47 protein-coding genes (1 of these 47 only partly in view) are annotated in these 57671 nt (G+C 46.9%); 27 read left to right on the top strand and 20 right to left on the bottom strand.

What is annotated here, in order from left to right:
* Positions 1–45 precede the first annotated feature (45 nt).
* Both ACR1R9_RS21640 and ACR1R9_RS21635 read left to right on the top strand, forming a co-directional pair.
* Positions 46–237, top strand: a complete 192-nt coding sequence (locus tag ACR1R9_RS21640; RefSeq protein WP_433956392.1) for a hypothetical protein — start codon at positions 46–48, stop codon at positions 235–237.
* Positions 238–622: 385 nt separating this feature from the next.
* A complete protein-coding gene (locus tag ACR1R9_RS21635; RefSeq protein ID WP_433922756.1) occupies positions 623–2692 on the top strand; it encodes a hypothetical protein in 2070 nt (689 codons plus the stop codon).
* 196 nt (positions 2693–2888) lie between these two features.
* Here the strand turns inward: ACR1R9_RS21635 and ACR1R9_RS21630 are convergent, their stop codons facing one another.
* Both ACR1R9_RS21630 and ACR1R9_RS21625 read right to left on the bottom strand, forming a co-directional pair.
* Positions 2889–4802: an AraC family transcriptional regulator gene (locus ACR1R9_RS21630; RefSeq protein WP_433922757.1), complete on the bottom strand. Its 1914-nt coding sequence runs from the start codon at positions 4800–4802 to the stop codon at positions 2889–2891.
* 93 nt (positions 4803–4895) lie between these two features.
* Positions 4896–6590, bottom strand: a complete 1695-nt coding sequence (locus tag ACR1R9_RS21625) for a sigma-54 interaction domain-containing protein (RefSeq protein WP_076290218.1) — start codon at positions 6588–6590, stop codon at positions 4896–4898.
* A 454-nt stretch (positions 6591–7044) separates the two neighbouring features.
* Between ACR1R9_RS21625 and ACR1R9_RS21620 the strand changes: the two genes are divergently transcribed.
* Entirely contained in the window at positions 7045–8151 is a 1107-nt protein-coding gene (locus ACR1R9_RS21620) for a BclA C-terminal domain-containing protein (protein ID WP_433922758.1), read from the top strand.
* Between the two features lie 166 nt (positions 8152–8317).
* On the opposite strand, the gene ACR1R9_RS21615 is transcribed toward ACR1R9_RS21620, so the two are convergent.
* A complete protein-coding gene (locus ACR1R9_RS21615) occupies positions 8318–9241 on the bottom strand; it encodes a proline dehydrogenase family protein (protein ID WP_076290216.1) in 924 nt (307 codons plus the stop codon).
* 244 nt (positions 9242–9485) lie between these two features.
* Between ACR1R9_RS21615 and pruA the strand changes: the two genes are divergently transcribed.
* Both pruA and rpoN read left to right on the top strand, forming a co-directional pair.
* The gene (gene pruA, locus ACR1R9_RS21610) at positions 9486–11033 is read left to right on the top strand and encodes an L-glutamate gamma-semialdehyde dehydrogenase (RefSeq protein ID WP_076290215.1); all 1548 of its coding nucleotides are present in this window, start codon (positions 9486–9488) and stop codon (positions 11031–11033) included.
* A 122-nt stretch (positions 11034–11155) separates the two neighbouring features.
* A complete protein-coding gene (gene rpoN, locus ACR1R9_RS21605) occupies positions 11156–12460 on the top strand; it encodes an RNA polymerase factor sigma-54 (RefSeq protein ID WP_433922759.1) in 1305 nt (434 codons plus the stop codon).
* Positions 12461–12618: 158 nt separating this feature from the next.
* On the opposite strand, the gene ACR1R9_RS21600 is transcribed toward rpoN, so the two are convergent.
* Entirely contained in the window at positions 12619–14049 is a 1431-nt protein-coding gene (locus ACR1R9_RS21600; RefSeq protein ID WP_099855685.1) for an aspartate ammonia-lyase, read from the bottom strand.
* A gap of 324 nt (positions 14050–14373) precedes the next feature.
* Here ACR1R9_RS21600 and ACR1R9_RS21595 point away from each other — a divergent pair, with 324 nt between their 5' ends.
* From ACR1R9_RS21595 to ACR1R9_RS21585, 3 genes are all read left to right on the top strand, one after another.
* On the top strand, positions 14374–15651 hold the full coding sequence (locus ACR1R9_RS21595) for a methyl-accepting chemotaxis protein (RefSeq protein WP_099855687.1): 1278 nt from the start codon (positions 14374–14376) through the stop codon (positions 15649–15651).
* 169 nt (positions 15652–15820) lie between these two features.
* Complete coding sequence (locus ACR1R9_RS21590) at positions 15821–16666, top strand: hypothetical protein (RefSeq protein WP_310852124.1); 846 nt, start codon at positions 15821–15823, stop codon at positions 16664–16666.
* 249 nt (positions 16667–16915) lie between these two features.
* A complete protein-coding gene (locus ACR1R9_RS21585; protein WP_433922760.1) occupies positions 16916–17629 on the top strand; it encodes a stalk domain-containing protein in 714 nt (237 codons plus the stop codon).
* Between the two features lie 104 nt (positions 17630–17733).
* Here ACR1R9_RS21585 and ACR1R9_RS21580 read toward each other — a convergent pair whose 3' ends face one another.
* Entirely contained in the window at positions 17734–18708 is a 975-nt protein-coding gene (locus ACR1R9_RS21580) for a ring-cleaving dioxygenase (RefSeq protein ID WP_433922761.1), read from the bottom strand.
* Positions 18709–18933: 225 nt separating this feature from the next.
* On the opposite strand from ACR1R9_RS21580, the gene ACR1R9_RS21575 reads away from it, so the two are divergent.
* Positions 18934–19695 (top strand): YwaF family protein, encoded by a 762-nt coding sequence (locus tag ACR1R9_RS21575; RefSeq protein ID WP_076290208.1) that lies wholly within the window; start codon positions 18934–18936, stop codon positions 19693–19695.
* A gap of 156 nt (positions 19696–19851) precedes the next feature.
* Here the strand turns inward: ACR1R9_RS21575 and ACR1R9_RS21570 are convergent, their stop codons facing one another.
* The gene (locus tag ACR1R9_RS21570; protein ID WP_433922762.1) at positions 19852–20646 is read right to left on the bottom strand and encodes an SDR family oxidoreductase; all 795 of its coding nucleotides are present in this window, start codon (positions 20644–20646) and stop codon (positions 19852–19854) included.
* Between the two features lie 158 nt (positions 20647–20804).
* Positions 20805–21062 (bottom strand): YqkE family protein, encoded by a 258-nt coding sequence (locus tag ACR1R9_RS21565; protein WP_024632484.1) that lies wholly within the window; start codon positions 21060–21062, stop codon positions 20805–20807.
* A 128-nt stretch (positions 21063–21190) separates the two neighbouring features.
* Between ACR1R9_RS21565 and ACR1R9_RS21560 the strand changes: the two genes are divergently transcribed.
* Positions 21191–21373: a hypothetical protein gene (locus ACR1R9_RS21560; protein ID WP_433922763.1), complete on the top strand. Its 183-nt coding sequence runs from the start codon at positions 21191–21193 to the stop codon at positions 21371–21373.
* A gap of 182 nt (positions 21374–21555) precedes the next feature.
* Here ACR1R9_RS21560 and ACR1R9_RS21555 read toward each other — a convergent pair whose 3' ends face one another.
* Positions 21556–22203 carry a peptidylprolyl isomerase gene (locus ACR1R9_RS21555; RefSeq protein WP_433922764.1) on the bottom strand — a complete coding sequence of 216 codons (648 nt, stop codon included), beginning with the start codon at positions 22201–22203 and terminating at the stop codon, positions 21556–21558.
* A gap of 257 nt (positions 22204–22460) precedes the next feature.
* On the opposite strand from ACR1R9_RS21555, the gene ACR1R9_RS21550 reads away from it, so the two are divergent.
* On the top strand, positions 22461–23672 hold the full coding sequence (locus ACR1R9_RS21550) for an MFS transporter (RefSeq protein WP_076290204.1): 1212 nt from the start codon (positions 22461–22463) through the stop codon (positions 23670–23672).
* Positions 23673–23847: 175 nt separating this feature from the next.
* Here the strand turns inward: ACR1R9_RS21550 and ACR1R9_RS21545 are convergent, their stop codons facing one another.
* The 3 genes from ACR1R9_RS21545 to ACR1R9_RS21535 all read right to left on the bottom strand — a co-directional run bounded on the left by ACR1R9_RS21545 (position 23848) and on the right by ACR1R9_RS21535 (position 24824).
* Positions 23848–24057 carry a hypothetical protein gene (locus ACR1R9_RS21545; RefSeq protein ID WP_326064937.1) on the bottom strand — a complete coding sequence of 70 codons (210 nt, stop codon included), beginning with the start codon at positions 24055–24057 and terminating at the stop codon, positions 23848–23850.
* A 38-nt stretch (positions 24058–24095) separates the two neighbouring features.
* Positions 24096–24464 carry a hypothetical protein gene (locus ACR1R9_RS21540; RefSeq protein WP_326064938.1) on the bottom strand — a complete coding sequence of 123 codons (369 nt, stop codon included), beginning with the start codon at positions 24462–24464 and terminating at the stop codon, positions 24096–24098.
* Positions 24465–24662: 198 nt separating this feature from the next.
* The gene (locus ACR1R9_RS21535; protein ID WP_017690239.1) at positions 24663–24824 is read right to left on the bottom strand and encodes a hypothetical protein; all 162 of its coding nucleotides are present in this window, start codon (positions 24822–24824) and stop codon (positions 24663–24665) included.
* A gap of 144 nt (positions 24825–24968) precedes the next feature.
* Here ACR1R9_RS21535 and ACR1R9_RS21530 point away from each other — a divergent pair, with 144 nt between their 5' ends.
* From ACR1R9_RS21530 to ACR1R9_RS21520, 3 genes are all read left to right on the top strand, one after another.
* Positions 24969–25250, top strand: coding sequence for a hypothetical protein (locus tag ACR1R9_RS21530; RefSeq protein ID WP_076290201.1), 282 nt, complete (start codon positions 24969–24971; stop codon positions 25248–25250).
* A gap of 206 nt (positions 25251–25456) precedes the next feature.
* On the top strand, positions 25457–25963 hold the full coding sequence (locus ACR1R9_RS21525) for a hypothetical protein (protein ID WP_433956391.1): 507 nt from the start codon (positions 25457–25459) through the stop codon (positions 25961–25963).
* A gap of 101 nt (positions 25964–26064) precedes the next feature.
* Positions 26065–27315 carry an ATP-binding protein gene (locus tag ACR1R9_RS21520; RefSeq protein WP_433956461.1) on the top strand — a complete coding sequence of 417 codons (1251 nt, stop codon included), beginning with the start codon at positions 26065–26067 and terminating at the stop codon, positions 27313–27315.
* A gap of 77 nt (positions 27316–27392) precedes the next feature.
* Here the strand turns inward: ACR1R9_RS21520 and ACR1R9_RS21515 are convergent, their stop codons facing one another.
* Positions 27393–27653 (bottom strand): NHLP leader peptide family RiPP precursor, encoded by a 261-nt coding sequence (locus ACR1R9_RS21515; RefSeq protein WP_240343015.1) that lies wholly within the window; start codon positions 27651–27653, stop codon positions 27393–27395.
* Between the two features lie 36 nt (positions 27654–27689).
* On the bottom strand, positions 27690–28637 hold the full coding sequence (locus ACR1R9_RS21510; protein ID WP_433922765.1) for a hypothetical protein: 948 nt from the start codon (positions 28635–28637) through the stop codon (positions 27690–27692).
* A 220-nt stretch (positions 28638–28857) separates the two neighbouring features.
* Here ACR1R9_RS21510 and ACR1R9_RS21505 point away from each other — a divergent pair, with 220 nt between their 5' ends.
* The gene (locus ACR1R9_RS21505) at positions 28858–29589 is read left to right on the top strand and encodes a hypothetical protein (RefSeq protein ID WP_310852129.1); all 732 of its coding nucleotides are present in this window, start codon (positions 28858–28860) and stop codon (positions 29587–29589) included.
* Positions 29590–29640: 51 nt separating this feature from the next.
* Here the strand turns inward: ACR1R9_RS21505 and ACR1R9_RS21500 are convergent, their stop codons facing one another.
* Entirely contained in the window at positions 29641–30891 is a 1251-nt protein-coding gene (locus tag ACR1R9_RS21500) for an acyltransferase (RefSeq protein ID WP_310852130.1), read from the bottom strand.
* Between the two features lie 161 nt (positions 30892–31052).
* Positions 31053–32042 (bottom strand): LCP family protein, encoded by a 990-nt coding sequence (locus tag ACR1R9_RS21495; RefSeq protein WP_175383619.1) that lies wholly within the window; start codon positions 32040–32042, stop codon positions 31053–31055.
* A gap of 184 nt (positions 32043–32226) precedes the next feature.
* On the opposite strand from ACR1R9_RS21495, the gene ACR1R9_RS21490 reads away from it, so the two are divergent.
* The 5 genes from ACR1R9_RS21490 to ACR1R9_RS21470 all read left to right on the top strand — a co-directional run bounded on the left by ACR1R9_RS21490 (position 32227) and on the right by ACR1R9_RS21470 (position 42597).
* Entirely contained in the window at positions 32227–32778 is a 552-nt protein-coding gene (locus tag ACR1R9_RS21490) for an undecaprenyl-diphosphatase (protein WP_076290195.1), read from the top strand.
* A 202-nt stretch (positions 32779–32980) separates the two neighbouring features.
* Positions 32981–34717 (top strand): methyl-accepting chemotaxis protein, encoded by a 1737-nt coding sequence (locus ACR1R9_RS21485; protein ID WP_231952684.1) that lies wholly within the window; start codon positions 32981–32983, stop codon positions 34715–34717.
* Between the two features lie 329 nt (positions 34718–35046).
* Positions 35047–38040 (top strand): glycoside hydrolase family 9 protein, encoded by a 2994-nt coding sequence (locus tag ACR1R9_RS21480; RefSeq protein WP_433923669.1) that lies wholly within the window; start codon positions 35047–35049, stop codon positions 38038–38040.
* A gap of 76 nt (positions 38041–38116) precedes the next feature.
* Positions 38117–41392: a glycoside hydrolase family 48 protein gene (locus tag ACR1R9_RS21475; RefSeq protein ID WP_433922766.1), complete on the top strand. Its 3276-nt coding sequence runs from the start codon at positions 38117–38119 to the stop codon at positions 41390–41392.
* Positions 41393–41817: 425 nt separating this feature from the next.
* A complete protein-coding gene (locus ACR1R9_RS21470; RefSeq protein WP_076290193.1) occupies positions 41818–42597 on the top strand; it encodes a C40 family peptidase in 780 nt (259 codons plus the stop codon).
* 87 nt (positions 42598–42684) lie between these two features.
* Here the strand turns inward: ACR1R9_RS21470 and ACR1R9_RS21465 are convergent, their stop codons facing one another.
* Entirely contained in the window at positions 42685–43593 is a 909-nt protein-coding gene (locus ACR1R9_RS21465) for an ArsR/SmtB family transcription factor (protein ID WP_433922767.1), read from the bottom strand.
* A gap of 179 nt (positions 43594–43772) precedes the next feature.
* On the opposite strand from ACR1R9_RS21465, the gene ACR1R9_RS21460 reads away from it, so the two are divergent.
* On the top strand, positions 43773–45278 hold the full coding sequence (locus ACR1R9_RS21460) for an alpha-N-arabinofuranosidase (RefSeq protein WP_433922768.1): 1506 nt from the start codon (positions 43773–43775) through the stop codon (positions 45276–45278).
* Between the two features lie 203 nt (positions 45279–45481).
* Here the strand turns inward: ACR1R9_RS21460 and ACR1R9_RS21455 are convergent, their stop codons facing one another.
* Positions 45482–46255 (bottom strand): MBL fold metallo-hydrolase, encoded by a 774-nt coding sequence (locus ACR1R9_RS21455; RefSeq protein ID WP_326064944.1) that lies wholly within the window; start codon positions 46253–46255, stop codon positions 45482–45484.
* 127 nt (positions 46256–46382) lie between these two features.
* On the opposite strand from ACR1R9_RS21455, the gene ACR1R9_RS21450 reads away from it, so the two are divergent.
* Complete coding sequence (locus ACR1R9_RS21450) at positions 46383–46814, top strand: Lrp/AsnC family transcriptional regulator (protein ID WP_175383622.1); 432 nt, start codon at positions 46383–46385, stop codon at positions 46812–46814.
* A 13-nt stretch (positions 46815–46827) separates the two neighbouring features.
* Here the strand turns inward: ACR1R9_RS21450 and ACR1R9_RS21445 are convergent, their stop codons facing one another.
* The 3 genes from ACR1R9_RS21445 to ACR1R9_RS21435 form a co-directional block, all read right to left on the bottom strand.
* Positions 46828–47343 carry a hypothetical protein gene (locus ACR1R9_RS21445; RefSeq protein WP_433922769.1) on the bottom strand — a complete coding sequence of 172 codons (516 nt, stop codon included), beginning with the start codon at positions 47341–47343 and terminating at the stop codon, positions 46828–46830.
* A gap of 103 nt (positions 47344–47446) precedes the next feature.
* Complete coding sequence (locus ACR1R9_RS21440; protein ID WP_433923670.1) at positions 47447–49192, bottom strand: ABC transporter ATP-binding protein; 1746 nt, start codon at positions 49190–49192, stop codon at positions 47447–47449.
* Between the two features lie 106 nt (positions 49193–49298).
* Positions 49299–51041 (bottom strand): ABC transporter ATP-binding protein, encoded by a 1743-nt coding sequence (locus ACR1R9_RS21435; protein ID WP_433922770.1) that lies wholly within the window; start codon positions 51039–51041, stop codon positions 49299–49301.
* Positions 51042–51400: 359 nt separating this feature from the next.
* Between ACR1R9_RS21435 and ACR1R9_RS21430 the strand changes: the two genes are divergently transcribed.
* From ACR1R9_RS21430 to ACR1R9_RS21410, 5 genes are all read left to right on the top strand, one after another.
* Positions 51401–52324, top strand: a complete 924-nt coding sequence (locus ACR1R9_RS21430; protein ID WP_090997860.1) for an S-layer homology domain-containing protein — start codon at positions 51401–51403, stop codon at positions 52322–52324.
* Positions 52325–53481: 1157 nt separating this feature from the next.
* A complete protein-coding gene (locus tag ACR1R9_RS21425) occupies positions 53482–54453 on the top strand; it encodes an ABC transporter permease (RefSeq protein ID WP_076290185.1) in 972 nt (323 codons plus the stop codon).
* A gap of 16 nt (positions 54454–54469) precedes the next feature.
* The gene (locus tag ACR1R9_RS21420) at positions 54470–55378 is read left to right on the top strand and encodes a carbohydrate ABC transporter permease (RefSeq protein WP_076290184.1); all 909 of its coding nucleotides are present in this window, start codon (positions 54470–54472) and stop codon (positions 55376–55378) included.
* A 41-nt stretch (positions 55379–55419) separates the two neighbouring features.
* The gene (locus tag ACR1R9_RS21415) at positions 55420–57015 is read left to right on the top strand and encodes an extracellular solute-binding protein (RefSeq protein ID WP_064640230.1); all 1596 of its coding nucleotides are present in this window, start codon (positions 55420–55422) and stop codon (positions 57013–57015) included.
* A gap of 33 nt (positions 57016–57048) precedes the next feature.
* Positions 57049–57671, top strand: the beginning of a protein-coding gene (locus ACR1R9_RS21410; protein ID WP_433922771.1) for an alpha-L-fucosidase. 664 nt of this gene lie beyond the right edge of the window; only the first 623 of its 1287 coding nucleotides appear in the window; the start codon lies at positions 57049–57051; its stop codon lies off the right edge, out of view.

Raw genomic sequence — 57671 nt, 5'->3', positions numbered from 1 at the left:
ACTGTGCATTATTGAAAAGCATGCACAGTCTAGCAATTTTTACTGATGCCCCGAGCGTGTCGTAATGCTCTTGGTAATACAGAGTTTTCAGAAGCTGGACGGCGGCCACGGAACAGTTTGGGTTGGCCGGAGGAAGGTGCAAGGGATAACGAGGTGGGAGCGGCCAAGCGATATGGCGAAGAACTGCGCTCCGGAAAAGTCTCCGTCTCCATTTTTTGGGATGAAACACCGGTTTGACGCAACCATTCATCAAGTCGCTCACGGTTGATTCCTAGTTGTCCGCTCAGATTACAGATATCGAGGTTTTTTCTCACACAAATCCGCCTTTCCTGGAATATCGGGCTGTATAGGTTCTGAAAGGGAAGCATGAAGTTCGAAATGGGTGGATGCCCACTTGATTGGTGTGCTCGATTAGCGGAATGGCGAATTATGTTGAACATCCTCATGAAAGATGTATGTACCCTGTGTTAAACGTTTGCAAACAGCTGTTTTTTATATTTACTATAATTTGGCTTTTATCTAGATTTTATCACTTCATATGTAACTGTGCGTCTCAATGTAGTCTCAATTTGTGAGAAAATACGGTTAAGGAAAGTACCAGTATCTAGTACGGAGGACACAGATGGAAAACAGTAGTGAGATTCAATACGATAGCCATTATGGTCATGGAAAACGTTTTGTGGGTCGAGCCAAGGAACTGATGGTGTTGGACCGATGGCTCAACAATCCGGAAGCACCTTTAACCATTTTTTCGGTTACGGGTATGGGAGGAATCGGTAAATCATCCTTGCTGTCTGAGATGTTGTCCGTTGCTCGGAACCATGGAGCAACCGCCATATGGATGGATGGCAGATCCTGCGGCTCTACACCGTCGGTCTTTTTGGAGTATCTCTCCTCTACATTGGGACTAGAGACAATGGGGAGTGATGGTAACACGCGGCCATTGAGCCTGCTGAGTGAGACTTCAGTAAAGAGGCGGCTGGTCCTTGCTGTGGATAACTATGAAGAACTGGCTCTTCTGGAGAGTTGGTTTATGGAAGTCTTTGTATCCAAGCTTCCGTTATATGGAGTACTTATTATTCTGGCCTCACGACCGGAGCCTGCTTCAGCGTGGCGGACACATCCAAGGTTGCGGCAGCGCCTCGTACAGATGCCTCTTCAACATTTTACGGGTGAAGAAGTGTCCGAATATATTGCAGTGGCAGGATCGTTGAACAGGAGCATAGCGGGGACGATTGCGCGTATGACGGATGGACATCCGCTCGGGTTAGCGCTTGCTGTGGAGGCTGCGGATCAGCGCAGGAATATTCCCATCTCCGATTGGACCGAATTATCACAAATGATTAGTGCCAGGCTGCTGCTTGAATTGACGCTTCCCCGTCTGCACCCAATGGTAGAGGTATTAACGCTGCTGGAAACGGCGAATCAGGAATTGTTGGCATCTGTACTGCAAACAGAGGTGACGCTTGAGGAATATAACGTCTTGAGACGTATGTCGTTCATCCGTTCCGGTCCTAATGGTCTGGCGCTGCATGATATGGCCAGATTACATCTGCTTCGGGATTTTCGCCAACGTGAACCACAGCGTCTGCAAGCTATGCGGGTGCGAATAGCGGGGCTGCTAAAGCCGCTCCATGAACAAGCGGGTCCACATGAGAGACGCCAGATTACGAGGAAAATGCTCCTTTTGTGTCAGGAATCCATGCTCCAGCATCGGAAGTACGCTGATGTGTCGGCGGATTCACTGTTTTCTCCGATGGAGGTGATGCGATCGGAGGACTTGCCAGCGTTGCACAAATTACTCCAACAGTGGTGTGAGTATAGTGTGGAGCCTTGGCAGGCGCCGTCTTATCCTGCTTTTTTAGACGAACTTGCACAGCGTTATCCTGAGGGGATTGTACTGATGCGAGACAAGGAGGGCGATCCGATCGCGATGTTCATTACGGTGCTCGTGCACCGGGAGAGCAGCGGGATGTTGTCCAAGTATTTTCCAGCCGAGATGCAGGAATGTTTCACACCGGAAGAGCTGGATTGTGATCCAGACCAGACGGATACTCACTTTGCGGTACTCGCTGCAGCAAGGGATGATGTACCAGGCTACAAACGTGAAGAACTTGTGGGTTATATGTCACTGGATCGGTTGTCCCTACTGGGAGAAGGGGCCAGGGTCATACTGGTCGCAACCAATCCGTACCTGAAGCTGTTTTTGCAGAGTATTGGTTTTCGGAGTAAGAGAGCACGTACTCGTTTATGTGACCTGTATGCAGATCAGGCAGATGTGCTAGATCTGGATTTGCGCAGTGGACAATTCGGTGATTGGGTGATGTCTCTTTTGATTCCTGATGCAAAGAACGGCGGGTTACAGCAGGGGACATCTGGCGTGAGTCAGGTACCCTGGTCCGAACAGGATTTACGCAAAATGCTGACTCATCTGCATTCTCCCGGAGAATTGCATGAGTCCGCAGGGCGAGTGAATGGCATGACGGATGGCATTCATCTACAGTCGCATATCCTGGATTTGCTGGAGGGCCGGGTTCATGGTATCTCGCAGCAGGATCAGAAGCTGTTATACGCGGCCTATTGGACATATGCTGGCAATCCAACTGCCGCAGCACAGGCATGCTCAATGAGCCGGGCGACATTCTATCGGCATCTACGAGCGGCTTTGATCCGGCTGGCAAGAGTACTGTAGCGTGATTGAAAGAATAATATGGATTCATGGGAAATTAACATCAATCATAAATTAATATCATTGGAATAAACCAAAAAACACACAGTAACCGGCTTATCGAGCCAGTCCTGCGTGTTTTTTTGATTGAAATAAATCTCAAGCAGATGACCATGAAATCCAGAGGCCATGATGCTGATTGGTTAGTGAAATTGAAGTCTTAATTCTTTGTTTCCACTAACCAATCGGCCAGTTCTTCCGTTTGGGTGAGAATGGCAATGGGGTCCCAATACCAGGAGCGATCAGCACCCCAGATATATACATGATCATTTTTGACGGCGTCCAATCCTCCCCAGATGGGGTCAGCCTTTAAATCCTCCATCGTCTGGTTATCTGTTGTTAGAACGATATAATCCCCAGCATATTTAGGCAAAACTTCCGTGGAGAGGCTCGCCCAGCCTGGATCGGTTAACTCAGCGATTACCTCAGCTGGAGGTTTGAAGCCAAGCACATTGTATATTACGGGTCCGCCCTTGCCATAGTTGGCGCCAACGGTTGAAATATCTTTACCCATATATTCCAGAATGGAGAATGTGCTATCGGCAGGAATAACCTGGAGCACTCGTTCTTTCGCTGCGGCTGTACGGCGGTCATAATCAGCAAGCCAGGCATTTGCTTCCTCTTGCTTACCTAGTAGCTCACCGAAATAGCTAACTTCTTCATGCACGGTTTTGAATGAGGCATAGGGTATGATTACAGTCGGGGCAATTTTAGTTAGCTGCTCATTCATTTCAGCGTACATATCATCCATAATAATCAGATCCGGCTCCATGGCAGCAATCTTCTCCAAGTTGCCGTTGCCATCTCCCAGATCCTCCACGTCTTTCAGCGCATCATGCAGGTAGGGGTTCGCAATGTGGTGACTTGATGTTCCGACAGGAGTTACACCCAGAGCGATCAGACTGCCCAGATATTCACCCGCTACAATTCGTTTGGGTTGCAATGGGACTTCGATATCTCCTGTAACCGTGGATACGGTTTTGGTCTGTGGTTGCTCGGCAGTCGTAGTTTTCGCATTCTCAGCTGCTCCCGAGGAACTATTACCTGTAGCCTCCGTCCCGCAAGCACTGATCAACAACATAAAGCTAAGCAATAATACCGCCGTAATAGGTGGTCTTGATCCTCTGTACATGTACAATTCGTCCTCTCCATCCCCAACTCGTTGATAATCATTATCATCTACAACAGTATAGCTGAGGGGGTTTGGAGGGCCAATGGATAATCTCATGGTTGTAGAAGGACTATCTTCTCGTTGGGTGGCTCTATGCTCCGCTCTGAAATGTGAGGGAGAGACGCCTTTATACTTTTTGAACAGCCTGCCCAGATAGTAGGGGTCCTGATAACCAACGTTGGATGCAATCTCTTTTAAGGTGGCATCCGTCTCCAGCAGCAATGCTGCCGTCTTTTCGATTCGTACTTTAATGAGATAATCAATCGGGCTGAGTCCGGTCCGGCTTTTAAAATAGGAGGAGAGATGTGGAACGCTATAATTCAGGTTCTCTGATAGTAATTCCAGCGTAATGGCTTCGGCGAATCGAGACTGAATAATCGTGATGATTTGCGCAGCCAGATCGCGTTTCTGAGAACGTACACCTTGAGTCTGCATCTGATTCATCACTTCAGTGATGAATTGAAAAAGTAGGCTCTTGGCACGCAAATGTCCAAGCGCTTCGGCTTTGCTCCATTCCTTATGCATGTCCGTCAAACAGCGATAGAGTATAACGGGTTCCGCAGGGATTAGGCTGTAGGTAACGTGGAAAGGACGAAGACGTTCAGCTAGTGCTGCAAGTTCGCTATGGGCTGGCAGTGAAAGTTTTGCTTTATAATATACGCAATAATATTCGAACTCTTCTTGTCCGGCTTCTACGTTCAGAATGCTTCCTTTACCCGCATGGAATATCTGAAAACGTCGTGTATTGTGTGATGTCTCATCGAGTATAATCTGAGCACTTCCGCGGACAGACATGATAAAGACACTGGCTGGCAAGACATAGGGACGCAAAGTCTGACCTGCTTGGACTACCACGCGGCGGATATCAAATATGTTGAAGGAAGCGTGATTCCACAACATCATGTGATTCTGTATCTCCATGTGCTACAACCAACCTTCTTCATCGAGGCTTAACAATTCTATGTATCATTCATTATAACGACATGAAGAGGCTGGTCATAGACCGAGCCTCTTCATGCGGTTATAGAGCGTTGCTCTGGAGATGCCGAGCTGCCGGGCGAGCGTTCTTTTGTTGCCTCCAGCGGCTTTCAGATATTGCAGCAGGAGATCCGACTCGTAGGTGTCCAACTTCTCCTGATAGGATAGGGTCGAAGTATCCAGCGGCTCCTCTTTTTTTTCTTCATGTATCGGAACAGATGGGTCCGAGCTTTCAGGTGAACTAGAAGAGACTGATTCCAGACCAGGTTGTGGATGAAGCTGTACCGCCTCGTGCAAAATGGATTGTTCCTGATCCATGGATGCAATGAAGGTGTCAGGGAGATATTCGGGCTTGACCTCGCCATCCGTGGTGAGAATGGTGATCCGCTCAATCACATTTCTTAATTCCCGTACATTACCCGGCCAGTCATACTGGAATAACAGCTTGAACACCTCAGGAGGAACCAGTTCAATATGACGATTATAGAGCAAGGAAAACTCTTGCAGGAAAGTCTGTGTCAACTCGTAAATATCTTCCTTGCGCTTACGCAGGGGAGGGATGACGAGGTTAATGACATTCAGTCGATAGTAGAGATCCTCCCGGAACTGATTGCGGGCGATCATGCCCAGCAGATTCTGATTGGTTGCGGCGATAATCCGGCAGCTGGCCTGTTTCATGCGTGTTCCACCGACAGGGAAGTAACTTTTCTCCTGCAATACACGCAATAGCTTCACCTGAAGCTCCAGTGGCATCTCACCTATCTCATCCAAAAAGAGCGTGCCGCCTTCGGCCAGTTCAATCTTTCCTTTTTTTCCTTTGGGATCAGCCCCTGAAAATGCACCCTTCTCGTACCCGAATAACTCACTCTCAAATAATGAACCAGGAATAGCTCCGCAGTTAATGGCGATAAACGGCGCTGTCTGCGGTTCACGCAGGTCATGAATGGCTTTGGCGAATAACTCTTTTCCCGTTCCGCTTTCTCCAAGAATAAGCACGGTAGCTGAGGTGGTGCTGATCTTGCGAATAGTCTCCAGACACTGGTTGATTACCGGGCTGCTGCCCTTGATTCTGGAAAATGGATCGGAATCCGGGCGCAGACGGGCAACGGCTTTCTCCAGATGTTGGACTTTGGATGTCATATGTAATAACTCTTGGTGCAGACGGATTTCGGTTGTTATATCCACTTCCGCAGCAACCGCGCCTACAATACGTCCATCGAGTTGCACTGGACGTGCATTAATCAGGGCGAATAGATCGGGCCTTGGCTGGTGCTGCTTTCGATACACGGTTTCCCCTGTGTATAACGTTTTGAGCGATTGAAGGCGATCAGGCGGAAAGAAATCCGCTGCCGGTTTCCCAATGATATCTTTTTTGTTGATGGAAAAAACATGCTCCGCACCCGATGTCCAGTAGGTCACCTTTGCTTCTTCATTAATCAATGTCAGAGCTGAGCCTGCCGTTTCCAGAGTAGTCTCGAAATAAGCTTCCATAAGCCGATGGGCATGCATCATTTCTTGTAAAACATCAGATACAGCGATATAGCCCAATAGAGGTCCATCATCCTGAACTAACAGATAAGGACTGGTATTAAATAGGGGGATGGCTTCGGCCAGTCCAGTGGTTGAAGGGATAACGGGCATGGAAAGGCCCGAATCCAGGATACTCATATTTGTACGTAATAAGGTCATTAATTCTGGAAGTAAATGTTTCATCAATATCACCTCAGTTAGGGCATAACTTTCGGAAACTATACCTGTTGCACGAGCTGCTTACAAGCGGCCCCCAGATGAAATGATTGTGGGGATGATAGTTACCCATATTATAGCTTTCCAAATGAAGTGTGTATATATTTTTTGACATGAAGCGTACATGGTATCGGCGCAGAAGAGAGGGGTATCGATTTATTATTTTTGTTATGCGCTTACAATTTTACGGTTTAGGAATAATTGTTAATTACAATGGACGAGTTAAAATTTTAGGTGAGATGTGAGTTATTAAAACTAACATAAGAAACAGTGAACTACACTGTTATCTCTCACCCAGTACCGGGCTGTTAAAGTGATTATTCATATAGAACATAAATTGTCCACACCATTAAGAAACTTCTGAATAATGCTATACGAAGGCTCAGTGCGCATGAAGAAAAATAAAAAGGAGGCTGATGAAATGGCCATTCTATCAACCGGCCCCATTGAAAATAATATTTCAGGTGTAACTGGTACCCGTCCCACTCAATTCGTCACCGTCAAAATCGATAATCGGGATTCAATAGATGTATATAGCGTTCTTCTTTTGGGTTACTATCTCGATGGAGTCAGAATGTTATATGTGGAAGAAATGTTTAATGTGCTTCCCAATCAGGTCATAACCAAAGACTATAATGCAAATTTTGATGCGTTCGAGTTTATATTTTCCACAGCAGACCTCGCTGCCCCGGAAGCGCAAATTTCCGTATGGGGCAAAGACGCTGAAGGCGAGTTAGTCACGGCTCACCGATTGGTATCCCAGGAATTGCTGGGTGAGGCTCTGAGCACAACAGGTGTAACCGGAGCCACAGGAGTAACAGGTGCGACAGGTGCCACAGGTGTAGGGGCAGGCTCAGCCGGTGCAACAGGCAGCACTGGAGTGACGGGAGCAACAGGCAGCACTGGAGTTACGGGAGGAACAGGAGCCACTGGAGTGACGGGAGGAACAGGCAACACCGGAGTTACGGGAGCGACAGGCGGCACTGGAGTGACGGGAGGAACAGGCAGCACTGGAGTTACGGGAGCGACAGGCGCTACTGGAGATACAGGAGTTACAGGCGACACTGGGGTTACGGGATCAACGGGAGTTACTGGGGCAACCGGTACAACAGGCCAAGGTTTGGCATCGTATGGCTATATTTTTAACACCTCAGCTCAGTCTGTAGCTACCGAGACGGATATAACCTTCGATAGCAACGAAAACCTTACCAACATTACTCATACACCTGGCACGGCTGAAATTAATATTGGTAATGCTGGGGACTATGCGGTGTTCTTTATCATTACAGGTGTTCAGGCAAACCAATTTACCCTTTATCAAAACGGAGCCCCTGTCGGTGGCAGTGTCTATGGTTCAGGAGCTGGTACTCAACCGAATCCAGGAATGATTATTATTACCGCTGCTCCCGGCGATGTGATAACTTTACGAAATCATTCCAGTGCCTCGGCTGTTGATCTGCAAACACTAGCAGGCGGATCACAGATCAATGCAAATGCTTCTATTCTCATTCAACAATTGAGCAGGTAATCAGTTGGTGTCCAGAAAATTAGACATTTTAAATTGGGGATGTTCATTTTTTAGACATTGTCTGGAATGCTGTGTTGTACAGAAAAAACCATGTGCCCTGAAGAAAGTGGCAGCATGGTTTTTGTTTTTCTCGTTGTATTTTATATAACTGAATCCAGCCGGGAAATTATCTAAACATGTTTTTGACCACCATCCAGAGATTTGCGGGTTTCTCAGCCAGACGGCGGGTGTAGTACGGGTACCACATGGTTCCATAGGGCACGTAACAACGAATGCGGTATCCTTCTCTAGCCAGGCGTTCCTGTTCGCCCATACGCAAGCCGTACAACATTTGAAATTCAAATGCCTCCGGGGAAATTCCCCGATCCTTCGCATATTGCTTGGTCCAGGAAATAATGTGGTCATCATGTGAAGCAACCGCAGTGTATACGCCTTGATCGAGATGGTTGCGAATCATCGTTTTGAATTGATCAATCACTTCTGAAGTGTTCTGATATGCTACGGATGCAGGTTCCTTGTAAGCACCTTTGACCAGACGCAGCCGGATGCCTTCCCGAATCATATCACGTGTATCTTCCACGGTACGATGCAAGTAGGCTTGTAGTACCGTACCTGTATTATCCAGTCCTTCCGAGTGCAAACGGCGCACAATATCCAAAGTCGCTTGGGTAAACGGGCTGTCCTCCATATCGATCCGCACAAACAGATTATGCAGCTTCGCTTGGGTGGCAACCGCACGTATATTTCGATAACCTTCCTCAGGGTCCAGCGCGAGTCCCATTTGGGTTGGTTTTAGCGAGACATTGGAGTCCGCACCCTGACGGGCAATGCCCTCCACCAGACGTATATACTCATCCCGATACAGCGCAGCTTCTCTTAAATGGGTAATGCCCTCGCCCAGATGATCCAGTGTAGCCATAATGCCTTTGTTGTTGAGTACCCGAATCTCTTCGAGAGCTTCTTCCAGTGTGTTGCCTGCAATAAATTTGCCAGCCAGCTTTTTGCCGTATTTGATGGAGAGATTCTCCACAGCTTTATTACCTGCGACGGTCAGCAGCGTTTTACGGTACATTTCGGTTCCGATACTCATCGGGGTTCCTCCTTATGGATCATGTTTCTTTATAACAAAGTTATCAAGCAATAATCATGCCAAGGTTATTCTGCATAGAAGAAAACGGGCGGTAATTTTGAAGAAAAACATTTATTTATAAAAATATTCCTTCTTCAACCGGAGTTGGCACGGATCTTGCTACATATATTGGGTGATGAGTAAAATGCATGGCAACTCAGGCAAACAGCCAGCGAACCCCCACATCTGAAGGAGGAAATCATTCATGAATATCCCTTTTGTTAACGAACCATTCACATCCTTTGCAGTCCCGGCCAACCGGGAAGCTTTTGAGAACGCACTTCGTAAGGTGGAGGCTGAACTTGGCCAGGAATACTCCATTATTATTGGTGGACAAAAAATAACAAGCGCCCGCACGTTATCCTCCGTGAATCCTGCGTACAAAAATCAGATCGTCGGAAAGATCTATCAGGCCGATCAAGAGCTTGCCGAGCAGGCCATCCAAACAGCTGCGGAAACATTTCGCACCTGGAAACATACGGACCCTAATGAACGTGCCCGCTATTTGTACAAAGCGGCAGCGCTCATGCGGCGTCGTAAGCATGAATTCTCCGCTTGGATGGTGTACGAAGCAGGCAAAACATGGCCAGAAGCGGATGCGGACACAGCCGAAGCTATTGATTTTATGGAGTTTTATGCCCGTGAGATGCAGCGTCTGAGTGAACCACAGCCGCTCACACGAATTGCAGGCGAAGATAATGAATTGAGTTATATTCCGCTTGGTGTGGGGATTGTCATTCCACCATGGAACTTCCCACTCGCGATTATGGCAGGCATGACTTCTGCTGCATTGGTATCGGGCAACACGGTTGTATTGAAGCCAGCCAGTACAACCCCGGTTATTGCAGCTAAATTCATGGAGCTGCTTGCAGAAGTGGGTGTGCCGGATGGCGTAGTGAACTATTTGCCAGGACCGGGCAGTGAAGTTGGCGATTATCTGGTGGACCATGCGCTCACCCGCTTTATCAGCTTCACAGGCTCCAGAGATGTCGGTCTGCGGATCAATGAACGTGCAGCACGCACCGCGCCAGGGCAGAAATGGATTAAACGGGTGATTGCTGAGATGGGCGGCAAGGATTCCATTGTCGTAGATAGCGACAGTGATCTGGAATTGGCTGCGGAATCCATCACGGCTTCCGCGTTTGGTTTCTCGGGACAGAAGTGCTCCGCGTGTTCCCGCGCCATTATTCATAAAGATGTATATGACGAGGTATTGCAAAAAGTGATTGAACGAACCAAGCTGCTGAGCATGGGCAGTCCACTTGAAGTCGGAAATCAGGTAGGTCCGGTTATCGATGATAAGGCGTACGCCAAGATCACAGAATATATTGAAATAGGCAGGGGTGAAGGTCGCCTTGTGCTCGGGGGTAGTACAGGGAACGAGGCAGGTTATTTCATTGAACCGACCATTATTGCCGATGTGGACCCGCAAGCACGGATTTCACAGGAAGAGATTTTTGGACCGGTGTTGGCCTTTATCAAGGCAGAATCCTTCGGGGATGCACTGGATATTGCCAATAATACCGATTATGGACTGACAGGTGCGGTGATCTCTCGCAATCGCGAACATCTGGAACAAGCCAGACGGGAATTTTTTGCGGGTAATCTATACTTTAACCGCAAATGTACAGGTGCACTGGTGGGTACACATCCATTTGGCGGATTTAACATGTCAGGAACGGATTCCAAGGCAGGGGGAAGGGATTACTTGCTGCTGTTCACCCAAGCGAAGTTGGTATCGGAGAAATATTAAGTTGAGAAATTGGGTTTGGGCCCGCTGACAATCGTTTGGTTTGTATGCTATCATTTCCTGAAAATAGTCTTTGTTCGTCAGTATACTGTAGTAGCTTGAGCAGCGCTTAAGGGGGGAGACGGATGTTAGGATTTCAGTTGGTGCAGGAGGGGCGTATTCGATTATCTATTACGCCAGGGATGAAGCAATCCATTCATCTGCTGACCTTATCGAGTCAGGAATTGGCTCGTTATTTGCAGGAAGCCGCGGATGAAAATCCGGTGCTTGAGCTAGAAGAGCCCTTTACCCTGCGCCCCCGTCTTCCCCGACGATTGAATCAGGAGAGGTTCTCCTCTTATGATCCGCTGTTGCAGATGAAAGGGGCCGAACCTACACTTGAACAACTGTTGATATCTCAGCTTCGGTTGCAGAATCTTCCGCCTGCAATGGAGAAAACAGCTGTATATTTGGCTGGTTGTGTCAATGAAGATGGCTATCTGACGATGGAAATGACTGAGGTTGTATCAGCAAGGGGAATATCGATGCCTGAGGCTGAAGCAGCCATGGACATACTCCAGTCGCTGGACCCGGCAGGTGTAGGAGCGCGTAACTTGCGTGAATGCTTGTTGCTTCAGATTAGGCGTGATCCATTCGCTAACCATCATGCGGAGCACATGGTGGAGGAAGGTCTGGAAGAGTTGGTTCGTTTCCATCCAGGCAGAGCGGGAACAAGACTGGGGATTACGTCACAACAGGCTCAGGCAGCCTATGACTATATTGCTTGTCTTGACCCGAAACCTTGCCGATCCATCGGGTGTACGGAACGTGCACATTATATTATTCCGGATGCCGTTGTGCAGATAAGAAATGGTGAGCTTTCGCTAAGGTTAAATTCAGCGGTTGTGCCGCGGGTATCCTTGAACGAAGCTTGTTGCCGCTGGATCAGGGAGATTGATGCAGATGAGGTCTGGTCAGGCCGGGCAGCAGAGGCGAGAGCGATCATTCGCAGCGTGCGTATGCGTCGCCGAACTCTGATGCGTGTTCTGGCGGCGATCATGACTGAACAGGAATCTTTTCTGCGTGAAGGACCTGCCGGTTTGAAGCCGCTCAATCTGGCGATTATTGCCGAGGTCATCGGCATGCATGAGTCTACGGTGAGCCGTGCAGTCAATGGCAAATATGTTCAGACACCGCATGGTGTCTTTGAACTCAAAGCTTTTTTTGCCTCAGGTCTGGAAACAATGAACGGAGAAATGGCCTCTGCGCCGGCGGTGAAGCTCAGATTAAAAGAGCTGATTCGTTCTGAACGGGCGGAACGTCCATACTCGGATAGCCAACTCACGGCATTGCTCGCGAATGAAGGCATCGTTATCTCCCGCAGAACGGTTGCGAAATACAGGGAAGAGCTTCAGATATTGCCTTCACTTGAACGGAAGCGCTGGGCATGAATGACGTATGACTTCATTATATATTCTAAACAAGTAACCCCCGCGAGCCGTGGTAACGGTCTGCGGGGGTTACTTGTTCCGACTTAACAGCGATCGGAAGGTTGTTCTATCATCGAAGTGTCAATGTAAACACTCATTAGTTGAATTTAAACAGCGTACTAACGTTCCATATTGTGCAGGAAGTGCTCACCTGCAATACCAGGAGTAGTCATCTGCTCCGGATGCAAAATTTCTTCCAGTTCTTCCGGTGTCAGTAGACCCCGTTCCAGAATAATCTCTTGCAAGGTGTTTCCAGTCTTCAACGCTTCCTTCACAATGGAGGCTGCCACATCATAGCCCAGATGTGGATTGAGCGCTGTAATTACACTAAAGCTCTGCTTCATGATCAATGCACAACGCTCACGGTTCGCTTCCATTTCTTCAACGGCATAACGAGTGAAGACGTCGATGCCGTTATTCATGATTTTCAGCGATTGCAGCAAGTTGAACGCAATAACCGGGCCCATGACGTTCAATTCGAATTGACCGGCTTCACAGGCCATGCAGATAGTATGGTCATTGCCCATAACCTGGAATGATACCTGATTGATCACTTCCGCCATAACCGGATTCACTTTGCCTGGCATAATGGACGAACCTGGCTGACGCGGTGGAAGACGCAGCTCATTGAATCCTGCACGTGGGCCAGAAGCCATCATGCGAATATCGTTACAGATTTTGGACAGACTGACAGCACATACTTTCAGTGCGGCCGACAATTCCAAATAAGCATCTGTATTCTGTGTGGCATCCACAAGATCCTCGGCCGTTTGCAATTTCAATCCTGTCACATCAGACAGATGCTCCGTGACTTTGACGATGTATTCCGGTTTCGCGTTGAGGCCTGTACCTACAGCCGTCGCACCTAAGTTAATGGTGAGCAGGCGGCGATTTGCGAACTCAAGACGCTCAATATCACGTCCGATAACGCGCGCATAGGCACCGAACTCTTGTCCAAGGCGAATAGGCACAGCATCCTGAAGATGTGTCCGACCTACCTTAACTACATCGTTGAATTCCTGTTCTTTTTTGCGGAACGCATCCTGCAAACGTTTCATCGTATCCAGCAGCGTTTCGGACAACCGATACGCAGCAATACGCAGTGCAGTTGGGATTACGTCATTGGTGGATTGGGACATGTTCACATGGTTATTCGGGTTACAGTGAAAATAGTCACCCTTGTTCTGCAATAACAGTTCCAGTCCGCGATTGGCCAGAATTTCATTCATATTCATATTCATGGAGGTGCCTGCACCGCCCTGAATGGAGTCAACAATAAAATGATCTAGATGATGGCCTTTCATCATTTCTTCAGCAGCCATGACGATGACATCGCCAATTTTGCGTGGCAGCATCTTCAGCTCCATATTCGTGATTGCTGCAGCCTTTTTCACCGCAGCCAGAGCTGTAATCAGCTCCCGGTGTACAGGAACGCCGGTAATCGGGAAGTTCTCTACAGCCCGAACCGTCTGTATTCCGTAATAAGCATAAGCAGGAATTTCTTTTTCTCCAATAAAATCTTTCTCCGTCCTTGTGGACAATGTAGACATTTCGTTCGCCTCCAGTGGCATCCAAAAATAGGTCAGCCCCGGCAATGCCGAAGCGCACTCAGTATATCATTTAAGCAAAATGGATGCCAAGCTAAATCATTTCACCCTACTTGCCGATAAATAATTTAAATTAAGGATATCACCTTGGCAGACTACAAAGGAACCAGTCAGTCAAAACTCGTCTTATCAATTATGCTCCACTTAGAGGAGAAGTCATGCATGAAGAATAAGATGGGGGTTAATTTGTCGTTTTCAGTGATCTATATCACATGTTATTTGGTTATCTACTGGTAAAATAGGAAAAAAGGACTATGAGGTGTGAATATGAAATGGACTTTAGGCGCAAAAACCGTCGCAGGTTTGGTACTGATTTCACTGATTACGTACGGAACTAGCGGCTTTTTTATATTTTTCCTTCAGGACTGGCTCTCGTTCTCCATGCCAAGCTGGTTATATATCTCTATCGTACTTGTCATGGGCGTATGCTGGAACGCGATCCTGGGCTGGTTTGCCTCTCGGTGGTTGACTCGTCCAATTGTGCATTTGTCCCGTGCGGCTCAACAAGTCTCATCGGGGGATTTGACGGCCGAGATTCCAGAGCGGCGAACACAGGATGAAATTACTGTATTATATGATGCTTTTCGCGTAATGGTTTTCAATTTGAGAAGTATTGTAAACGATATTACAGATAGTACACGTACAACCTCTCAGAATGCCCAGTCACTAAGCGAAGCAATTGCCCAGGCAGCGGAGCAGATCGAGATGATGTCTGATGCGGTGGATCATATTGCTGTGGGTGTGGAGGAGCAGAAGACGACTTCACATCAATCGTTGATTACAGCAGATGAGATGTTGAACGATTTTCAGCGTATGCACAGTCAGTCGATTGGGATGACAGAGATGTCCGGCCAGATGGAACGTTCGGTAGATCATACGAAGCAGACCTTCTCTTCTTTGATGAAAGGAATGGACGAGCTGACGGAATCTCACAACCGTTCCCGGGACATCATGGTGCTGCTCGAGAAGGAAGCTTCGGATATTGAAGCCATTACTCAGTCCGTCAAAAACATCGCAGAGGAAACAGGGCTACTCGCCCTTAATGCTTCCATTGAGGCTGCGCGTGCGGGAGAAGAGGGGGCAGGATTTGCTGTCGTGGCTCAGCAGATTCGTAAGCTGGCAGATGAGAGCAAACAATCGGTGCATCGGATTAATGAGCTAATCAGCCGCGTACAGCAGCGGATTAAAGATACAGCTCAACTGATTCATGAACAGCATGGCCTCGTCGTGAATGAATCCGAGCGCACGATCTCTGTTGATCAGACGTTGCAGGAGCTTACAGGTACGGTAGAAGTGTTTATGAAGGGCGCTTATGAAATCGGATCCAAAATTGGGGAACAGACCAGCCGCGTAGAACAAACGCACGGTCATGTGAAAAAGATTCAAGGGAAAGCCGGATCATTCTCGGATGAGGCGAGACGGATTATGGATGCGGCACATGAAGAGACGGCAATCATGCAGGAGATTTCATCCTCGGCAGAAGAGCTGAGACAGTTAACAGATCGATTAATGGACAAAACGAAAGCATTTCGGATGCAGCCTTGAGCTGTTTCCGGGGTGTTTTTTTGCTTATTATGGTTAAAGCCGAACATTCTTTCGTAGAAACTGAAATATGTAAAGATTTTTTTATGAAACATTAACAAATTCGCAACGCTTGGGCGATAAATGAAGATATAATGGTAGTATTCCACTACAGATTAAGGAGCCCAGCATATTGAAAACTTGGACAGGTATCCTGCTGATGATTATTTTGGCGGTAGCGACGATTAGTACAACTTCGTCTGCCAGAACCATGAATGAATCGCAAAAACAGCTTAACATAGATGATCAATCCAGCCAGACCTCAGCGGTCGTGGCTTCCAATATAGAAACAATGAATGAAGCAGCGTTTACAACGAAGGAATCAATTCCTGTTAAGGGAGAGTACGTCTCGGTTGCTCCGGAAAATGAGAATGTAAGACTATACCCCATGAAAGTTGAAGGTTCAGGATATATATATAACGGAATGGTGCTAGAAGTGAACGGCAAGAAACGTGAATTCAGTAAATGGCAAGGAGAAGGCGGATCCTACAAACCCGAAGTGCACGAACTGGATCTGAATGGAGATGGCCAGAAGGAGATTGTTGTGTTGTTTACAGCCGGTCATGGAACAGGCATCTATCTGGGTGAAGCGCATATTATCGATCCAGAAACGCTGGAAGAGATGAAGATGCAATCACTGGATGAGATTGTGAAGCAGCATGTAAATTCGAAAGTCAGTATTAAACCAGGTCAGGTGACGGTCAACGTTACCGTTGATGGTGTTCATTCAGAACCTTCCCTGATGGAGGAAGACACGAGCGAGGGAGTGTATAACGAGCAGCTCAAGTTCGGCGGTGTTGTTTATTACAGTGTGGAGAATGGCAAGTTGGTTGTGTCGGCATCTGGTGCATACGGTATGGGCTTGTATGACGGTGATCTGAACTTTGCCTATGACTATAAAGATGGCGAGTGGCAGGCTGTGGACTTGGAATACAGCACGGAAGAGTATGAAGATGAGTACTATGAATCTTTTGATTGAATCGAGTGTTTAGAGAAGAGCGGGACTGCTGAGAACAATGATAAAAAAATATGTCCCCACGATCTGAAATGACAGAGGGAAACGGGTGAGGCTGAAAAAAAATGATGTAATTTTAGCCTCACTTTGTGCTATCCAAAATCGAATTTCATTCCAAGAATTTACCATGAAATGGTTGACACAAGCACTTTAGTCGTTTAAATGTATAAAGGATGGAACTCATCTATTTCATACTTTTAGGAGGGATCATTCATGAAGAAGAAGGTCGTATTGGGTTTAATGGTGGGTACACTAACACTCGGCATCGGCACTGGGGCACTTGCAGCAACGGGTCTGGAACCGATCAAAGCGTATTTGAACAGCAAGATATCTTTGAAATTAAATGGGACAACGGTAACAGCCAAAGATGCCAATGGCAAAACGGTATTGCCAATTACTTATAACGGAACGACCTATTTGCCAGTGCGTGCAGTCGGCACGCTACTGGGTACAGAAATTACGTATGATAGCGTAACCTCATCCGTTAACATTGACAGCAATAATGGATCTGTACCACCATCCGAAACCGGCAAGCTGACATTAAGTTCGCTCGGAACTGCAGCCTTGGGCACCTCGGATTGGCATACCAAGGATCCGGCCGAAACGGCATATAAAGGCAAAGATTACAAAGATGTATACCTGCATACCGACACAGCCAAGCAAGGCAAGAGCTTCCAAGTCATGACCCAGAAAAAGTATGCCAAGCTGCATCTCGATTTGGCTGTTCTTGGCGGTTCACAGAAGATTGAGATTATGGACGAAAACAATACAACGCTCAAGACAGTATCGCTTGCCCCTGAAGACGGATTGATTGGTGTAGAGGTGGATGTTGCAAGCACGGATTTCATCTTTGTTGAAATCGTTGATGAGGCCCCGGGCTCCTCTCTGTTTGTTCCATTGACGACCTCATATTTAACCAAAAAATAAACGAGATATTAAAAACGATTATCGCCTATGCATCAGCCGGACGGTTATTCCGGACTGGCATAACGATAATCGTTTTTTTTGTTCTTTTGGGACGTATGATCAGGTTAGCGAATTACGGTATCGAGCGGTTTGAGATTCGCTTCAATCTCTGCACGACGACCTTCAAGGAATGGAGGCAATGCCAGGGACTCTCCAAGATAAGCCAGTTCTTCATCCGTGTCGAAGCCGGGACCATCAGTTGCCAGCTCGAACAGAATACCATTAGCTTCACGGAAGTACAGGGAGCGGAAGTAGAAACGGTCTACGAAACCGGAGTTCGGGAATCGGAAATTATGAACCCGTTCTACCCATTGTTTTAGTTCTTCTTCATTATCGACGCGGAAGGCAACATGGTGCACACTGCCTCGTCCAGGGCGTTCTTGGGTAAGGTCATTTCGTTCTTCGACATGCACCTCGGAGCCGCTACCACCTTCACCGGATTCGAAGACGAGTACATCGGGTTGGCCTTCGACAAAAGCAGGATAGGTTCCTTTTTGACGGAAGCCGAGCAGTTCGGTAAGAACTGGAGAGGTAAGGGACGCATCTCTAACGGTAAGATGGACTGGGCCCAAGCCGACAATGCCATACTCGACAGGCACAGGGCTTTGATCCCAAGGTTTGCCCCCGGCAACACCTGTATTGTGTTCATCAGAAACAAGGATCAGACGTTGTCCTTCAAAGTCCGTGAACGAGAGAGTGGCGCGCCCCCCACGTTCGGTGATTTCTCCATGAGGAACCTCGAATTCGTCAAAACGCTGTTGCCAGTACGTAAGGGCTGCATCGTTAGGAACACGAAGTGACGTTGCTGAGATACTGTTCACGCCTTCACGTGTCTGTCCGGCCATTGGAATTTCAAAGAAAGTAAGCTCGGTACCGGGATTCCCTTTTTCATCTCCATAGAAGAGGTGATAGACCGAAACATCATCCTGATTGACTGTTTTTTTGATCAATCGCAAACCCATGACGTTGGTGTAAAACCGATAATTCTCAGCGGCGTGTGCGGTCAGTGCAGATACATGGTGAAGTCCTTTGATTTGCATTATAAATTCCTCCTGGTGGTTAATTTATTTTTATAATATCCCGTTAAGAAAGTTACTAACTTTTAGTTTGTTTTGTTGTTGAATTTATCTTAACATAAAGATATTTAAAATACAATCCTAATTTAGAATTCCATCTGGACAGTACACTCATTCAATGACAAAATGAAAAAGTTAACATTAAAGAGATATATTGTGTTTGTGTAACATAAAGGAGTGAAGAGGAGCGTGGCTTATCCACCGTGGCTGGACCCTTATGACGCAGAACCGTTTATACTGTTTTCCACTTCGCACCTATGGGCGATTAGCCTTATTGCTGCATTAATTATATTGATGTTCCTGTTTCGGAATTGGCTGCGGTCCTGGGCACCGAACACACGCCGTAGCTTTCGGATTGCTCTGGCATGTGTCATGTTCGGCTGTGAGATTGTGCTTCAGATATGGTACATATATGGGGATGTGTGGAGTCTAAAGACTTCATTGCCGCTGGAGTTATGCAGTTTGTCACTATTGTTATCTGCGCTGCTATTATTGACACGCAGCAGACTGCTGCATTCTGCATTGCTGTTCGCAGGAATAGCTGGTGCCTTGATGGCGATCGTAACGCCTAATCTTGGCTATGCTTATGAACATTTTCGTTTCATTCAATTTTTTACGGCTCACGCTTGTATTATTCTGGCGTTGCTCTATATGACTTGGGTGGAACAGCTTCGTCCAAGCTGGAGAACTGTTGTGGGGTCGATGATATTTGTGAATGTGGCTGCGTTAGTTGTATATGGTGTGGACGTCCTGCTTGACGCTAATTATATGTTCCTGAGACACAAACCGGATACACCTTCAGTTCTCGACATGCTGGGACCTTATCCTTTGTACATTCTTGGGGAAGAGGTACTGGCGTTAGTCATGTTCTCCCTAATGTACGTCCTGCTCTTTGCGATTCCGGAGCGGCTGAATAATCGAGTGAAGAGAGGAAAGAGTTCTGCGCTCTAGTTAAAAGTCATCCCATACCAATGGTAGGCAGAGGGAGCTGTTCTTCGTTCTTCTATAAAGATATATTTCAAACTAAACATCCCGCAGCGGTCTGGATATCCAGATCGTTTGCGGGATGTTTGGCTATTAACTCCACATGGGACATGTTTCTAATTTTTATCCACGGAGCAAAGATTCCGCTCCATCCACGTAGATCCGGGTACCGGTCACATGGGAAGATTCATCGGAAGCGAGGAAGAGCACCAGATTGGCGACTTGCTTCGACGTTCCGGGTTCACCTTTGAGTGGATGTTCATGACCTTCCGGAAATTCAACTGGGATCTTTACTTCTTTCAGATCGTCCGAAGGATAGGTGTTGTCATCGATGTTCGTATCAATGGCTCCCGGACAGACGGCGTTGACACGGATCTTGTAACGGGCCAGTTCCAATGCAGCCATCTTCGTAAATGCGGTCTGACCTGCCTTACTGGAAGCGTATGCAGAGAAGCCGATGCCAGAGAATACGCGGTTACCGTTAATGGAACTCGTAATAATAATGCTACCTCCGCGGTCTTTCAAATGGGGGATGGCGTACTTCACAGTTGCGAACGTGCCGCGCATATTGATACCCATCGTCTGATCCCAGTCCTCCGGTTCCATCGTTTCAATGGGAGCCATCGTGCCATTAATTCCCGCATTGGCAAAAACAATATCGAGCTGTCCAGCTTGCTTCGCTACCTGATTGATTGCTTTTTGCACGTTGTCCGGTTTGGAAATATCACATTCAATGACATGGGCTTCTCCGCCTGCGTTTTCAATCGTCTGTTTGGTTTTCTCTGCATTCTCCGGGGTCCGGTCCAGCATGAACACTTTGGCCCCATGCTCAGCGAAACGAATGGCTGTTGCCTGACCAATTCCTGAGCCACCTCCGGTTACAATCGCAACTTTCCCTTGCAAACGTTGTTCTGTCATCCTGATCCCTCCGTATCGTATGAATTATCAGTAACTCTCTCTACTTCTACATACCCGACATATGAGTCATGAATCAAATGTACGATACAAAAAAACAGGACCGTTAAACGGCCCTGTTTCTATCATTTAGATATCATGATGATCTGATTGCTACAAAATTACTTATGTTTCTTCCAGTCCATCGAACTGTTATTCAACAGGTACTCAAAATCATTATCTTTTCGCTTCTGTTCAGCTTTACGCGCTTCTTCCGCCTGCAGGCGTTCCTGCTCTTTGCGGTCTGCCTCCGCAGCCTTGGCTTCATCGGCCTGAGCTTTCAGTTTCTCTAACACATCACTGCTCAGCAGATCCTTTAGTGTGGTCGGTTTATCCTGTGCTGCTTTGGGAGCAGGGGTGTGTTTTTTGGATTTTGCCATAGAATAATCTCCTCTCAAAAACATGAATCAGCTTCCATTATCGTTAAGTAAACTTATTATATCAGGTTCACCAAACCCATTCCATGAAACTGCGGGACAAAAGCAGGAAATAGGAGGTTACGTGACGAATGAAAGCGGGTATAAATTCATATATTATTACCGATACTGCGACTATTCCCTGGAGAAAGGAGTCGTTGTTCGTGGAAGTAAACCGTAGTTTACTGAAAGGGCTTGCATGGGGTGTTGCTTTCAGCTGTCCGTTATGGATTGCGATCATTGGTTGGTTGCGTTTGATGGGATGGATGTATTGAGACCAGCGGGTTGCAGAGCTGCTGCATATAGAGTTGTGCCAGAAGAGGGCATTTTTTATAAAGTCATTTATGTAAACGCTAACATTGAATAAAGCTCTGCCTTGCGTGAATACGCAGGACAGAGCTTTTGTTTGTCTTACAGGTTTTGAATCAAGTTGGATAACTAAAATCCGTTCCAGAGGTTAAGGCATTTTTACCGGTTCTGGATATTCCAGACCGTGGGTGTCGACAGTGACTTTTTTCATCACCTGATCGGTAACCGGTTTGTCTTGTGCGCCTATTTTCTGAGCAGCGATTCCATCAACGACTTCCATACCTTCTGTAACTTTACCGAATGTGGCATATGCATTATCCAGATAATCGGCATCCGCTAACATGATGAAAAACTGGGAGCCTGCGGAGTCCAAATCATTTGTCCGCGCCATGGAGATAACCCCACGCGTGTGATTAAGGTGGTTTTTATGACCATTGGATGTAAATTCTCCTTTGATCGCATAACCAGGACCTCCTGAACCGTCGCCATCGGGATCACCACCCTGAATCATGAACCCTGGAATGACGCGGTGAAAGATCAGACCGTCATAGAAACCTTTATTGGCGAGTGAGATGAAATTGTTCACCGTATTTGGTGCAATCTCCGGATAGAGCTCAATGACAATTTTCTGCCCATCTGACATTTCAATTGTGGCTACAGGATTAGGACCAGTAGGCTCTACTGGAGCAGGTGTTTCCGTCGCGCTGCTTGCAGGGCGCCCACAACCACTAATGACGATAAGCAGCATCGCTAGAACCAGCGACACAGCTGTTGTTTTTTTCCACCGAAAAGACATGAGAACGTTCCCCCTTGCATCTCTGCATAATATATTTAGTCAGAATTATTTTCGGATAATCCCTCAACTATCATACCGTTTTTGCGGACAAGATGGCAATGCAAGGCAGGATATTATGGGAGATAAGGGATGGTGTAAATGCTTACAGAGGTGTAAAATAAGGAAAATGCTTCCGCAGTCAGGGACGTACGGGTCTGTTCCGTCCGCTCCAATACACGGCAGTCCCGACGTCATTAACGGAAAGGGCGTGCGGGTATATGGACTTCTCGTGGAAGCGTAATCTGGTGATTTTGTGGATTGGTGTGTTTTTTTGTAGCACCGCTTATTCAATCTCCATCCCATTTCTGCCTTTGTTTCTGAGTGGCGATCTGGGCGTTCGTGATCACCTGGAGTTCTGGTCAGGGCTTGCTTTTGGCATCACGTTTCTGGCAAGTGCGCTGGTGTCTCCCTTCTGGGGATCACTGGCTGACAAATACGGGCGCAAGCCAATGCTGATCCGGTCGGGGTACAGCCTTGCGGTTTTGTATTTGATCAATTATTTTGTGCAGGACCCCTATTCACTAATCGTGGTTCGTTTGTTTCAGGGGTTGCTCGCGGGGTTTGTTCCGGCGGCGATTGCACTGGTCGGTACCAATACACCGGAAGAGAAGACAGGGTATGCACTTGGAATCATGTCAACAGCCGGGGCAACAGGAGGCATAATCGGTCCATTGATTGGTGGGGTCGTAAGCCACTATTATGGCAACCGGAATGCGTTTTTATTTTCCAGCATCGTAGTGTTGGTCTCGGCGTTGATCGCAACCTTCTGGGTCAAAGAAGAGAACTTCAACAGGAACAAGGCACGTTCTCATGTGATGGATGACATCCGTGAAGCCAGGGCCAATCGATTGTTTATTACGGTGCTTGGCATGATGGGCATCTGTACCTTCTCCGTGATGATTCTGGAGCCATTATTGACCGTATACGTGATGGAAATGGGCATTCAGCCCGATCGTGCTTCTCTTAGCTCGGGAATTATTTTCTCTGCGGTTGGTGTAGCTACGGTTATTATGGCGCCGCGCTGGGGTAAGATCGGTTCACGAATCGGATATGGCAAAGTTCTGATCATTGGCCTCGTTGGTGGGGCGATTGGTAACCTGCTGCAGTTTTTCACTACAGGTTATATTGGATTCGGCATCTTGCGTTTTGTGTATGGATTATTCTTTGCTGCGGTGTTCCCGGCGATTAATGCAATGATTGTGCAAGTGACTGAACCTGGCTTCCGGGGAAGAGCATTCAGCCTGAATCAGTCGGCTTCCCAGATCGGTACGATGGCGGGGCCGATAATCGGTGGTGTTCTGGGTGGCTGGTTGCCGATTCGTTGGATTTTTATCATCAATGGAGTGGCGCTGCTGATTACCGCGATTGTAGCGAAATGGTCCCGACTGGAGGAGAAGTTGCCGGGATCGGGCAAACCTTTGGCGAAGTAATCAAAAACGTAAAACGTTAAACGGTTTATCAGATAGAAGAGATAGGGATGGCACCGTACGAATACGGTAGCCATCTCTTTTTCAGGATACAGCCTTTGTTATTACGAAATTAAAGCAAAAAGAAACCTCTTGAGCAAGAGGTTTCCTATATTCTTAATGAATCTGTAATGCGTTCCTATTCATCCCAGGATGAATCTTTTCGTGGATCTTCAACGCCTTCATTGTTTTCCTTTGGAATGGCATGTTCAACAGCATCAAGTTGATCCTCATCTGCTAGGGCTTCCGGAAAGGAATCTTCCGTGAATAATCCAAAATTCGGATCAATATCTCGTTCGGTTACCAGATTATCGGGCTCATGTACTTGTCGCTTATGATTATCCTTCATCGTGACTGCACCTCCTAATTCAGGCTGTGACAAGAGGATTAACGCCGTGGTGGAATGTCGTTCTCCGGTTTGGCATCTGCCCCAGCGCCGTTTAACAGGTCCGTCCCGTGAAGCGCATTGGGATCGGGTGCCGCAGGATCAACTGGACTATTCGGTTGGATAAGATCAGCATCAGGGACGGATTCGAGTGCAGGCTCCGCTGTTCGTGACTCCAATTCCGGTTCTTCCGTAGCCGCTACAAGTGGCGGATTCATTGTATTTTCGGTATCGATACGTTTCCCCGTAACTTCATCAAAAGTGTCTATGTCACCTTCAGGAACTTCGGTTTCCAGTGGAATATCACGTGACCTCTGATAACGGTCGTAGTAACGTTCGCTCTCTTCATTACTAATCGGTCTGTCTGACATAAGTAGCACTCCTTTTTAGTGGATTATATTTAATGGTTGTTTGTTTAATTGGGCAGTTATCTAGTAAAGGTTCTTATTCGGTAGTTACCCAAAGGGCTAACATTGTAATCTCGCACAACTTATGATTCCCTTGTGTTCCCAAAATATGAATATAAGATGAAAGTGCAATGTACGGATTACAGATTCAACGTATAGGCTTTAAAATTTTGGAAATACATATTTGACCAGAAAGTACAGAAATCCAAAGAAAATAATGATATAAGCCGCATACTTGATAAACGTGGAAGCGACCATACTTGAATCCGATTTGTGTTGGACATCCTTATGTTCTACCTCTACCGTTCTGTGTGGCTCATTCATTTGAATCACTCCTCAATGGTAAGTGTTTGCTTTGAGGAACATTACACCCGGAAGGGACGATTGAATCGCAGAGATCAGTTTTACAGCTTTTCATCTTTGGCCTATGATATGATGAAACATGGATATATGAGGGAGGGATTCCAATTGGATTGGTATACGCTGGGCAATATGATCACTCAAATCCGAATCGGGCAAAAAGCGTCTACGCCCGGGTTTTCCCGTACCGTTATACGCCGTCCGGACGGGCTGTTCTGGGTAGGCGGGATATGGTCAGGACAGATTGTCCAGTTGCGGGATTATCTTTTCTCGGATATATGGACGATCTATGACGATGAGGAGACGGAGCAGTGGTTGGAATATCGTACGAAGATTGAACAGAAAGAGCGCGAAATGATTGAGAACCAGTTCGAAGATCTGCGCGGATAATGGAGAAAACACTCGAAATCTATCAATAAAATGGAAATAAAACTATAAATCTACTAAAATGTGAATTTTCATTTCCCTACAAGAAGGTGACACGTCAAACTGTGGCGAATGATAAATGAGAGAACTTGAGGGATAGAGAAAATAAGAACTTTGAGGTGCTGTGAATGAAAAATGTGCCCAAAGCTATCATCATCTTATGGATAAGTATGTTGAATATTCTTTGCTTGCCGCATGATTTCGTCTCAGCGACTGCAGGAGAAGTTGACAAACCTGTATCCATTACGGGATGGGAAGTAAAATGGGGGAACGTACACGATCAGGGATTCATCAGTGAGGTTCAAGGTTCAGAGGAGATCTGGGAGAAGCAAGGTGCAGAAAAGCTGGAATATAGCAGCGAAGAGGCTCCTTCGGGTTCCATGTGGACTCGTTTGACCATTCCAAAAATAAACGAAGATAGCTCGGCAATCCGTTTTGAAAATATTAAAGGGAACCACATTGTAATCTATCTGGATGATCGTAGGGTGTATGAGAATTATCATTACAATTATGATAACAACGCTGTGTTGTTACCCCTTTCGAGTGAGAATTCAGGTGGCAAACTGTATGTATGGTCCGAGAATGAAAAGGAAGACTTGGCATCTACGGAACAGTTCAGGTTGGGCCTTATGCTACATTACAGGAAAAATACATTCACAATGGACTGCTTGATGTAATATTGGGAGCGACCTTTGTGTTCACGGCTCTAACGATGCTGAGTTGCACTTTTTTCCTGGGCAAATTCCATACAGGGTTGTGGATTTCGCTATGTATCGTGATGGGTTCAATCGGAACGATGATTATCACCTATTCACAGTTTTTATATACGTTCTATCAGGTTTACGGTAATCTGTATTCCGTATTGTTTGACCTGGCTATGCTGATGGGCATGCCTGCACTCTGTTATTTTTTTGAACAAATTATCGGACCAGGTCGTTATGGCATCTTTACCAAACTAAGAAAATTCCAATTCATCTATTCTATAGTAGCTGTGGTTGCCCTGATGATTGATTTTATTTCAGGCGGTCAATGGGACATGCTCTATAGTTTGTTGGTTCAGAATGTAATTGGATTTGTTCTCGTAATCCTGTTGAGCATCTTAATGATCGGCACCATCTCCAAAGCACTTCAACGGAGCCGGGAAGCTCTTTTGCTGGCTACGGGATTTGGCACATTTGCCTTAATCAGTGTTGCTGAACTACTCTGGTATTACCAGCGTAATGGAACATATCATCTGATATGGTGGAAATGGTCCATGGTTGCTTTTATTATCTCACTTATTGCCATACTGGGAAGCCGATTTGCTGAAAAACATACCAAAGTGCTTGAATACTCGAAAGAGTTGGAATTGTTCAATAATGAATTGCAGCGATCCGAGAAAATGGAGATCATTAGCGAACTGGCGGCGTCGGTTGCTCATGAGGTTCGTAATCCACTGCAGGTGACACGAGGATTCCTTCAGCTTATGACAGAGCAGGAAGACAACAAAAACAAAGGGTATGTGCGGATAGCTCTGGAGGAGCTTGATCGGGCATCCGGCATTATTACCGACTTCCTAACCTTTGCCAAACCGGAGTTCGATCATATTGTCTCTCTAAATATCGCGGATGAATTTGATCATATTGAAGGCATTCTTGTACCGATGGCTAATCTGGAAGGTGGCAAAATAACAACTGATATTCCACCAAATCTATGGATTAGAGGGAACTCGTCCAAGTTCAAACAGGCTTTTATTAATATTATTAAGAATAGTATAGAAGCTCTGCAAGGAGAGGGTCAGATTGATATTTGGGCTTATGCCCAAGACGGGATCATCAAGGTACATGTTAGAGATAATGGAGAGGGCATGGATGAGGAAGCGCTGGTCCGCCTTGGGGAGCCTTATTTCTCGAATAAAATTAAGGGGACAGGCCTTGGCATGATGGTGACTTTCCGAATCGTTGAAGCCATGCATGGACAGATCAGCTTTACAAGCACAAAAGGGGTAGGAACAGAAGCCGTTGTATCTTTTGCTGCGTTCGTCGAATGACGAGCGGCAGAAGTGTACGATGGCTTTTTGGTTCGCTACCCCTGATGTCGATCAATCACATATTCAATCTAATCCGTTTAGCTTCTCCACGGTCCGCAATTTACGTCATAATCCACTTTGGATGGATTGGGAGGAATCACGAGAACATAATCGTTCTGTTGTTCTTCAACGGTACGGACTTGAATGTGTTCAGGAATATCAATGCCAAATGCTTCGCGAAGCGCTTGCTTCGGGTTGGAGTGCAGTTGTTGTCTGAAGTGCTCATCAGTCCAGGCCTTTTCAATAATATCCTCGTGCAACGTTTTCTCTGATACCATCATCGTCAACATTCCCTTCATATTTAAAATTCAACTGTATCAGCTCTTCTTTGGTGATTAGGACAAATGTTGTTTCTCGCTGATCCAGTAATGAAACCCGCCTTGAAAAAGCATTTTTTTGTGTTGTTCAATGTCGTGAACAGTTTGTCCCAGAATGCCGCATAAGTAGGAATTAAATGCTTCGAGATGCGAAATTCCCGAGTTAGAAGATGTTAGTCTGATGTTATATTGCTGAGCAATGTCTACATAGGAGTTCATCAATTGGGTATTGTATACATTATCATGTACACGTTCGCTTACAGGATGAGCTGGGTAGTTATGTTCCAGTGCTGCGGATATGTGGGAGAGGAAGCTGTTGTAATTTCCATGCACAGCATCTTGTTTCGTGTCTGTGAAGTCATCTGTCATCTGGAGAGTCATCAGTGCAATGTTGACGGCAGAACATACCGGAGTAATGCGACGCTCCTGTTCCAAAAGAAGGAGTGAGCCAGCAGCTCCAAGTTGAAGTGGGGCGGCTTTTTGGGCGATTAATAGCGGGCTTCTCTTGAAATAATCGATGGAATTCTCACCGGTGACGCTCATGGCCCAATCCTCCACATACTGTCTGAAATACGTCCAGAACGGGGAAGAAAGGCTGAATAGCTCTGAATAGGCACAGATCGCATCCACGTAGTAAAGATTACCCAGTGATAATTTCAGTGTTACATCTTCTGGCTGTTCGTCCATAACTTCATCCTGATTCAGAAAATATAGCATATGCAGGAGACAAGCAGTACTTAGTTTGTGTGCCTTCTCTGGAGGTAGACCATCTGAGAGCTGCATCCACAATGGAATAATGTAACCGATGTAGCTGTGACCTGAATCTCGTAACAACGGATTGACCGAATGAAGTTGTTCTAGTGCATGTTCTGACATTGGTTCAGGATATTTCTGTACCAGCTGCTCTGCTGCAGCGAACACCACCTCCACATCGGATCTAAACGGATCAAACCATTCTCTCCGCATCGTTTGGTTACGCCCTTCCCATAATAAAGTAATTAAGGACTTTTCGACTAGATCATGAAGTTACTTTCAGTATACCGGAAATGAATTGAAAAAAATAGGAGGTTTTGTGATGAATTGTGAAAAAAACAATGACATTTTGTATTTTTATGGCATAAAAAAGCGGAAGTTAGGCTCAAACTAAGAGAGCACAAGATTTTGACATATGAAAGGAAGAAGAGAAATGAAATACAGATGGAAAAAATGGGTGGCAGCCGGACTGGCAGCCGTATTTATAACAGCATCAACCGGCTATACGGCATCCGCTGATCCAAATGGATCTGTTGAAGATGGGGCTACACCATCCTCCTCCACAAACCAGAAGAAGCCATGCATGCAAGCAGGTCATGGCCTGTTTATGATTGGAGAAACCGCAGACCTGCTCGGTATTGGGCTCCGTGATTTAAAGGAACAGATGGAGCTTGGCAAAACGTTGACTCAGATTGCTAAGGAACGCAAGGGACTTAGTGAAAATCAATTGTTGGAGAAGCTGAAGCCTTCGCTCTCTCAGCGATTGGATAAAGCAGCCGAAGAAGGCTGTCTCACAAAAGAGCAGGCAGCAGCAGCCAAAGCAGGTATGGATACGAAGCTGAAGAAGGTAATCAACACACCACTGCGGGAGTTAAGACGTGAGTTCGCTCACCATGGCAACAGACATCCAATGATGGACAAGGGCGCTATTGCACGTTTTCTCGGCATCACCCCGGAGCAGCTCCATCAGCAGCTTCAAAGTGGGAAATCACTAGCTGAGATTGCTCAGGCAAAAGGCATCAGTGAAACGCAGTTGGTAGACAAGCTGAAGGAGCAGTTGACGGGTGACCTGAAAAGGTTCGTTAATCAGAAGGGCAATGCACATCAAGCTCCTGGTCCTCACGAACCTGTACCCGGTCGATCCGCTTCCACAGAAGTGAAGTAAGAAAAAAGCGTCTTCCACGAAGGGAGACGCTTCTTCTATATTCAACCAGGATTATCTGGTTTCCAGACTGCGATTTGCGCTAGTTGACGGATTACGCTCGGGTGAACTTGTTCTGATTGCAGAAACAGTATCATGCAAACGGGGACTTGGGCGTTTCTTCCGTTGTAATCCTATGGTGAAGCGAGAGCCAGGAAGTTGGGAAAGTCCCCAGCTGATTGCAAGAGACGTTGCCACGGTGACAAGAAACGAAAGCAATGTAATCGGTAGATGCCATCCGGTTAGCGTAAGTGGTCGGGTAATATACGCAATGCAGTAGATAACCAGTGCATGAACCAGATAGCCACCAAAGGAATATCGGCCAATCCACGTCAGGAGACGCTGAAATGGTGAATCTTTGCCACGCAGCAGTACAAGGAACCCATAGAACATGAACATCTGGGCCATGATGATGATGAATGTTGTTGGTTTCAGATAGGTTGATATATTCAGGTTAACGACATCACCCGATCCCCGCAGCACATCATACCCAAGCCACATGTACATGCCGATAAACAGACAGACCATCCAGGGCAATACTTTTGCGGTCCAACTTCTCCAACTATCCACTGACCAGGCACAGACTGCGCCCAACAAAAAGTAAAACCAGTACATAACCCATGAATAAGAGCGATACTGCAGCAAACCCGACCAAGGTTGGGGTAAGGAAGCTGTCCATCCGCCCATATCGTAGTAGGACCATTTCATAAGTAAAGTGTATAATGCCATCCCAATGAGAATCAGCGTGATGACGGATTGCATTGGGGTGAAGCGTGTAACTTTTTCAATACGTTTCTGAATGAACTTGGCTCCCGCAAGAAACAGGGGAAACAGAATATAGAACTGAAACACCATAATTACAAACCACAGATGATATCCTGTCTGGGGGAGAAAGAGTTCACGAACAAGACTACGGAAGTCTGGCATACCCGAACTCCAGAACTTTGGCGTGAATATCCGGACAAACAACCAATAGATGAATGTCCATACCACAAAGGGCACATAGATATCTCCAAACCGCTTACGGATAAACTTGGGGTAATCCGGTTTGGCATGACTATGATGATAGAACAGCATTACACCGGAGAGAAAGACGAATGTCGGTGTACCAAAACGAGTCAGATGATAAATCATGGTCAGCATGATGGAATCAGGTTGTTCAATATCAGCGCGATATATATATTCTGCAATGTTATGCTGCATCACAATAGCGAGAAATGCAAGGGCGCGCAGTTGAGTCCATTCCACGATTCGCGGTTTATTCACGTGTATTCCTCCTTCGTGTAACCGGAATTCATCATTTAAGGGTACCTGTTAAACATTAAGACTGCATTAAATGGGGGAAATAGGTACAAAAAAAGATGGCAGCAGCCATCTTTTAGTCGAAGTATCTTTGCGATACCTGCCTCATTTTGTTTCCATTCCATTTAGTTTAAGTCTTGTACTTTTGTTGATTCATCCTCTGAAGATTTTGCATCTTCCTCAAACAAATTCTGAATGTATGCTTGAAGTTTCGGTTTATTAACACCGAGTACCTGGGCAGAGCCTGCAAGCTCATTGGTAAGCAGCTTGTTAGGAGGGATCTGCTGTTTATCGATTTCATTCACGTTAATATCGAATCCGAGCGAAGCTAATTTTAACATCTGTGTTGGACTGAGGTCTGTCTCGATATATGGAGCGACAGCTTCCAATATTTCAGGAATCTTGAAGAGTGAAGTCGTGCTTTGCATCTTCTTGGCCAGCTCAGTCATGAAAATCCGTTGCCGTTCGGTACGCGTAAAGTCTGATGTGGCATCATGCCGGAATCGGACATATTGGAGGGCGGTCTTACCGTCCATATGCTGAAGTCCTTTTTTGAGATCAATATCGTACATATGTTTATCTGCTTTGCTGGTATAATACATGTCTTTCTCTACATCAATATCGATCCCGTCTACAGCATCAACCAGCGCCATAAATCCGATAAAATCGGTATACACGTAGTGCTGGATAGGGATGCCGAGCAAGTCACCGACCGTTTGTTTGGTTAATTCCGCTCCGCCGTAGGAGAAGGCCGCGTTGAGTCTGCTCTTTCCGTGTCCCGGAATATCAACATATGTATCACGCAGAACAGAGAAGAGATGGGCTTTCTTGGATACCGGATCAATGGAAGCGACCATGACCGAATCTGAACGGCCGGCATCATCCCCTCTGGTGTCACCTCCAAGCAGCAAAATGTTAACTCGTTCCTTCCCTTCCCATTTAGGAACAGGGGTGGTTGGAGTGTCCGTATTTTGGTTTGTGTCAGAAGTGGAAGTCTCGGAAGCAGTTGAGATGCTATTGGCAAAATGAACGATCGAGTATCCGTAATATACAATGACACCGGCTATGGCAAGTGCCAGGGTTAGGGATGTTCCCCATAACCATTTCTTAAGCATAATCTTCACCTTTCTATGAATGAACTATTATGTAACCCAAACTAGTTTAACAAAAAGTAAGAGAAATGTCCTCTTTGATTTCGAAAGTTCGGTTACTAGGCTACATGTTTGACAAATAGTTAGTGTATATTTATTATGTAAAAAATAATCGTGATTTGTGTAATGGAGGTATTAAACGACTGTTATGAATCAATCTGTATTTAATTGGATCAACCAGTTTGCTGATCGTATTCCGTTTCTGGACTGGTTTATGATTACATCCGCTGAATATGCCGTTTGGGTTATGATAGGGCTTCTTGTGATTGTGTGGTTTCTTGGCAACCCGTCGAAGCAACGAATTGTGTTTTATGCGTGTGTAGCTTCAATCGTAGCACTTGTTCTGGCAAAATGGGGAATTTCACCTGTGGTAGGTCATCCAAGGCCGTTTATGGAAGGCACGGTGAATCAACTGGTTCCGCATGTGCCAGATCCATCTTTTCCAAGTAAACATGCTTCCTTTGTATTTGCGCTAGCTGCAGCTTCGTTTTTTATTGGACGTCGCTTCGGTATGTGGATGCTGTTGCTTGCTGTGCTGACAGGAGTGTCGCGGGTTTATGTAGGTGTACATTATCCTGGGGATATCCTCGGTGGATTTATTCTGGGTAGCCTGGTCAGTGTAATCTTGATTGCTACGCGTAATTATACCAAGTCGATTCCTGATTTCTTCATTAACATTCATCGGCGGATTTTCCGTTAGAAATGGTTGAATATAGTAGGGATTGGAAGAGAAGTTTCGGATATGAAAGCCTTAAGTCTTTGGTGAGCCAAAGACTTAAGGTTTTTTTTGTGTTTATTTCGAAGTTAACTGAAATTTACAAAAAATCGAATTCTCATATATACAATTCATGACGATACGTGTCGATATACTATAAATATGTACTAGTTGAGGAGTGGGGAACATGAAAGATACGCGGGGAAACGTGAAGGGGAAATTGAGATTAACAATTCGAATGAAATTACTGACTGGATTTCTAATGGTAGTGGCTTTACTGGCTTTTGTAAGCATTTATGCGTTAACCCAAATTCATGATATGTCCAAAAAGGCCGATGAAATCGATAAGATGTGGATGCCCAGTGTGAGCCTGCTTGGGATGATGAATGGTGATATTTCGGACGTTGAGCGGCTTGCTCTTGCCGTAATTGTCGAAACAAATCCAACTGAAATCACCAAGATGAATGAAGTGTTGGAACAGCTCCAAGCCAAGATTGCGATTGAGCGCAAGGAACTGGTTTCACTCATCTCGGACAATACCGAAGCAGTGGCAATGTACAATACATTTAGCACGAACTATGAGGCGTATTTGGCGAAAATGCCGGAATTTATGAAATTGGGCATGGCTAACAATTACGAAGAAGCCAGCAGACTGCATTCAGAGGCCTATCCGTTATGGTATACAGCGAATGATACCATTGCCCAATTAATCACGATGGGGAACTCACTGTCGGATGCAGCAACGAATACATCGGTTGAGTCTGCTGAACAAGCATTTAATATTATATTGGGAGTCACTATTGTTGCTTTCCTGGTGGCCATGTTTATTGCCTTCTTCATTGCAAGCATCATCTCGCGTCCAATTCAGAAGATGAATGCAGCAGCGATGTTGATTGCAGATGGGGATCTGACCAGTGAGAAGATTGTTCTCAAGAACAAGGATGAGCTGGGAACGCTGGCCGATTCCTTCAATGTGATGACTGGTAACCTGCGGGAGATGATTCAATCTGTATCGATGACATCCGAACAGGTAGCCGCTTCCTCGGAAGAACTTCTCGCGAGTGCTGAGCAGAATACAAGGGCGTCGGAACAGATCTCCGAGACGGTTGAGGAATTGGCTGTAGGCACATCGGATCAAGTAGATATGGTGAAACGTTCTTCACAGGCGATGAGTGAGATGGCTCTTGGTTCGGAACAAATCGCTGAGCTTGCTCAAAGTGTATCCGTATCTGCTGTTGATGCAGCGAATCAGTCAGCCGAAGGAAATATGATTATTCAGCAGGCTGTTGAACAGATGGGATCTGTTCGCAACTCCATTGCATCACTGACAGAACTGGTTACAGGGTTGGGAGAACGTTCCGCAGAGATTGGTACCATTACCGAGGTTATCAACAATATTGCCCGTCAGACTAATCTGCTTGCATTGAATGCAGCAATTGAAGCGGCACGTGCAGGTGAGCACGGACGTGGCTTCGCAGTTGTAGCCGGAGAAGTACGGAAGCTCGCAGAGGAGTCTTCTACATCCGCGCAGCGGATTACGGATCTTGTCCAATTGATTCAGAAGGATACAGATCATGCCGTGCAGGCTGTGAAAGTGAACAGCAATGAAACGGAAGCCGGCATTGAGATTGTAACAGCGGCTGGACAAGCCTTTGAGCAGATTTCGGATGCAGTGAACAAGGTCGCTGGTGAAATCCAGGAAGTATCTGCAGGTTCGGAGGAAATGTCAGCAAGTACGAATGAAGTTGTAGGGTATGTGGATCAGATCTCTAACATCGCTGGAGAAGCAGCAGGTGGGGTGCATAATGTATCCGCAGCAACCCAGCAGCAGCTGGCTTCGATGGAAGAGATCGCTTCCTCCGCAGGTTCTTTGTCCAAAATGGCTGAAGAGTTGCAGGAGCAAATCAACAAATTCAGAGTGTAAACGATCCAAAAGTAGGGTGTTCAGACTGGATAGTACCATGGATCATCATGCAACCTGTAGCACGGGTTATTCAAAATATCAGGACTGTTTCTCATATTGCGTTCAAGCGATATGAGGGCAGTCTTTTTTGTCATATCACTACCCAAACATGTCACAACAATGTTATTTCAGAAGTCACCAGCGCTGATATTGCAACTGGAGCAAAAGGATATAATGGTAATTAATGGTGGAAATACATGGAGTCACACCATAGAAAGGAGCGGGTCATGACATCAGTGTAATTGGAAAATTACGAGACGACTATTGCAAAAGGAGATGAATGGTTGAAGATGAAGGGAAGCTGGTGGAGACGAATCGCTATCCTCGCGTTATCGGTAGGGCTACTGGCAGGAAGTACATCCATACAGGCATGGAGTGGTAAGGCAGATGCGGCTGCCGGGAATCATAACTATGCGGAGGCATTACAAAAGGCGGTTTATTTCTATGAAACACAGCGTTCAGGGATTTTGCCCGAAGACAATCGGGTGGAATGGCGTGGTGATTCTGGATTAAATGATGGAGCGGATGTTGGGGTTGATTTGACCGGAGGGTGGTACGATGCTGGAGATCATGTGAAATTTGGTCTGCCCATGGCCTATTCGGCTACGATGTTAGCTTGGTCTGTTGTGGAATACCGTGAGGGATACGAGCAGGCAGGGCAACTGGAGCAGATTAAGGATAACTTGAGATGGGCTACAGACTATTTTGTGAAAGCGCATACGAAACCAAATGAATTATGGGGACAGGTTGGAGCAGGCAATACAGACCATGCCTGGTGGGGCCCTGCTGAAGTGATGCAGATGAACCGTCCTGCTTATAAGATCGATGCATCCTGTCCGGGAAGTGAACTTGCGGGAGAAACTGCAGCTGCACTCGCTTCTTCATCCATTGTGTTCCGTGACAGTGACCCGGCTTATGCCAACAAACTGCTTCAGCATGCGAAGGAACTTTACAACTTCGCGGATACGTATCGAGGCAAATACTCGGATTGCATTACAGATGCTCAATCGTTCTACAATTCATGGACAGGTTACTATGATGAACTCGCCTGGGCAGCAACATGGTTATATATGGCGACAAATGATAGCGCTTACTTGTCCAAAGCGATTGCTACGGCGAATCTGTGGCAAGCGGATGGACAGAACGGGAACTGGGCCTATACATGGACCCAAGGCTGGGATGACAAACATTACGGAGCACAGATTCTGCTGGCCCGCATTACTTCGAGTCTGAACATGCCGGAAGCGACGCGGTTCATTCAATCCACGGAGCGCAATCTGGATTATTGGTCTGTAGGCACGAATGGACAAAGGATTAAGTATACACCGGGCGGGCTTGCCTGGCTTGATACATGGGGATCACTCCGGTATGCAGCGAATGCATCGTTTATTGCTTTTGTGTACTCCGACTGGGTCAGTGATCCGGTGAAGAAGGCGAGGTATCAGGACTTTGCCGTCTCTCAAATGAACTACATTCTGGGAGATAATCCTCGCCAAAGTAGTTATGTGGTCGGTTATGGTCAGAATCCGCCTAAGCACCCTCATCACCGGACCTCCCACAGTTCATGGACGAACAATGAAAATGTACCTTCAGAGCACCGTCACACGTTATACGGCGCGATGGTTGGGGGACCGGATGGAACGGATGCCTATACCGATTCCATTGGGGACTATGTCAGCAATGAGGTGGCAACCGATTACAATGCAGGCTTTACAGGCGCGTTAGCCAAAATGAATCTGTTATTCGGCCAGAATGATCAGCCCATCGCGAATTTTCCGGCTCCGGAAGTGAAGACAGATGAGTTCTTTGTCGAAGCTGCTGTGAAGGCATCCGGTTCCAATTACACGGAAATCAAGGCTCAACTGAACAATCGTTCAGCCTGGCCTGCGCGGATGGGGGATAAGTTGTCTTTTCGTTATTTCCTGGATCTGAGTGAAGTTTATGCTGCAGGATACACCGTTTCCGATGTCCATGTTACAACCGCATATGCCGAGGGGGCTACCGTATCCCAACCGGTTGTGTTTGATGCAGCGAAACGAATCTACGCTGTTACAGCGGACTTTACTGGAACCAAGATATATCCAGGCGGGGAAGGACATTATCGCAAAGAGGTACAGTTCCGCATTACCGGCCCGCAAGGCGCCTGGAATGCGAATAATGATCATTCATTCCAGGGCTTGGGCACAGGCAATGTGGCGAAGAGTGTATATCTCCCAGTCTACGATGCGGGAATACGGATATACGGTCAGGAACCAGGTGTTACATCGGTCGTCACTCCTGTTGCACCTTCGGGAGTGCAGGTTGTGTCAGGGAATGCTCAGGTAATCCTGAACTGGGTAGCATCCCCTGGGGCAGAATCATACACCGTGAAGCGTGCCGAGGTGAATGGCGGTCCATATACTTCTGTAGCGACAGGTGTGCATGGATCGACATACACGAACACGGGGCTCACGAACGGGAAAACCTATTATTATGTAGTGACGGCTGTTAATTCAGCCGGGGAATCTCCCGGTTCTGAACAAGCCTCTGCCACGCCACAGGCTGGAACATCGCTGCCTGGTGCACTGACATTAAGCGGTACTTCAGGCAATGCACAGTCGATTCTGACCTGGACGGCAGCAACGGGAGCTTTGTCTTATAAGGTACAGCGCTCAGTTGTAGGTGGTGCTTATACCGATGTGGCAACTGGGTTGGCAGTATTGAATTATATCGATGTAACAGCGGTAAATGGAACGGCGTACAGTTATCGAATCGCCGCTGTGAATGCGAGCGGACAGACGTTGTCCAACATCGTGACGGTTACACCGAGTGCGCCTCCGGCCACGACGGGCACGCTTGAGGTGCAATATCGTAACGGAGGGTCAGGTGCTTCCGGCAATGCGGTGGCTCCGCAGTTTAATCTAAAAAACACAGGCACTCAGGCGATTGATCTGAGTACGGTGAAGCTCCGATATTATTTTACCAAGGACGGTGCAGGCGATCTGACCTTCTGGTGTGATTATGCTCAGATCGGCACGGCCAATATTGAAGGCCAATTTGTCACGCTGACTCCGGCAAAGGGGACAGCGGATACGTATCTGGAGATCAGCTTCAAATCCGGGGCTGGCAGCCTGGCTGCTGGAGCGGAGACGGGCGTGATCCAGGGGCGCTTTTCCAAGAACAATTGGAGCAATTTCGATCAGAGCAACGACTATTCCTATGATGCAACTAAGACGGCTTTTACCGCATGGAATCAGGTAACTGGGTTTCAGGGAGATACGAAAGTCTGGGGTAGGGAGCCGTAACCTAAGGGAGTTCAACAGCAAGGGCAGGACCCGCAGTAATTCTAATTGAATTTCACCATTCCAGGGAGGTAAGTACATGTTGAAATCAGCTGCTAAAAAAAGTTTGTCTGCCATGCTAGCAGGCACCGTTATGTTAACCGGGTACACCGGCTTGTGGGCGGGTCCCCAAACGGTTTATGCCGAAGAGCAGACCATTGATGCTCAGGCGGACGGAATAAACGAAGCTCGATTTTTGCAATTGTATGATCAACTGAAGGACCCGGCGAACGGTTATTTTTCTCCAGAGGGCATTCCGTATCACTCGATTGAAACGCTGATGAGCGAGGCACCGGATTATGGGCACATGACGACATCCGAGGCATACAGTTACTGGCTCTGGCTGGAAACAATGTACGGTCACTATACGGGTGATTGGTCCAAACTGGAAGCCGCTTGGGACAGCATGGAGAAATACATCATCCCAGTCAATGAAGGTGACGGCAAGGAAGAGCAGCCTACGATGAGTTATTACAATCCGAACAGCCCGGCCACCTATGCAGCGGAAAAACCTTATCCGGATCAATATCCTTCTGCCATTAATGGTCAATATGCTGCCGGAAAAGACCCACTTGATGCCGAGTTGAAAGCTTCCTACGGCAACAATCAGACATACCTGATGCATTGGCTGCTGGATGTGGATAATTGGTACGGCTATGGTAACCTGCTGAATCCGAATCATACGGCAGCTTACGTGAATACATTCCAGCGTGGGGAGCAGGAGTCTGTGTGGGAGGCCATCCCTCATCCTTCCCAGGACAATAAAACGTTTGGCAAAACGGGCGAAGGTTTCATGAGCCTGTTCACCAAGGAGACCCAGGCGCCAGCAGCCCAGTGGCGTTATACCAACGCAACGGATGCTGACGCACGTGCGGTACAGGTACTGTATTGGGCGAAGGAGATGGGCTATACCAATACAGCGTATCTGGACAAAGCGAAGAAGATGGGTGACTATCTGCGCTATGGGATGCACGACAAGTACTTTCAGAAGATCGGAAGTGCCAAGAACGGTACACCAACTGCCGGTACAGGCAAAGACTCTAATATGTATCTGATGGCGTGGTATACCTCATGGGGCGGCGGCCTTGGCGAGGGTGGGAACTGGGCTTGGCGGATTGGAGCCAGTCACACGCATCAGGCTTACCAGAATCCAGTGGCAGCGTATGCCTTATCTGATCCGGAAGGCGGCCTGATTCCAAAATCAGCAACTGCCAAGGCAGATTGGAATGCATCGTTGAAGCGCCAACTGGAATTCTACACTTGGCTACAGTCTCACGAAGGAGCGATTGGAGGGGGAGCGACGAACAGTTTTGATGGCGCTTACAAAGCTTATCCTACTGGAACCAGTACGTTCTACGACATGGCTTATCAGGAAGCTCCAGTATATCGGGACCCGGACTCCAACACGTGGTTTGGTTTCCAGGCTTGGTCGTTGGAGCGTGTAGCTGAGATGTATTACATTCTTGCCGAGAGCGGGGACCTCAGCTCTGAGAACTTCCAGATGGCCAAAAAAGTCATTACCAAGTGGATTGACTGGTCCAAGGATTATGTGTTTGTGGATGAACGTCCAGTTACAGATGCTGAAGGATATTATTTGAATGCGGCAGGTCAGCGTATTCTTGGTGGTATCAATGCACAGGTTGCAACTACACCTGCACCAGGCGAATTTTGGATACCAGGCAGCCAGGAATGGCAGGGGCAACCGGATAAATGGAATGGGTTCAGTTCCTTTACGAATAATCCTAATTTCCATGTGGTAACCAAAGATCCTGCTCAGGACACAGGCGTACTGGGGAGTTATATCAAAGCCCTGACGTTCTTTGCTGCAGGGACTCAAGCCGAAGGAGGCGTACTCAGTACCAATGGACAGGAAGCCAAAGATATGGCCGAGAAACTGCTGAATACAGCCTGGGATTACAATGATGGTGTGGGAATTGTCACCGAAGAAGTCCGTAAAGACTACTTCCGCTTCTTCGCCAAAGAGATCTACATTCCGGCGAACTGGACGGGAACCTTCGGGCAAGGGAACACGATACCGGGTACAGCTGGCGTACCTTCTGACCCCGCCAAAGGTGGTAATGGCGTATACATTGGTTACTCTGACCTGCGTCCGGCCATCAAGCAAGATCCGGCTTGGGCTTATCTGGATAATCTGTACAAAACGTCTTATAATCCAACAACGAAAAAATGGGAAAATGGCGCACCAACCTTTACGTATCACCGTTTCTGGTCACAGGTAGATATGGCTACCGCGTATGGAGAATATGATCGTCTCCTGGGTGAAGCCGGAAGCCCAGGAATTCAGGTGCCGGGAGCTCCAGCTGGTCTGACAGCTACAGCAGGCAGTGAACAGGTTGTTCTGAACTGGACAGCATCCACTGGTGCCGCTTCTTACACGGTAAAACGTGCAGAGGTAAACGGTGGCCCGTATACTTCCGTAGCAACGGGGGTTACTGGCTCGACCTTCACAGATACAGGACTGACCAATGGCAAAACGTACTATTATGTGGTGACCGCAGTGAATACGGCAGGTGAATCTGCACCTTCTGCTCAGGCATCTGCAACACCGCAAGCGGGAACATCCATACCGGGAGTGTTAACCCTTACAGGAACGGCAGGCAATAATCAGGCTGTGCTAACATGGACCGCATCAACCGGGGCTGCAAGTTACAAGGTACAACGCTCGGTTGTGGGTGGAACCTACGCCGATCTGGCTACAGGTCTGACGGCACTGACATACACAGATGCCACGGCCGTGAACGGTACCGAATACAATTACCGAGTGGTGGCAGTGAATGCAAGCGGTCAGACCTTGTCCAATGTAGTGACGGTGACACCCACAGCGCCTCCTGTAACGACAGGTGCACTTGAAGTGCAATACCGCAATGGTGGTTCAGGGACGTCAGGCAATGCGGTGACCCCACAGTTCAATATCAAGAACACAGGCACGACAGCAGTGGATCTGAGCCAGGTGAAGGTGCGGTATTACTTTACAAAGGATAGTGCATCCGATCTGAGTTTCTGGTGTGATTACGCTCAGATTGGCAGCGCCAACGTTGAAGCTCACTTTGTGACGGTAGATCCGGCTAAAGGGACAGCGGATACGTATCTGGAGATTGGTTTCAAATCCGGGGCAGGCAGTCTGGCTGCCGGAGCAGAGACGGGAATTATCCAGGGTCGCTTCTCGAAGAACAACTGGACGAATTTTGATCAGACCAATGACTATTCTTTCGATGCTTCCAAAACGTCCTTTAGCGCCTGGAATAAAGTGACCGCTTATATTGGCGGAGTTAATGCTTGGGGGATTGAGCCATAATCGATTTATATTGAGACACAGTACAGCCGGGGAGAGATCTCCGGCTTTTTTGTGATAATTGTGGGATTACAGGTACTCATAATCGGGAAATGAACCATAGTAATGTTTACCAAATATAGAATTTAAATATTAAAATGTAGGTCGTATGGCGCATGTCCTAAGTGATGCTCGGTTTAGGTCTCATTTCTGCTTAAAACGAAGCACAGCAAATAGTTACAATAATTTAACCTTTGAAAAAGAAGAGATTTGCGGCAGTTTTAGCCAACTGATGTGAGAGGTATCCCTGATTCTTAGTGCTCAAGCCTGCCTGATCGAATACAGGACTTTGGACTGATGATCGTTATGGACAGCCCGTTTTACAATGGGGCAAGCCCGGCGAATGAGGCCAGGTTAAAATTCTGTAACATCAGGGGGAACACGACATCATGAACTGGAAAAGCAAGATCATTACTGCAAGTGTAACAGCAACGATGCTGATGGGAAGTCTGACAACAGGAGCATTAACGACACCTGCATCAGCAGCGGCAGTTGATAATTCAAAAGTTAAAGTCATCTGGGGCGTTAATTTGCGTACATCGCCATCTTCTTCCGCAAGCATTGTTCGTTTGGTGCCAAAAGGAGAGACTGTCACGGTAGTGCAAAAATCCGGATCAGGCTGGTATAAAGTTACGGACTCCGGTAACCGGACAGGATACATATCATCTTCTTCAAAATATACACAAGCCGTGAAAGGCAACACGACAACAGGAAGTTCAGTCACAGGCAGTGCTTCGGTAGAGAAAGTCATAGCTGCTGGTATGAAATATTGGGGAACGCCTTATGAATTTGGGGCAAGTCGTAATAGTACGGCTACGTTCGATTGTTCAAGCTTTGTCCGCCAGGCATTTATTGATGCACTTGGAATCAAGCTTCCATCCGATTCGCGTAAACAAGGTGCTTATGTGAAAGCTAATGGTACCGTTCAGACCAATTGGAAAAATCTGAAGCGTGGTGACCTGATGTACTTTATGTCCTACAAAGGCAGCTCGGCTTCATCGTATTCTAGTGTGAACAAATCCACTGCTACGATTACCCACACGGGAATTTATCTGGGTGACGGCAAAATTCTGCACACTTATTCCAATGCTGGCGGCGGTGTAACGATTAGTGATATCTCCGGCAAACATTGGGAGTACCGTTTCCTGTTTGGTGGGAGTGCACTTTAAGTTCCAGCACGCTTATTAAATAATGAACATATATAGAACCTTCCATCTCTGCTTATACGGGGGATGGAAGGTTCTTTTTGTTGTTTATTAGTCCTGGTAGTACAGACGGAACAGAATATCCTGATCATAGTTGCCGAATCCTTGACCATACAACGTCAACCCGCCCACATGCTGCGCATCTTCCTCCACGGAGAGGCGTAATGTCCACTGATTGCGTTCCACGGGAATATCAGCAAGCGTAACTTCGGACATAAGCTGTCCATCAATAAATGTGCCCTCATGGGTAATACGCAGCACTTTGAGCATGCCGTATTGATTGACACTGTCGCTCCACCATTCCGGGGTGAACATGCCTCGTCCATTTCCGGAATCTCCAGGACTTGTCCATTCACCTAGTCGAATTCCGTTGAGCATGAAGGTAATATCCGAGGGCCAATTTGGGTTGACCGAAGGGGCCTCTGAACCTATTTCAAGTGACAATTCAATGGCACTGATCTGTTGACCTGACAAGATATAGTTTGGGATTTTGTATTCTACGAATCCGCGTCCAAACCAGAGAATATGGGCATGCATGCGTTCGGGATCCAGAAAATAGCGTGGATCATCATATTGTCCAATGACCTGATTGGATGTAGCCAGACCACAAGTTGGATACACATCAAAATGGGTATAATGCCCGACAGGGATTGCCACTTCATGAAGCTTGCGGGAAGCTCCCGTTTCCTGTGGCATATAGATGCCAATCCAGTCGACTGCCAGGCTGTTCATTTTGTGCGTGCCGCCATCCTTGCGAATCATTTTAGACTGAATAATGCCCACATCCTGAAGCTTGCGAACATGCATGGTTACAATTGCGCTGCTCAGGCCGAGTGATGCGGCAATGTCCTTCACGTTCATAGGGGTCTCCGCGACAAGTCTGATAATCTGCAGACGCACTTCACTCGCGAGTGCTTCGTATAGGGGCAACCATTCTGCATCGGTATTTGCTCTAATCACATCTGTTCCTCCATTTTTGATTTATAGAATTAAGTTAAACATAAATCCAGTCAAAAGAATAACATTTTGCAAAATTCAGGTTGAAATTGGTGCCATAATCGATTTTAATATAAATATGAACGTTGATCCATAGATTATCAATTAATTTTTATATTAATCTTAGGGAGCTGAACTTCACGATGGAAAAAGCAAAAATGACGGTAGACAAGGATTTCACAATTGGCGTAGTTGATAAACGTTTATATGGTTCATTTATTGAACATCTGGGACGTGCCGTATATGGTGGTATATATGAGCCGGGTCATCCTACAGCAAATGAAGCGGGATTCCGTGGAGATGTGCTGGAGATGGTTAAGGAGCTGCAGGTTCCGATTGTGCGGTATCCTGGCGGTAACTTTGTATCCGGTTACAATTGGGAGGATTCTGTTGGTCCTGTGTCTGAACGCAAACGCAGACTGGAACTCGCCTGGAGAACAATCGAGACCAATGAATTTGGGTTTAACGAATTTGTGGATTGGTCCAAACAGGCGAATTCGGAAGTGATGATGGCCGTCAATCTGGGAACACGGGGTGTAGACGCAGCCCGCAACATCGTGGAGTACAGCAATCATCCTGAAGGTTCCTACTATAGTGATTTACGTATTAAACATGGATACAAAGAGCCTCATGCCATCAAAACCTGGTGTCTTGGCAACGAAATGGACGGTCCGTGGCAGATTGGTCACAAAACAGCAGAAGAGTATGGACGGATTGCACTTGAAGCGGCAAAAGTGATGAAGTGGACAGATCCAACGATTGAGCTGGTTGCATGCGGAAGTTCATCCCTGGGTATGCCATCCTTCCCGGAATGGGAAGCAACGGTACTGGATCATACGTATGATCATGTTGAATATCTGTCGCTCCATCAGTATTACGGTAATGCTGAGCAGGATACGCCAACATTCCTTGCGCGTTCCCTTGAGATGGATCGTTTTATTAAGACGGTAAAAGCGACCTGCGATTATATCAAAGCGAAGAAGCGCAGCAAGAAGACGATGTTCCTGTCCTTTGATGAATGGAACGTCTGGTACCACTCTAATGAAAGTGACAAGAAGCTGGACCCGTGGCTGATTGCTCCGCCACAGTTGGAGGACGTATACAACCATGAAGATGCCCTGCTTGTGGGATGTATGCTGATCAGCATGCTGAAACATGCGGACCGAGTTAAGATGGCGTGTCTGGCGCAGCTCGTCAACGTGATCGCTCCAATCATGACCGATAATGGTGGTGCTGCATGGAGACAGACGATCTTCTATCCGTTCATGCATGCTTCCGTGTTTGGACGTGGAACAGCACTTGTACCGTTGATCCAGTCCCCGAAATATGACACCAAACAAATTACGGATGTTCCTTATCTGGAGGGCATTGCGGTGCATAACGAAGAGCAGGGTGAAGTAACTGTTTTCGCTGTAAACCGTCATCTGGAAGAATCACTTCCACTTGAAGTGGATCTGCGCAGCTTTGGGAAGTGCCGCTTGATTGAGCATATTGTGCTGGAAAGTGATGATCTAAAAGCAGCGAATACCGCAGCACAGCCGAATCGCGTTGCTCCGCATAATCGTGGTGATGCAGAAGTATCAGATACACTGATCACGGCAAGCCTGGCCAAAGCTTCGTGGAACGTAATTCGATTGAAAGTTCAATAATAGGTGAAATGAGTCGAGGAATCATTCAGGGTTACACTGAGCACTCCGGTGGTGGAGATAACTTGGGATCGTTGTGTTCCTCAACTATAAACGTAAATAAAAGCTGGATGCGAACAAATCGCATCCAGCTTTTTCGTGTTTCTTGGAGAGAACTACTAGAGAAGACTCCATTTTTTAAAAATCACTCATCTCATCAATGAACTTTATTTCAACTCCGTATCCGGTCCGAATACAAAGCTCTCGCCGTCGCGTGGAATGAGCACCTGTCCATCCAATTGTTCGGATGCCAGATAACTCGCGAGGTCCACGCGGGCCATCATGCAATGGTTAATGGCATCCATATGCACAGCAATCACATGTGCATCCGGTGCATGGCGTTTCACGGCAGCGACGTCAGGCCCGTCCATCGTAATCGGATCTCCTTGCAGGAAGCGGGCACCGCCAGCATTCACCACAATCACCTCAGGTTGATATTGACGAATGGCTTCGGCTGGTTCTTCGCACCAGATGGTATCCCCGGCGATATAGGCGACAGGTTCTTCGTCAGCTTCCAATACAAAACCAGACACCTTGCCCATACGTTCGCCGATTTCTCCGGTTCCGTGTTGTCCTGAAGTGCGGGCAAAACGGACAGAATGATACTCGTGTTTCTCATCCACGGCGGTAACGTTGGTAAATCCGGCTCCATTGAACACGGCTTCATCTCCTGGCTGGCACAGCAGAGGTACATCGTTGCGGAGCTGCTTCGCTGCTGCTTCATCCCAGTGATCGGGGTGGGTATGCGTAACGATCACCAGATCCGGATTCATATAATCCGTTTCCGTCTCGGGTAAGGAGACTCTAGGATTGCGTAATTCATTGGGCGTGTTCGGGAAAGCAGGCATCACTTCTTTATCCATCAACATGGGATCAACCAGTATATTCAGACCCCCATATTCCAACCATAATGTAGCATTACGAATCAATTGAATTTTCATCGAACCTGCACTCCTTCGGGAATTAATGTTATTATCCTATATGTTATACAACCCGTTTATGGGCGTAAATAACACACTGAAAGAAAACAGACCACTTTAATTTCAAGTTGAAAGGATTGCAAAATAGATGAATGAGACGATTGATGATACAGATATACGCATACTGAAAAGCCTGATCCGGGACGCCAAACGCTCTCACAAAGAGATCGGCGAAGAGGTGCATCTGACCGGACAGGCTGTAGGTGCGAGAGTGCGTAAGCTGCATGATCTGGGTGTGATTGAAGGCTATACGGTAAAATGGAACCCGGAACGCCTCGGCTTGGGCCTGCAGGCATTTGTAACGATTTTTCTGAATTCCGGCGACCGACATGCCGCCTTCCGTGAATTTATGGCTGCGCGTGAAGACATCGTGGAGGTTCACCGTGTCAGCGGAGAGGGCTGTTATCTGATGATCGTACGCACAGGAACAATGGAGCAGCTTGGCAGTTTGCTGGAAGCCATTTTACCGTATGGAAATTATAGAATGAACCTGTCTGTTGGTATCGAAAAGTCGGAATGATGTCAGCTGGATTTCAGATGTCCTGTTGCTGTTTCTCTCGGAGCGTCTCCTGCAGAAGGACAACTGCTTGACTGAGCTCTTTTTTGGTTAGTAAATGATCGGTCTGGATATGACGCCGGGTGCCGTCTTTCAAATACAGGGCAATCATGGGGGAAGCAGACAATATCCATTTGCTGAAGGCGGGAGAGCCAAGCTCAATTTTACGAATCTCATTCCAGGGAATGGTCCGTTTAAGGGTATGAAGTCCTTCATCATTCCAGGATAATAACACAGGAGAACTCGCGATTGCGCGGGATAGAAACATAAAAAATAAAGGCCCGATAAACCACATGCCAAGAATGGCTGCGATGGAATAATACAACGTCTCGAGTTGTCCAGCATGATCGTCATAGATGATCCATAACAGGGTGACACATAACAGCAAGAACAGAAGACATATTGCTCCTTTCCATATAGCCGTGAAACGGCGGTAGGCAATCTGTCGATGCTCAAGCTTCGACTCTGATGATTTGGATAATTCAGGTTTCATAAATACGCCTCCTTAACATCATTTCCCAGAAAATATACCAAACATGCCGCCTGCATCGCAGAGCGGCACGTTCAACGTTATTTAACCCATTTGGTTGGATGAGCTAGCCAGAAATAGCTGAATCATTACCAGCTTCACGCGCATGGGTGTAAAGATCAGCATAGACTCCTTCAGCATCGATCAACTTCTGGTGTGAGCCTTCCTCAACAATCTCACCATTCTCCATAACGAGAATCCGATCTGCATGCATGACTGTAGATAAACGATGCGCAATAACAACCGTTGTTCTTCCCTGAGAGACGGATTCCAGCGCCTGTTGTACCAATTGTTCGGTATGCGAATCCAGATTCGCGGTTGCTTCATCCAGTATAAGCACTCGGGGCTGAAAGACCACGATTCGGGCAAACGATATCAGTTGACGTTCTCCGGCCGACAGACCACTTCCACGTTCGGAAAGACGAGTATCATACCCTTGCGGTAAACGTGAAATCATGGCATGTGCTCCGACGAAACGGCAGGCCTGAATAGCCTGCTCTCTTGTAATATCCTCGCGGAACATGCGTACATTGTCAATGATGGAGCCTGAGAATAGGAATGGTTCCTGCTGGATCAGACCAACGATCCGATGAAGATTGGCCTGCGGGAAATGGCGAATATCTACGCCATCGATCTCGATGCTGCCCTGATTCACATCGTAAAAGCGATTGAGCAGGGAGATCAACGTACTTTTGCCAGCGCCTGTTGTGCCTACAATACCCACCATTTCACCTGGATAAAGATGCAGATTCATATGCTGAATCAGGGGGCGATCTGCCCGATAGCCGAATGAAACATCATTAAAATCAATCTGTCCCATCACGTTCCGTGGTTCAAGTGTGGAGGCAGTCCCGGGTTTGGGGTCATCGACTTCTGGACGAGTACTCAGAATGTTCCAGATTCGATCCATGGATACGGTTGTCGACTGGAATGTGTTCCACTGCATGGTGATCTGGTTAATCGGCTGGAAGAACTGACGGATGTAACTGATAAACGCATAGAGCACACCCACCTGCAATGATTCACCCAGCACGGCACGTCCTCCAAGCCATACCATCATAACGAGCGCCGCATTGCCAAGGATATCAAACGTCCGGTTGAATATAACATTCGAACGAGCTTGTGTGATATTGGCCTTCAGGTGAAGTTGGTTCTGTTCCGTGAATCTTTTCTTCTGTTCTTCTTCCTGATGGAAGGCCTGGATCAAAAACATGCCGGACAGGTTCTCTGCCGTAAATGCAATCAAACGGGAGAGACGAGTTCGGGCATTCTGATAAGCCCTGCGTAGCTGGCTCCGAAATAATACAGCAACGATGGCGATCACAGGCAACACGATGAGAGAGTACCCTGCGAGTACCGGATCGAGCTGGAACATAAAGACGATAATGAGCACCAGCATCATGCCATCCCGGATGAGACTAAGCAGTACTTGGGTGAAGAAACTACTGATCGTTTCCGTATCACTAGATACATTCGTCACCAGACTGCCGATATGGAAGCGATCAAAGAAAGACATTGACATTTTGGAGATATGCTTGAACAGGTCTTTACGAATGCGAGAGACGATGTTCTGACCGACATGTTGCAGCAGATTGTTTTGTACATAGGTAAAAATAAAGCTGATTACAGCCAGCCCCAAAAAGATAGCTGCCAACTGGACAAGAAAGCCTACACTAGTCTGACCAATTGCCAGATGATCATCGATCGCGATCTTCACCAGGTAAGGCTGAAGCAAATCGGCGGAGATGCCGAGCAGCGAACAGAAAAAAATACCTGTGAAGGCCCATTTATGGGGTTTGGCGTAGGACATCATCGCTTTGAAGGAAGTGCGCTTACTCTGGTCTGCGCCTGCATCGGAACCGGACCCATGCCCTGACGGTGCTTGTGCTCCGGCATCTGAACGAACTTCAGCGTTACGGTCAGTCATGATGTAATCCCTCCTCCTGCAAACGATAGGTTGCAGCATATAACCCTTTTGCGGCCATCAGACCTGCATGTGTTCCCTGTTCAGCGATTCGGCCTTCATCCAGAACGATTATTTCGTCGGCATGACGGACCGCACTAATCCGGTGGGAGATAATCAGCGTTGTTTTTCCTTTGCCGATCTCACGAAGGCTGCGCAGAATGCCACTTTCAGTGACGGCATCCACAGCACTCATGCTGTCATCTAGAATGAGCACCTGCGCTTTTTTGATCAACCCCCGTGCCAGACTGGTGCGCTGACGCTGCCCACCAGACAACGTGAGTCCGCGCTCACCCAGCAGGGTATCGAACCGATCAGGGAACCGGATAATGTTCTCGTATATCATCGCTTGTCGTGCACTGTGCTCTACGGTGTCTAGCGGAACCTCACGGTCGCTAAAAGCGATGTTGTCCCGAATGGTTGTACTGAACAGGAATCCATCCTGCGGTACATAGGCAATACGGGATCGCAGACTTTCCAGCGACAGCTGCCGGATGTCGGTTCCGTTAATACGCATCGTGCCTTCACGCGGCTCATATGTACGCAACAATAGCTTCACAAAGGTACTTTTACCAGAACCTGTTCTGCCCACAATGCCCACGGTTCGTCCTGCCTGGATATTCAGACTGATGTTTTTGAGCGCAGGGGATAAACTGCCGGGATAGGAAAAGGACAGATTCTCTATCGTAATGTCGTTCACGGCTTTGAGACTTGTCGCATTGGGAAGCTCGCGCACGTCAGGCACTTCCGTCAACAGATCATTTACCCGCTCCAGTGATGCTCCAGAACGCTGCATGGTATTGATCACATTACCGATTTGTTGAAGCGGTCCCATGATGATCCGCAAATATAGCGTTAATGCAACAAAACTTCCGAGTGTAATGGAGTTCTGCATCGTCAAAATTCCGCCAACAAGCAGGGAGACAACCAATGAAATGGCACCCAGTAGCGGTAGCAAGGCCTGAAATAGAGAGGACAGACGAACAAGCCGCAGCTGTTTGCTTTTGATTGCATCTACTGTGAATCCAAAACGTTCACGGGCGCTGTCTTCAATGGCAAATGTTTTGGTTACACGAATACCACCCAGCTGTTCCTCTGCGGATTCCGTCATCGTTGCAAGAGCATCCTGCACATCACGAGAGCGCTTGCGAATTCGCGGACCGAAAAAAACGACCAGAAAGGGAATGGCCAGCAAAGGCACAATACTGATCAGAATAAGTTCTATCGGGATTCCGCTGAGCAGCATCATCACGATGCAAGATAATAATAGAAATGTTGCATTGGTCATCATGGTGACGCCGTTGGAGATGGCTTCACGTACAGAGGTGACATCATTCATGACGTAACTGAGCAGTTTCCCATTTCCCTGTTTGGAAAAATAGTGCTCGCTAAGTTCGGAAAACTTGCCGAAAATGCGCTCACGTGTCATGAATTCGAAGCGGCGTCCAAGCTTCATGATCATGAATTGCCCGGTACCGAATAACAGATTATAAGCGATGGCTATAGCCAAAAGCGAAAGACTGTACCGGATGACCGTATTCATCTGAAGGGTGTTCTGCATGAGTTGATCCGTGAAGCTGCCCAGAATTCGGGGCAAGGACGCCTGACCCACATTGGAGGCAATAATCAGTAGTACAGCGAACAGATATACGGGCCAGTTGGCAATGACATAGCCTCGTAGTAATCCTTTCTTGGACATAAGATTTGTTCTCCTTTGTTCAGGGTAAAAGTTGGTTTGGAATCGGAGTCAAGAAAAGGGCCGACACCTGATAATAGCGCGTCGTGCCCTCTTACTTTATGCGATCCGGTTTGCTGTTTATCCGTCATTCGATAGAATTCTCTATTCTTATTTTTGCGCTAATCGGTAAGGATGTCAACGAAGCAAGCAAGCATAATGGAAAGAAAGCAGATCAGCGCCCGCAGAGTAAGGGATATATGCAGTATTTCCGTCATTTATTCACCAGATGTTGATTTTACTGAAACATTTCAGGAGAGTCTCCCGTCTGTAGGATTGAAGAGGTCAAAAATTGGGTTTACTAAATATGGAGGTGCCAAGAAATGAAACATAAAAAAGGATTGGCTGCAACGCTTGCGCTCTGTGTGTCTTTGACGGCAGGAGGTGCATCGGTACTTGCATTTTCGGATGTAAAAGATGAAGGACAAAAAACGATTGTGGACTCGTTACATGCCAAGGGTGTTGTTAATGGAGTAACGGCGGATCTGTTTCGTCCAGATCTAGCATTGTCCGAGCCACAAGGTGTTCAACTGATCGTGAACGCTTTTGGTCTGAAAAATGAATACGCTGCCGCCTCGGCACAAAATAAAATTAGTCCAACGACCTGGTACGCCGATGCCGTTCAGGCTGCAACACAGAATGGTCTGTCCATTCCGGTGGAGTTGAATCCACAGGCCAAAATGACGCGTGAGCAGTTTGCCATTTTGCTCCTTGAAGGGATCAATACAACCGGAGAATATCCGGTGATCATGCTGTATAATGATATTAAGGACGAAAATAAAATCGGTAAGGACGCCAAATCTGCGGTCCAGAACCTGCTGAACATGGACATCATTGAACTGGATAAGGACGGGAACTTCCGTCCAGATCAGTCGCTTACCCGTATGGAGGCTGCAAGCATGATCTTCAATGCACTTGAATTCGTAGATAAGCACGGCAATGGCGGATCGACAGAACCGACTCCAACGAATCCAGGCGAAGGCCAACAAGGGATTGTGCCTACCGTGACATCAACCAAAGTGGATGACAAGACGGTAAAAGTCAAACTGACCGCACAAATGCCTCATCCTGGTTATGGGTTGAAGATTGAAGATGTGAAACTGGAGAAGGATGGACGTGCCATTGTGCTGTATACCATTATCCAACCTGACCCGGACATGATGTATCCAATGGTTATTACCGATGTTACCGCAGAGACAGACATTCCAACAGGATACACTGCAGAAGCACAGCCTTCTGGAAAATAATCAAGCCTTACCAGCGTGCTTCGATCCTTGATCGGAGCGCGCTTTTTTTTGATTTCTTTCTGAAACCGACGATCGATATGAAGAATTTGCGTAGGGAGAGGGGCTGTCTTTCAGTCCGAATCTTGAGTAGTCCGACTGAAATGTAATAATTCTATTTATGTATGTTATATTTTGTGACTCATAGGTGATTAGAAAAGTAGGATTGAGTTAATTTGTGTAATTTTATATGACATTTAAATTATCATTTATAAGATGTAAATCAATATCTATATAGGTGATAAAGCTGCTTCGTGTTAACGGAGCGGCTTTTTTTCTGGCCTGATCCAAAAATTATCATTCATTCCAGCTCTCCATGTCATGTGCAAAATCAACATATATGACTGGATATACCCAGTGTTTATCTACGTTTGTGTGCATTGTAGTCAAGGATAAAAACGACATATTTACCGAGCGGGGAAGAAACTCATAGAATAAAGCCAAGCCATAAGGGTGCTTGATGCAGGTGGTAAATATATGATAGATAATATTACATTTATGTGATTGAATTAAATCTATCCTTATCACTTTTTCTAAGCATCAGGTAGAGAAGGAAGACAAATGCATAAGAAAAGGGGGAGAAACAAAGTAGCAATGAAGAGGAACTTCTATTACATTCAAGATGTCGATGGGCAGAGCATGCTAAGACCTTGCGACCTGTATGACCGATGTGAATCCAGAATGCGACCTACACACATGGAATACCTCTTTCCTAAACATATGTGGGTTTTGACTTTAAGGTCTGTTTCTCAACTTTCATTCAGATCGGACATCTCTCAAGTTCATGCGAAGCTACTCTAAACGACAACTTCAAGAGGGAAATGAGTCAAATTCCACATGTTTTATGCCTCCAAAATGACAATGACAAGTTTAAACGAAAAGCGTAAACCCTTGTTTTAACAGTACTTTCCGTGTTTTTAACAGTGAAGATCGAAATAGCATATTTACGGATTCGGAAATGATCCATAAACTCAGTATGTAAGCGTTACCAAATTGCGAGGGAAACAAGGCCTCGCATGATAGAAATGTGGTCCGGGACTCATTCCTTACATTTGAACAGGAGTGTTTCGCTCTTCTTACAAAACGGACGGATTTTCATTTAGAAAAGGAGGAAACAACTGATGCAGCCAGAAGGGAAGTCCGCCTTGTCGCAAAACCTATCGGTGTACACGATTCCGAACAGCAAGAAAAATAAATTATGGAGAAGGATGATTCGAAACTGGGAGTTGTATCTGTTTATCGCGCCAGCATTTCTATACTTTCTGATTTTTCATTACGGGCCGATGTACGGCATACAAATCGCATTCAAAAACTTTATCCCGACGCTTGGTGTTACGGGAAGCCCGTGGGTTGGGTTCGATCATTTTATCCGCTTCTTTAATTCGTATTATTTCTGGGATTTGTTATGGAATACCCTCAGTATCAGCTTGTATGAGCTAGCTATAGGTTTTCCGCTGCCGATCATTCTGGCGTTAGCCTTCAATGAAGTAAAGGACTCCTTCTTCAAACGTACCGTACAGACGGTCACGTATGCACCACATTTTATTTCGGTCGTTGTCATGTCGGGTATGATCATTACCTTCTTATCGCCTTCGTCAGGCATGATTGTCAATTTGGTGGAGGCTCTTGGATTTCAGGCCCCTCAATTTCTGACGGACCCTGCGTGGTTCAAGACGGTGTACGTACTCTCAGGTGTCTGGCAGAGTGCAGGCTGGGGTACCATTATATACCTCGCAGCTCTCTCGGGTGTGGACCCGCAACTGCATGAAGCAGCTGTGGTGGACGGTGCGAGCCGGTTTAAACGGATTCTGCATATTAACATTCCAGCGATCATCCCTACGATCACCATTTTGTTAATTCTGAATATGGGCAGTATTCTGGGTGTCGGATTCGAGAAAATCTTGCTGCTGCAAAATCCGTTGAACATGGGTTCATCCGATGTCATCTCGACATTTGTCTATCGGTCCGGTCTGGTTGATGCGCAATACAGTTTCTCCACAGCTGTAGGATTGTTTAATTCGGTAGTTAATGCAATTCTGCTGATTACGGTGAACCAAATAGCACGTCGCACCAGTGAAAATAGTTTGTGGTAAAAGGAGGGGAAAACACATGTCAACCGCGGTTAAGGAAAGCAGAAGCGATAAAGTGTTCTTATGGTGCAACTACATCTATCTGACGATAGCGCTCGTCATTGTGCTTTACCCGCTGTTATACATCATTAGCGCCTCAATCAGTGATCCCAAATTTGTAAGCTCCGGTGAGATGTGGTTGCTACCTAAAGGAATTACGTTTGAAGGTTATGCCCGCGTATTTGAGAACACCAACATCTGGATTGGGTACAAAAATACGATCATCTATACTGTCTTAGGTACACTCGTCAACCTGATGGTTACTCTTCCAGCAGCCTACGCGCTCAGCCGCTCTGATTTTGCGGGACGTGGATTCTTCATGGCTATGTTTATGGTAACGATGTTCTTCAGCGGAGGGCTTGTCCCGAGCTACTTGCTGGTTAAAGATCTTGGTATGGTGAACAGCATTTGGGCACTTATTCTGCCGGGAGCTGCATCCATCTGGAATATTATCGTATGCCGTACGTTTTTCCAATCGACCATTCCCAAGGAGCTGCAGGAAGCGGCCCATATCGACGGGTGTACCAACACTCGGTTGTTCATTCGAATTGTGCTTCCGCTTTCCATGCCAATCATTGCCGTGATGGCGCTCTTCTACGGTGTCGGACACTGGAACAGCTATTTCAGTGCCATGATCTATTTAAATGATTCCTCGAAGTATCCACTGCAGCTCTTTCTGCGCCAAATCCTGGTACTTCAGGAGATGGCAGCACAGGGCGGGGGAGCTATCGATACCTCTTCAGCAACAGCGATGAATTCCAAAGCGGAAATTGCTGCGCTGGTCAAATATGCTGTCATTATTGTTTCAACTTTACCTGTGATTGCAATTTATCCATTTCTTCAGCGTTACTTTGTGCAGGGTGTTATGATCGGTTCCGTTAAGGGATGATCTTAAACCATAATCCACACTAAAAAAGGGGAGTTGTCGTCATGAAAAAGCTTCGCAAGGCTTCATCCATTGTACTCTGCCTTACCCTATCAGCAGCATTGCTTGCAGCTTGTGGTTCCAATGAAGATGGAGGTTCTGCGACTTCAAATGTCGAAGGGGTCAAAAAAGAAGGATTCCCGATTGTGGACAAACCACTTACGTTAAAGGTCATGTCCCAGGATGCAGGCGTAGCCGACTGGAACACGATGCCAGTCCTGCAAGAGATGGAGAAATTGTCAGGTATCAAGCTGGAGTACCAGCTTTCTCCGATCGACAGCTTTGAAACAAAGAAGAACCTGGTATTCGCGAGCGGCGATTTACCGGATATGTTCTATGCTGCGGATCTCAAGCCAGCTGAGCAGGTTACTTATGGAACTCAAGGCATTCTGATCCCACTGGAAAAATACATTGATGAGGGCTATGCCCCGAATATTAAGAAGATTCTCGACGAAAACCCGGATGTTCGCAAATCATTTACAACGCCTGACGGACATATGTATGCACTGCCATTTATCGATACGGCTGCCGTGTGGTACAGAGGCCCGATGTGGTATAACGGGGAATTCCTAAAAGCACTTAATGTAGAGGAACCTAAGACGACGGAAGAATTATATACGTACCTGAAGCGTGTTAAGGAAGAAGACCCTAACGGCAACGGACAACAAGATGAAATTCCGCTTACTTCTGTAAAACTGGACGATCTTCGTATGTACTTCTTCGGATTCTGGGGAATGTACAACGAAGGAATCTACGCGGATAAGGACGGAAAAGTTCACTATCCTTATCAAGAAGAAGGTTACAAAGGTTATCTGACGTTCATGAACCGCTTGTGGAAAGAAGATTTGCTGGATCATGAGACCTTCTCTCAAACAGGCGATCAGAAAAAAGCAAAAGGCGAAAGCAACAAGCTTGCGCTGTTCAATGACTACCATCCATACTTCACACTCGGCGGCGAGCCTAGCACGAAGCATCCGCTGATGACACCCGTGAAGAGTGAGATCGCAGACTCACCTGTATACGGTAAACACCCAGGCATATCGGCACGTGGTACCTTTGCTATTACGAGCAGCAACCCGTCCCCTGAGGCAACTATGCGTTGGATCGATTATATGTACAGCTATGATGGGGCGACCCTGTTCAATCAAGGTCCTGAAGGTCTGCTGTGGAAATTCAAAGACAAGGAAAATCTCGTAAAAGAGTGGCTGCCTGTTCCTGGCGGCGGGGATCGTGAGGAATATCGCGGTAAAATCACGCCGAACTATGGCATTTTGACACCGGGTATTAATGATCCGGATATCGCGAAAGGTCTTCGCACCGAATTTGATGAATGGCTTGACCAGCAGAATCAAGAGAAGTTGGTGCCTATCGGAAAATCACCATTCCCTAACGTTTATTTAACAAATGAAGAGCAAAGCGAAGCGACCGCTTTATTATCTGATCTGGATACGTACGTCAAGCAGATGGAAGCGAAGTTCGTAACAGGCCAAGAGCCGCTTGAGAACTGGGATAAGTATATTGCACAGATCAAAAAAATGGGCAGCGACCGTATCGTTGAACTGTATCAAGGGGCATACGATCGCTGGAACACAGGCCAATAAGAACAAGGACTCCAGAAAGAGGTGTGAACAAGGATGCAGAAATGGTTTGAAGAGGCCAAGCTGGGAATATTCATCCACTATGGCATCTATGCTGTGGACGGGGTTTCGGAATCATGGTCCTTCTATAATGGAAGGATCTCCTACGAAGAGTACATGAAGCAGCTGGACGGCTTTACGGCATCGAAGTTTAATGCACAGAAGTGGGCGGACTTGATTGAGAAATCCGGAGCCCGATACGCCGTGCTGACAACGAAGCATCATGACGGTGTTGCTCTGTGGGATACACAGTATAGTGACCTCAATGTCGTTAAGCAGACACCAGCGAATCGGGATCTCGTGAGGGAATATGCGGAAGCAATTCGGGAGAAGGGCATACATCTGGGGATGTACTTTTCGCTGATTGATTGGTCGCACCCGGATTATCCTAGCGTGACTGAAGGTGGAAAGGTACCGGAGGATCTCAGCAGTGTCAATCGGCATTCAAGCCCTGTGGATGGTGCTCAGGATCAGGAGAAATGGAAGAAATTCCTTGAGTTCAATAACCACCAGCTGCGGGAGATCATGACGAATTACGGAAAGGTGGATCTGCTGTGGTTCGATGGGGACTGGGAGCGAAGCGCCGAGCAGTGGAACCTACCGGAGTTCAAGCATTACCT

It is taken from the genome of Paenibacillus taichungensis (assembly GCF_050994985.1).
Taxonomy (GTDB): domain Bacteria; phylum Bacillota; class Bacilli; order Paenibacillales; family Paenibacillaceae; genus Paenibacillus; species Paenibacillus taichungensis.
This window is presented reverse-complemented; position numbering and strand designations above follow the sequence as displayed.

Bases quoted from the DNA above. Each gene is read 5' to 3' on its own strand.
- ACR1R9_RS21540 (WP_326064938.1), bottom strand. From the start codon at position 24,464: ATGTCAGACAGACCGATTAGTAATGAAGAGAGCGAACGTTACTACGAC.
- ACR1R9_RS21475 (WP_433922766.1), top strand. From the start codon at position 38,117: ATGTTGAAATCAGCTGCTAAAAAAAGTTTGTCTGCCATGCTAGCAGGC.
- ACR1R9_RS21435 (WP_433922770.1), bottom strand. From the start codon at position 51,041: ATGTCCAAGAAAGGATTACTACGAGGCTATGTCATTGCCAACTGGCCC.
- ACR1R9_RS21555 (WP_433922764.1), bottom strand. From the start codon at position 22,203: ATGTCTTTTCGGTGGAAAAAAACAACAGCTGTGTCGCTGGTTCTAGCG.
- ACR1R9_RS21615 (WP_076290216.1), bottom strand. From the start codon at position 9,241: ATGAGTATCGGAACCGAAATGTACCGTAAAACGCTGCTGACCGTCGCA.
- ACR1R9_RS21425 (WP_076290185.1), top strand. From the start codon at position 53,482: ATGCAGCCAGAAGGGAAGTCCGCCTTGTCGCAAAACCTATCGGTGTAC.
- ACR1R9_RS21630 (WP_433922757.1), bottom strand. From the start codon at position 4,802: ATGATGTTGTGGAATCACGCTTCCTTCAACATATTTGATATCCGCCGC.
- ACR1R9_RS21585 (WP_433922760.1), top strand. From the start codon at position 16,916: ATGAAGAAGAAGGTCGTATTGGGTTTAATGGTGGGTACACTAACACTC.
- ACR1R9_RS21505 (WP_310852129.1), top strand. From the start codon at position 28,858: ATGAAATACAGATGGAAAAAATGGGTGGCAGCCGGACTGGCAGCCGTA.
- ACR1R9_RS21420 (WP_076290184.1), top strand. From the start codon at position 54,470: ATGTCAACCGCGGTTAAGGAAAGCAGAAGCGATAAAGTGTTCTTATGG.
- ACR1R9_RS21625 (WP_076290218.1), bottom strand. From the start codon at position 6,590: ATGAAACATTTACTTCCAGAATTAATGACCTTATTACGTACAAATATG.
- ACR1R9_RS21635 (WP_433922756.1), top strand. From the start codon at position 623: ATGGAAAACAGTAGTGAGATTCAATACGATAGCCATTATGGTCATGGA.
- ACR1R9_RS21595 (WP_099855687.1), top strand. From the start codon at position 14,374: ATGAAATGGACTTTAGGCGCAAAAACCGTCGCAGGTTTGGTACTGATT.
- ACR1R9_RS21470 (WP_076290193.1), top strand. From the start codon at position 41,818: ATGAACTGGAAAAGCAAGATCATTACTGCAAGTGTAACAGCAACGATG.
- ACR1R9_RS21495 (WP_175383619.1), bottom strand. From the start codon at position 32,042: ATGCTTAAGAAATGGTTATGGGGAACATCCCTAACCCTGGCACTTGCC.
- ACR1R9_RS21485 (WP_231952684.1), top strand. From the start codon at position 32,981: ATGAAAGATACGCGGGGAAACGTGAAGGGGAAATTGAGATTAACAATT.
- rpoN (WP_433922759.1), top strand. From the start codon at position 11,156: ATGTTAGGATTTCAGTTGGTGCAGGAGGGGCGTATTCGATTATCTATT.
- ACR1R9_RS21640 (WP_433956392.1), top strand. From the start codon at position 46: ATGCCCCGAGCGTGTCGTAATGCTCTTGGTAATACAGAGTTTTCAGAA.
- ACR1R9_RS21600 (WP_099855685.1), bottom strand. From the start codon at position 14,049: ATGTCTACATTGTCCACAAGGACGGAGAAAGATTTTATTGGAGAAAAA.
- ACR1R9_RS21490 (WP_076290195.1), top strand. From the start codon at position 32,227: ATGAATCAATCTGTATTTAATTGGATCAACCAGTTTGCTGATCGTATT.
- ACR1R9_RS21510 (WP_433922765.1), bottom strand. From the start codon at position 28,637: ATGCGGAGAGAATGGTTTGATCCGTTTAGATCCGATGTGGAGGTGGTG.
- ACR1R9_RS21520 (WP_433956461.1), top strand. From the start codon at position 26,065: ATGGGTTCAATCGGAACGATGATTATCACCTATTCACAGTTTTTATAT.
- ACR1R9_RS21570 (WP_433922762.1), bottom strand. From the start codon at position 20,646: ATGACAGAACAACGTTTGCAAGGGAAAGTTGCGATTGTAACCGGAGGT.
- ACR1R9_RS21460 (WP_433922768.1), top strand. From the start codon at position 43,773: ATGGAAAAAGCAAAAATGACGGTAGACAAGGATTTCACAATTGGCGTA.
- ACR1R9_RS21415 (WP_064640230.1), top strand. From the start codon at position 55,420: ATGAAAAAGCTTCGCAAGGCTTCATCCATTGTACTCTGCCTTACCCTA.
- ACR1R9_RS21480 (WP_433923669.1), top strand. From the start codon at position 35,047: ATGAAGGGAAGCTGGTGGAGACGAATCGCTATCCTCGCGTTATCGGTA.
- ACR1R9_RS21445 (WP_433922769.1), bottom strand. From the start codon at position 47,343: ATGAAACCTGAATTATCCAAATCATCAGAGTCGAAGCTTGAGCATCGA.
- ACR1R9_RS21515 (WP_240343015.1), bottom strand. From the start codon at position 27,653: ATGAAGGGAATGTTGACGATGATGGTATCAGAGAAAACGTTGCACGAG.
- ACR1R9_RS21440 (WP_433923670.1), bottom strand. From the start codon at position 49,192: ATGATGTCCTACGCCAAACCCCATAAATGGGCCTTCACAGGTATTTTT.
- ACR1R9_RS21455 (WP_326064944.1), bottom strand. From the start codon at position 46,255: ATGAAAATTCAATTGATTCGTAATGCTACATTATGGTTGGAATATGGG.
- ACR1R9_RS21620 (WP_433922758.1), top strand. From the start codon at position 7,045: ATGGCCATTCTATCAACCGGCCCCATTGAAAATAATATTTCAGGTGTA.
- ACR1R9_RS21535 (WP_017690239.1), bottom strand. From the start codon at position 24,824: ATGAATGAGCCACACAGAACGGTAGAGGTAGAACATAAGGATGTCCAA.
- pruA (WP_076290215.1), top strand. From the start codon at position 9,486: ATGAATATCCCTTTTGTTAACGAACCATTCACATCCTTTGCAGTCCCG.
- ACR1R9_RS21580 (WP_433922761.1), bottom strand. From the start codon at position 18,708: ATGCAAATCAAAGGACTTCACCATGTATCTGCACTGACCGCACACGCC.
- ACR1R9_RS21450 (WP_175383622.1), top strand. From the start codon at position 46,383: ATGAATGAGACGATTGATGATACAGATATACGCATACTGAAAAGCCTG.
- ACR1R9_RS21565 (WP_024632484.1), bottom strand. From the start codon at position 21,062: ATGGCAAAATCCAAAAAACACACCCCTGCTCCCAAAGCAGCACAGGAT.
- ACR1R9_RS21430 (WP_090997860.1), top strand. From the start codon at position 51,401: ATGAAACATAAAAAAGGATTGGCTGCAACGCTTGCGCTCTGTGTGTCT.
- ACR1R9_RS21525 (WP_433956391.1), top strand. From the start codon at position 25,457: ATGTTGAATATTCTTTGCTTGCCGCATGATTTCGTCTCAGCGACTGCA.
- ACR1R9_RS21545 (WP_326064937.1), bottom strand. From the start codon at position 24,057: ATGAAGGATAATCATAAGCGACAAGTACATGAGCCCGATAATCTGGTA.
- ACR1R9_RS21550 (WP_076290204.1), top strand. From the start codon at position 22,461: ATGGACTTCTCGTGGAAGCGTAATCTGGTGATTTTGTGGATTGGTGTG.
- ACR1R9_RS21560 (WP_433922763.1), top strand. From the start codon at position 21,191: ATGAAAGCGGGTATAAATTCATATATTATTACCGATACTGCGACTATT.